The sequence below is a fragment of the Salisediminibacterium halotolerans genome (assembly GCF_003814815.1).
In the GTDB taxonomy this organism is placed as follows: Bacteria; Bacillota; Bacilli; order Bacillales; family Salisediminibacteriaceae; genus Salisediminibacterium; species Salisediminibacterium halotolerans.
This window is the reverse complement of sequence record NZ_RKQQ01000002.1, coordinates 230687-288357: the sequence shown is the minus strand read 5'-3', so window position 1 is coordinate 288357 and position 57671 is coordinate 230687. Positions and strand designations below refer to the sequence as shown.

General features: G+C 45.4%; 58 protein-coding genes (1 of these 58 cut by a window edge). 10 read left to right on the top strand and 48 right to left on the bottom strand.

The window, feature by feature from the left end:
* A protein-coding gene (locus tag EDD67_RS04320) for a Na/Pi cotransporter family protein (RefSeq protein WP_162843787.1) crosses the window boundary here: on the bottom strand, positions 1 to 612 show its beginning. 984 nt of this gene lie to the left of the window's left edge; the window shows 612 of its 1596 coding nt (coding positions 1-612); its start codon is at positions 610 to 612; the stop codon falls past the left edge of the window.
* A 233-nt stretch (positions 613 to 845) separates the two neighbouring features.
* Between EDD67_RS04320 and EDD67_RS04315 the strand changes: the two genes are divergently transcribed.
* On the top strand, positions 846 to 1637 hold the full coding sequence (locus EDD67_RS04315; RefSeq protein ID WP_121438957.1) for a DUF1189 domain-containing protein: 792 nt from the start codon (positions 846 to 848) through the stop codon (positions 1635 to 1637).
* Positions 1638 to 1664: 27 nt separating this feature from the next.
* Here EDD67_RS04315 and EDD67_RS04310 read toward each other — a convergent pair whose 3' ends face one another.
* Together EDD67_RS04310 and EDD67_RS04305 are read right to left on the bottom strand one after the other, a co-directional pair.
* Positions 1665 to 2297 carry an NfeD family protein gene (locus tag EDD67_RS04310; protein WP_121438958.1) on the bottom strand — a complete coding sequence of 211 codons (633 nt, stop codon included), beginning with the start codon at positions 2295 to 2297 and terminating at the stop codon, positions 1665 to 1667.
* A 144-nt stretch (positions 2298 to 2441) separates the two neighbouring features.
* Positions 2442 to 3371 carry a DUF1002 domain-containing protein gene (locus EDD67_RS04305; protein ID WP_121438959.1) on the bottom strand — a complete coding sequence of 310 codons (930 nt, stop codon included), beginning with the start codon at positions 3369 to 3371 and terminating at the stop codon, positions 2442 to 2444.
* A gap of 215 nt (positions 3372 to 3586) precedes the next feature.
* On the opposite strand from EDD67_RS04305, the gene ispG reads away from it, so the two are divergent.
* Both ispG and EDD67_RS04295 read left to right on the top strand, forming a co-directional pair.
* Positions 3587 to 4693 (top strand): flavodoxin-dependent (E)-4-hydroxy-3-methylbut-2-enyl-diphosphate synthase, encoded by a 1107-nt coding sequence (ispG, locus tag EDD67_RS04300; RefSeq protein ID WP_121438960.1) that lies wholly within the window; start codon positions 3587 to 3589, stop codon positions 4691 to 4693.
* Between the two features lie 95 nt (positions 4694 to 4788).
* Complete coding sequence (locus EDD67_RS04295) at positions 4789 to 5370, top strand: 5' nucleotidase, NT5C type (RefSeq protein ID WP_121438961.1); 582 nt, start codon at positions 4789 to 4791, stop codon at positions 5368 to 5370.
* 13 nt (positions 5371 to 5383) lie between these two features.
* On the opposite strand, the gene EDD67_RS04290 is transcribed toward EDD67_RS04295, so the two are convergent.
* From EDD67_RS04290 to EDD67_RS04275, 4 genes are read right to left on the bottom strand one after another with little or no spacing between them, the layout of a single operon-like run.
* A complete protein-coding gene (locus EDD67_RS04290; RefSeq protein WP_121438962.1) occupies positions 5384 to 5809 on the bottom strand; it encodes a Fur family transcriptional regulator in 426 nt (141 codons plus the stop codon).
* Entirely contained in the window at positions 5806 to 6681 is an 876-nt protein-coding gene (locus EDD67_RS04285) for a metal ABC transporter permease (protein WP_093072384.1), read from the bottom strand. Before EDD67_RS04285 ends, EDD67_RS04290 begins: the two co-directional genes overlap by 4 nt.
* Before the next feature lie 19 nt (positions 6682 to 6700).
* Positions 6701 to 7528 (bottom strand): metal ABC transporter permease, encoded by an 828-nt coding sequence (locus EDD67_RS04280; protein WP_121438963.1) that lies wholly within the window; start codon positions 7526 to 7528, stop codon positions 6701 to 6703.
* Positions 7521 to 8348 (bottom strand): metal ABC transporter ATP-binding protein, encoded by an 828-nt coding sequence (locus EDD67_RS04275; RefSeq protein WP_121438964.1) that lies wholly within the window; start codon positions 8346 to 8348, stop codon positions 7521 to 7523. The genes EDD67_RS04280 and EDD67_RS04275 overlap by 8 nt, the downstream gene beginning before the upstream one ends.
* A 175-nt stretch (positions 8349 to 8523) precedes the next feature.
* On the opposite strand from EDD67_RS04275, the gene EDD67_RS04270 reads away from it, so the two are divergent.
* Both EDD67_RS04270 and EDD67_RS04265 read left to right on the top strand, forming a co-directional pair.
* The gene (locus EDD67_RS04270; protein WP_242005924.1) at positions 8524 to 10104 is read left to right on the top strand and encodes a Ppx/GppA family phosphatase; all 1581 of its coding nucleotides are present in this window, start codon (positions 8524 to 8526) and stop codon (positions 10102 to 10104) included.
* The gene (locus EDD67_RS04265; protein WP_121438965.1) at positions 10076 to 12151 is read left to right on the top strand and encodes an RNA degradosome polyphosphate kinase; all 2076 of its coding nucleotides are present in this window, start codon (positions 10076 to 10078) and stop codon (positions 12149 to 12151) included. Before EDD67_RS04270 ends, EDD67_RS04265 begins: the two co-directional genes overlap by 29 nt.
* 206 nt (positions 12152 to 12357) lie before the next feature.
* Here EDD67_RS04265 and EDD67_RS04260 read toward each other — a convergent pair whose 3' ends face one another.
* The 6 genes from EDD67_RS04260 to EDD67_RS04235 form a co-directional block, all read right to left on the bottom strand.
* Positions 12358 to 12579 carry a hypothetical protein gene (locus tag EDD67_RS04260; protein ID WP_123875800.1) on the bottom strand — a complete coding sequence of 74 codons (222 nt, stop codon included), beginning with the start codon at positions 12577 to 12579 and terminating at the stop codon, positions 12358 to 12360.
* Positions 12580 to 12633: 54 nt separating this feature from the next.
* The gene (locus tag EDD67_RS04255; RefSeq protein WP_121438967.1) at positions 12634 to 13356 is read right to left on the bottom strand and encodes a lytic transglycosylase domain-containing protein; all 723 of its coding nucleotides are present in this window, start codon (positions 13354 to 13356) and stop codon (positions 12634 to 12636) included.
* 112 nt (positions 13357 to 13468) lie between these two features.
* Positions 13469 to 14344 carry a metal ABC transporter permease gene (locus tag EDD67_RS04250; RefSeq protein ID WP_121438968.1) on the bottom strand — a complete coding sequence of 292 codons (876 nt, stop codon included), beginning with the start codon at positions 14342 to 14344 and terminating at the stop codon, positions 13469 to 13471.
* Positions 14341 to 15096 (bottom strand): metal ABC transporter ATP-binding protein, encoded by a 756-nt coding sequence (locus tag EDD67_RS04245; protein ID WP_121438969.1) that lies wholly within the window; start codon positions 15094 to 15096, stop codon positions 14341 to 14343. The genes EDD67_RS04250 and EDD67_RS04245 overlap by 4 nt, the downstream gene beginning before the upstream one ends.
* A 353-nt stretch (positions 15097 to 15449) precedes the next feature.
* Entirely contained in the window at positions 15450 to 16352 is a 903-nt protein-coding gene (locus EDD67_RS04240) for a deoxyribonuclease IV (protein WP_121438970.1), read from the bottom strand.
* 25 nt (positions 16353 to 16377) lie between these two features.
* On the bottom strand, positions 16378 to 17676 hold the full coding sequence (locus EDD67_RS04235) for a DEAD/DEAH box helicase (protein WP_093072377.1): 1299 nt from the start codon (positions 17674 to 17676) through the stop codon (positions 16378 to 16380).
* 226 nt (positions 17677 to 17902) lie between these two features.
* Here EDD67_RS04235 and EDD67_RS04230 point away from each other — a divergent pair, with 226 nt between their 5' ends.
* Both EDD67_RS04230 and EDD67_RS04225 read left to right on the top strand, forming a co-directional pair.
* Positions 17903 to 18397: a CarD family transcriptional regulator gene (locus tag EDD67_RS04230; RefSeq protein WP_121438971.1), complete on the top strand. Its 495-nt coding sequence runs from the start codon at positions 17903 to 17905 to the stop codon at positions 18395 to 18397.
* A 119-nt stretch (positions 18398 to 18516) separates the two neighbouring features.
* Positions 18517 to 19488, top strand: coding sequence for a 4-hydroxy-3-methylbut-2-enyl diphosphate reductase (locus EDD67_RS04225; RefSeq protein ID WP_121438972.1), 972 nt, complete (start codon positions 18517 to 18519; stop codon positions 19486 to 19488).
* A gap of 48 nt (positions 19489 to 19536) precedes the next feature.
* Here EDD67_RS04225 and EDD67_RS04220 read toward each other — a convergent pair whose 3' ends face one another.
* The 33 genes from EDD67_RS04220 to lepA form a co-directional block, all read right to left on the bottom strand.
* A complete protein-coding gene (locus tag EDD67_RS04220; RefSeq protein WP_121438973.1) occupies positions 19537 to 20655 on the bottom strand; it encodes a Nif3-like dinuclear metal center hexameric protein in 1119 nt (372 codons plus the stop codon).
* Positions 20652 to 21368 carry a tRNA (adenine(22)-N(1))-methyltransferase gene (locus EDD67_RS04215; protein ID WP_121438974.1) on the bottom strand — a complete coding sequence of 239 codons (717 nt, stop codon included), beginning with the start codon at positions 21366 to 21368 and terminating at the stop codon, positions 20652 to 20654. Before EDD67_RS04215 ends, EDD67_RS04220 begins: the two co-directional genes overlap by 4 nt.
* A 60-nt stretch (positions 21369 to 21428) precedes the next feature.
* Positions 21429 to 21806, bottom strand: coding sequence for a c-type cytochrome (locus tag EDD67_RS04210; RefSeq protein ID WP_093072372.1), 378 nt, complete (start codon positions 21804 to 21806; stop codon positions 21429 to 21431).
* Positions 21807 to 21923: 117 nt separating this feature from the next.
* A complete protein-coding gene (locus tag EDD67_RS04205; protein ID WP_121438975.1) occupies positions 21924 to 22643 on the bottom strand; it encodes a glycerophosphodiester phosphodiesterase in 720 nt (239 codons plus the stop codon).
* A gap of 33 nt (positions 22644 to 22676) precedes the next feature.
* Positions 22677 to 23228 (bottom strand): hypothetical protein, encoded by a 552-nt coding sequence (locus tag EDD67_RS04200; RefSeq protein ID WP_121438976.1) that lies wholly within the window; start codon positions 23226 to 23228, stop codon positions 22677 to 22679.
* A gap of 104 nt (positions 23229 to 23332) precedes the next feature.
* Positions 23333 to 24448, bottom strand: coding sequence for an RNA polymerase sigma factor RpoD (gene rpoD, locus EDD67_RS04195; protein ID WP_093072369.1), 1116 nt, complete (start codon positions 24446 to 24448; stop codon positions 23333 to 23335).
* A gap of 37 nt (positions 24449 to 24485) precedes the next feature.
* The gene (gene dnaG, locus EDD67_RS04190; RefSeq protein WP_121438977.1) at positions 24486 to 26303 is read right to left on the bottom strand and encodes a DNA primase; all 1818 of its coding nucleotides are present in this window, start codon (positions 26301 to 26303) and stop codon (positions 24486 to 24488) included.
* A gap of 59 nt (positions 26304 to 26362) precedes the next feature.
* Entirely contained in the window at positions 26363 to 26833 is a 471-nt protein-coding gene (locus tag EDD67_RS04185) for a YaiI/YqxD family protein (protein ID WP_242005926.1), read from the bottom strand.
* A 157-nt stretch (positions 26834 to 26990) separates the two neighbouring features.
* Positions 26991 to 27812 carry a pyruvate, water dikinase regulatory protein gene (locus tag EDD67_RS04180; RefSeq protein WP_093072367.1) on the bottom strand — a complete coding sequence of 274 codons (822 nt, stop codon included), beginning with the start codon at positions 27810 to 27812 and terminating at the stop codon, positions 26991 to 26993.
* Positions 27813 to 27827: 15 nt separating this feature from the next.
* Positions 27828 to 28484 carry a transcriptional regulator CcpN gene (ccpN, locus tag EDD67_RS04175; protein WP_121438978.1) on the bottom strand — a complete coding sequence of 219 codons (657 nt, stop codon included), beginning with the start codon at positions 28482 to 28484 and terminating at the stop codon, positions 27828 to 27830.
* Between the two features lie 62 nt (positions 28485 to 28546).
* Positions 28547 to 30640, bottom strand: coding sequence for a glycine--tRNA ligase subunit beta (glyS, locus tag EDD67_RS04170; RefSeq protein WP_121438979.1), 2094 nt, complete (start codon positions 30638 to 30640; stop codon positions 28547 to 28549).
* Positions 30633 to 31523: a glycine--tRNA ligase subunit alpha gene (gene glyQ, locus EDD67_RS04165; protein ID WP_093072364.1), complete on the bottom strand. Its 891-nt coding sequence runs from the start codon at positions 31521 to 31523 to the stop codon at positions 30633 to 30635. Before glyQ ends, glyS begins: the two co-directional genes overlap by 8 nt.
* A gap of 319 nt (positions 31524 to 31842) precedes the next feature.
* On the bottom strand, positions 31843 to 32613 hold the full coding sequence (recO, locus tag EDD67_RS04160; RefSeq protein WP_121438980.1) for a DNA repair protein RecO: 771 nt from the start codon (positions 32611 to 32613) through the stop codon (positions 31843 to 31845).
* A 31-nt stretch (positions 32614 to 32644) separates the two neighbouring features.
* Positions 32645 to 33562: a GTPase Era gene (era, locus tag EDD67_RS04155; protein ID WP_093072362.1), complete on the bottom strand. Its 918-nt coding sequence runs from the start codon at positions 33560 to 33562 to the stop codon at positions 32645 to 32647.
* Positions 33555 to 33956 (bottom strand): cytidine deaminase, encoded by a 402-nt coding sequence (locus tag EDD67_RS04150; protein WP_121438981.1) that lies wholly within the window; start codon positions 33954 to 33956, stop codon positions 33555 to 33557. The genes era and EDD67_RS04150 overlap by 8 nt, the downstream gene beginning before the upstream one ends.
* A 14-nt stretch (positions 33957 to 33970) precedes the next feature.
* On the bottom strand, positions 33971 to 34363 hold the full coding sequence (locus tag EDD67_RS04145; protein WP_121438982.1) for a diacylglycerol kinase family protein: 393 nt from the start codon (positions 34361 to 34363) through the stop codon (positions 33971 to 33973).
* Complete coding sequence (gene ybeY, locus EDD67_RS04140) at positions 34347 to 34811, bottom strand: rRNA maturation RNase YbeY (protein WP_121438983.1); 465 nt, start codon at positions 34809 to 34811, stop codon at positions 34347 to 34349. Before ybeY ends, EDD67_RS04145 begins: the two co-directional genes overlap by 17 nt.
* Positions 34808 to 36967: an HD family phosphohydrolase gene (locus EDD67_RS04135; protein WP_121438984.1), complete on the bottom strand. Its 2160-nt coding sequence runs from the start codon at positions 36965 to 36967 to the stop codon at positions 34808 to 34810. The genes ybeY and EDD67_RS04135 overlap by 4 nt, the downstream gene beginning before the upstream one ends.
* A 36-nt stretch (positions 36968 to 37003) precedes the next feature.
* Positions 37004 to 37966 (bottom strand): PhoH family protein, encoded by a 963-nt coding sequence (locus EDD67_RS04130; RefSeq protein ID WP_121438985.1) that lies wholly within the window; start codon positions 37964 to 37966, stop codon positions 37004 to 37006.
* A 151-nt stretch (positions 37967 to 38117) separates the two neighbouring features.
* On the bottom strand, positions 38118 to 38660 hold the full coding sequence (locus EDD67_RS04125; protein ID WP_121438986.1) for a hypothetical protein: 543 nt from the start codon (positions 38658 to 38660) through the stop codon (positions 38118 to 38120).
* 54 nt (positions 38661 to 38714) lie between these two features.
* Positions 38715 to 39716, bottom strand: a complete 1002-nt coding sequence (gene floA, locus EDD67_RS04120; RefSeq protein ID WP_121438987.1) for a flotillin-like protein FloA — start codon at positions 39714 to 39716, stop codon at positions 38715 to 38717.
* A gap of 18 nt (positions 39717 to 39734) precedes the next feature.
* Positions 39735 to 41078, bottom strand: a complete 1344-nt coding sequence (locus tag EDD67_RS04115; protein ID WP_121438988.1) for an NfeD family protein — start codon at positions 41076 to 41078, stop codon at positions 39735 to 39737.
* A 201-nt stretch (positions 41079 to 41279) separates the two neighbouring features.
* Positions 41280 to 41723: a GatB/YqeY domain-containing protein gene (locus tag EDD67_RS04110; protein ID WP_121438989.1), complete on the bottom strand. Its 444-nt coding sequence runs from the start codon at positions 41721 to 41723 to the stop codon at positions 41280 to 41282.
* An 18-nt stretch (positions 41724 to 41741) separates the two neighbouring features.
* Positions 41742 to 41915, bottom strand: a complete 174-nt coding sequence (gene rpsU / locus EDD67_RS04105; RefSeq protein WP_093072352.1) for a 30S ribosomal protein S21 — start codon at positions 41913 to 41915, stop codon at positions 41742 to 41744.
* A gap of 96 nt (positions 41916 to 42011) precedes the next feature.
* Positions 42012 to 43334, bottom strand: a complete 1323-nt coding sequence (mtaB, locus tag EDD67_RS04100) for a tRNA (N(6)-L-threonylcarbamoyladenosine(37)-C(2))-methylthiotransferase MtaB (RefSeq protein ID WP_121438990.1) — start codon at positions 43332 to 43334, stop codon at positions 42012 to 42014.
* Between the two features lie 5 nt (positions 43335 to 43339).
* Positions 43340 to 44092, bottom strand: a complete 753-nt coding sequence (locus EDD67_RS04095; RefSeq protein ID WP_121438991.1) for a 16S rRNA (uracil(1498)-N(3))-methyltransferase — start codon at positions 44090 to 44092, stop codon at positions 43340 to 43342.
* A 14-nt stretch (positions 44093 to 44106) separates the two neighbouring features.
* Positions 44107 to 45051 (bottom strand): 50S ribosomal protein L11 methyltransferase, encoded by a 945-nt coding sequence (gene prmA, locus EDD67_RS04090; RefSeq protein ID WP_121438992.1) that lies wholly within the window; start codon positions 45049 to 45051, stop codon positions 44107 to 44109.
* Between the two features lie 39 nt (positions 45052 to 45090).
* Positions 45091 to 46206, bottom strand: coding sequence for a molecular chaperone DnaJ (dnaJ, locus tag EDD67_RS04085; RefSeq protein ID WP_093072348.1), 1116 nt, complete (start codon positions 46204 to 46206; stop codon positions 45091 to 45093).
* A 162-nt stretch (positions 46207 to 46368) separates the two neighbouring features.
* On the bottom strand, positions 46369 to 48195 hold the full coding sequence (gene dnaK / locus EDD67_RS04080; protein WP_121438993.1) for a molecular chaperone DnaK: 1827 nt from the start codon (positions 48193 to 48195) through the stop codon (positions 46369 to 46371).
* 39 nt (positions 48196 to 48234) lie between these two features.
* Positions 48235 to 48843 (bottom strand): nucleotide exchange factor GrpE, encoded by a 609-nt coding sequence (gene grpE, locus EDD67_RS04075; RefSeq protein WP_121438994.1) that lies wholly within the window; start codon positions 48841 to 48843, stop codon positions 48235 to 48237.
* Between the two features lie 29 nt (positions 48844 to 48872).
* The gene (gene hrcA, locus EDD67_RS04070) at positions 48873 to 49901 is read right to left on the bottom strand and encodes a heat-inducible transcriptional repressor HrcA (RefSeq protein WP_121438995.1); all 1029 of its coding nucleotides are present in this window, start codon (positions 49899 to 49901) and stop codon (positions 48873 to 48875) included.
* 129 nt (positions 49902 to 50030) lie between these two features.
* Positions 50031 to 51170: a radical SAM family heme chaperone HemW gene (hemW, locus tag EDD67_RS04065; RefSeq protein WP_121438996.1), complete on the bottom strand. Its 1140-nt coding sequence runs from the start codon at positions 51168 to 51170 to the stop codon at positions 50031 to 50033.
* A gap of 59 nt (positions 51171 to 51229) precedes the next feature.
* Complete coding sequence (gene lepA / locus EDD67_RS04060) at positions 51230 to 53056, bottom strand: translation elongation factor 4 (RefSeq protein ID WP_318271963.1); 1827 nt, start codon at positions 53054 to 53056, stop codon at positions 51230 to 51232.
* A 251-nt stretch (positions 53057 to 53307) separates the two neighbouring features.
* Between lepA and rpsT the strand changes: the two genes are divergently transcribed.
* Complete coding sequence (gene rpsT, locus EDD67_RS04055; RefSeq protein WP_121438997.1) at positions 53308 to 53574, top strand: 30S ribosomal protein S20; 267 nt, start codon at positions 53308 to 53310, stop codon at positions 53572 to 53574.
* A gap of 49 nt (positions 53575 to 53623) precedes the next feature.
* On the opposite strand, the gene holA is transcribed toward rpsT, so the two are convergent.
* A complete protein-coding gene (holA, locus tag EDD67_RS04050) occupies positions 53624 to 54646 on the bottom strand; it encodes a DNA polymerase III subunit delta (RefSeq protein WP_242005927.1) in 1023 nt (340 codons plus the stop codon).
* Between the two features lie 127 nt (positions 54647 to 54773).
* Between holA and EDD67_RS04045 the strand changes: the two genes are divergently transcribed.
* Together EDD67_RS04045 and EDD67_RS13810 are read left to right on the top strand one after the other, a co-directional pair.
* The gene (locus EDD67_RS04045; RefSeq protein ID WP_093072342.1) at positions 54774 to 54908 is read left to right on the top strand and encodes a YqzM family protein; all 135 of its coding nucleotides are present in this window, start codon (positions 54774 to 54776) and stop codon (positions 54906 to 54908) included.
* Between the two features lie 70 nt (positions 54909 to 54978).
* Positions 54979 to 55143, top strand: coding sequence for a hypothetical protein (locus tag EDD67_RS13810; RefSeq protein WP_154718741.1), 165 nt, complete (start codon positions 54979 to 54981; stop codon positions 55141 to 55143).
* 208 nt (positions 55144 to 55351) lie between these two features.
* Here EDD67_RS13810 and EDD67_RS04040 read toward each other — a convergent pair whose 3' ends face one another.
* Positions 55352 to 57571: a DNA internalization-related competence protein ComEC/Rec2 gene (locus tag EDD67_RS04040; protein WP_158638144.1), complete on the bottom strand. Its 2220-nt coding sequence runs from the start codon at positions 57569 to 57571 to the stop codon at positions 55352 to 55354.
* Between the last annotated feature and the right edge of the window lie 100 nt (positions 57572 to 57671).

The window sequence follows — 57671 nt, the reverse complement described above, 5'->3', positions numbered from 1 at the left end:
GGCCGCATGAATATCCATTGCTCCTTGAGCATAAAGCTGCTGGAGCAGTCCGATAGCCGCTGTTGAACTTTGAACACTCACAGTAAAGATTACACCGATAATCACACCGAGTATCGGCGTTTGACTCATGCTGACCGTCAAATCGGCGAACGCTTCAACTTCACGAATCGGTTCAAGCCCTTCCCCCATCAAGTTCAAGCCGTAAAATAAGGCGCCGAAACCGAAAAATACCTGGCCGAAATTGTTCGCCTTTTTGTTTTTCAAAAAGAAAATTAAAAAGGTCCCGACTGCTAAAATCGGCAAGGCATAATCAGAGATTTGCAAGCCGATAATAAAGGCAGTGGCCGTTGTCCCGATGTTGGCTCCCATTATAACGCCGATCGCCTGACGAAATGTCATAAAGCCGGCATTTACAAGCCCGATCGTCAACACGGTTGTCCCGGTACTCGTTTGAAGCAAAACCGTCACTACGACTCCTGAGATCACGCCCATAACCGGGTTGGATGTGTACTTGTCCAGAATATCGCGCAATTTATCTCCGGCTACTTTTTGCAACCCGTCACCTAAATACTTAATTCCAAAAAGGAAAATAGCCAATCCGCCGATAAACATAAAAATTATATCTTGAACGTTCGCTTCCAAAATTGCATCCCCCTAAAAGCAATGTATGTAAACTTTCAGCACCGCTTGCAATCTTACGATAAGTTTGTAAACTTTTAATTAACAAATTGTAAAGATTTTATTAAGATTGCTGCTTGATTGGTTGCAATGATTAATAGTTGTTCTTGTCCAGTTATTTCGCTACAATAATGTTGCAAGAATTGTAAAAGACTGGAGTGTAGCAGATGAATATTTTTCAGCAATTTATCAAGAGCCTTTATTCGCCGGAGACGATTGCAAAATTCCGCTTGCAAAAAATCGGCCGGGCCATTCTCTACGTGTTTTTATTAATGGTTATTGCAACGTTGCCTGCGGTCATCAGTTTAAGCATCGGGATTAATACGATTTATAACGAATTTACAAGCCAGCTCGAAGAATTCCCGGATTTTGAAATTGAAAACGGCGTTCTTCAGTCAGATGCCGGCAGTGAAATCAATGAAGCTGAAGACGGAACGGCGATCATCTTCGATCCTGACGGCGAGTATTCTTCGCAAGACGTGACGGAATACGATCAGGCCTTTGCCTTTTTAGAACGCGAAGCGGTGTTTTATACCGGCGCGACAACTGAACAAGTCAGTTACCAAGAGCTCGGGATTGAAATCTCAAAAGACGAGCTCAATGAACTGACAGATACGATCGGCGGGATGATGCCGCTGATTTTAACGGTTGTAGGCCTTATCATTTATGCTGTTAATACCGGGTTGAAATTTATCGGCGTCACTTTCCTCGCGCTGATCAGCTTAATATTAAAACGCAACCAAGTAAACGACTTGTCATTTAAACAAGGATGGATTCTATCCGCATTTACGGTAACGCTTCCGACGATGATATTTGCTGTTATCGATATGACCGGGATTGTTATTCCGTTTTCATTCGGACTTTATTGGCTTATTGCCGTGATTATGATGTATCTGGTGATAAAAAACATCCGGCTCGGGCGTGAATACGCACGGGAAAAAAGAAATCTTTCTACGTAAATAAAAAAGCTCCCGCGGGAGCTTTTTTTACGTTCTGTCTATATCGACAAGAATGCGCGTACCGTCAGCATCAATCACTTTTACCGCCTGGTCTTCTTCGACCCACTGATTATCTGTTGTTGCACTGTAAAGACGGCCGTCAATTTCGACTGTTCCCGTCGGGCGAAACGGTGTTTTTGTCACACCCTCTTTCCCGACAAGATCCCGGTAGTCTTCATTCATCGAATTGTAACCCATTTCTGACGTAAGTTTGTCTTTAAACATAATTTTCGACCACATATCGCGCTGCGGAAATACTTTCGTAAATAAATACGAAGTCGGAGCTGCCAAAACAAACGCCATGACAACAAGACCGCCGTAAACCCAATCCGGTGACGGGATCGCAAGAGCTGCGATCATAAAAAGTCCGCCGAAAATCGCGATCGATCCGTCAGCCGTAACTTGACCGTCAAAAATAATTAAGCTCAACCCGATTAAATAAAGGATAATAATCCACGTTCCGTCCGCGGCTGAAATATGATGGCTGAAATATAACGCCATAATAAGAATGCCAATTGCAGCAAATGCTCCTTTTGTCCGGACAAACAGCTCGCCAAAAATAAACAGCGTTGCTATAAAAATAACCGCGAAGCCGACGGTTGCAAAATCGAGAAATTCCATCCGTTTCCCCCTCCATTTCTAAATCAAAGTAAACTGATCCTACATTTATTGTAACAATAATACCCTTTAAAAACATGTACGAAAACTGAAGAAAAAAGTTTCAAAAAAAGAGCTGAAGGCAATTCCTTCAGCTCAACTCATGTGTTATTGACTGCTGTTGTTGTCCGGTTCAGCGCTGAAGTGCGCGTTGTCATCACCAGAAAACCATTCTTGCACTGTGTTAATCACTTCTTCGAAAAAATTCAAAAAAGATCTGATCAACCCTTGCGCCTCTTCACTGTCGACAATATCAGCAATATTATCACGAATAGAATCAATTTGATCCCGGACTGAATCCCAGTCAATATCTAAATCTTTCATGCGTTCAAACAGTGACACGAGTCCCTCGCGCTCTTCTTCTGTCAAGTCAATTCCAACTTCATCAGCTTTTTCATCGATCAGCTGACGCAAATCCTCGGCTGTATCAACGTCTTCATCAGCAACCGCTTCTTTAATTTGGATCATCAGTTCAGTGGCATCTTCTGTTCCGTATTCGTCACCGAGTTCTGCTGTTTTCACCATCTCTTCATTGGCGACGTCCTTTTGTTCTTCCGGAATCACTTCATCTGTCGAAGCTTCATAGGCTTTAAGCAAACCGGTCAATGCGCCCGTACCGGAAACATCAAACGGAGCCGTCACATAGACATCAGCGTCTTTGACTCCGGCAGTAATTAAGGCGTTGGCATACATGCCGTCAGTTACCCAATCAATCTTGTTCGATTCAACATCCAAGCCTTCCCCGTCTTCTAAAATGGTGATCTTCGATGATGAGAGTGCATTCGAACCGATCACGCCGGCACTGATATAATCACCGAGATATTCGTGTTCCTCTTCGTTTGATACGGTGACAATCAAAACTTCATCCTCATCCGCATCCATTTCGTTCAATAATGCTGACCGCTGTTCATCATTAAGATCTTCCCCCAACGTGACGATTTCATCACCCGGGGCCGCATCTGCGGATACTGCCGAACCAAATGCCAGACAAGCTGCCGCAACGAGAAGCAAACTTGTTAAAATCGGATTGTTTTTCATATCGCTTCATCACCTTTTCTATGTTGACTTACCTAATTAGAGACGCTAAGCAGAAAAAAACGTTACATTTTGAGACTATGTTTTCAGTATACCTTTTATTCCTGCATCAGCCAACATTAATTACTCACAGCTTGCTTATTTAAAACAAAGCTTGATACAATAAGAAAGAATGAAACAAATACATCCAGATACTCGAGAATAAAGGAGCGATTTGAGTGAACTCATTTACTCACCGTAAAGATACACGGCCGGTCAAAGTCGGCCCGATTACGATCGGCGGCAATGATGAAGTCATTATGCAAAGCATGACGATGTCAAAAACCCACGATGTGGAAGCGACCGTTGCTGAAATTCACCGGCTTGAAGAAGCGGGCTGTCAAATTGTCCGTGTCACTTGCCCGGAAATGAAAGACGCCGAAGCGATTCCTGAAATTAAAAAGCAAATCAATATCCCGCTCGTTGCCGATATTCACTTTGATTATAAAATGGCTTTAAAAGCGATTGAAGGCGGCGTTGATAAGATTCGGATCAACCCCGGAAACATCGGCCGCCGTGAAAAAGTGGAAGCGGTTGTTAATGCAGCCAAAGAAAAAGGTATACCGATCCGGATCGGGGTTAATGCCGGTTCACTGGAAAAGCATATTCTCGATAAATACGGATATCCGACAGCAGACGGGATGGTAGAAAGTGCGCTGCATCATATTAAAATTTTAGAAGAGCTGGATTTTCATGACATTATCGTTTCGATGAAAGCTTCGGACGTGCACCTTGCTGTTGAAGCTTATGAAAAAGCTGCTGAAGCGTTCAGCTATCCTTTACATCTGGGAATCACCGAATCGGGCACGTTGTTTGCCGGCACGGTTAAAAGTTCAGCAGGTCTTGGCATCCTTTTAAACAAAGGGATCGGCAATACAATCCGCATTTCATTAAGTGCTGATCCTGTAGAAGAAATTAAAGTCGCCAAGGAACTTTTAAAATCGTTCGGCCTCGCTGCTAATGCAGCTACACTCGTCTCCTGTCCGACATGCGGACGTATTGAAATCGATTTAATCAGCATTGCCAACGAAGTTGAAGAGTATTTACAAAACATCCACGCGCCGATTAAAGTGTCTGTGCTCGGCTGCGCCGTGAACGGCCCCGGAGAAGCGAAAGAAGCCGATATCGGCATTGCCGGAGCCAGAGGTGAAGGTCTCCTCTTTATGAAAGGGGAAACGGTGCGGAAAGTTCCCGAGGAATCGATGGTTGAAGAACTTAAAAAAGAAATCGATAAACTCGCCGCTGAACATGAAGAAAACAAACGTTTAGAAGAATCACAGACGTAATACGACCTGTCGGGAGGAAGGCTTCCTTTCCTCCCGGCATTTTTTGCACGTAAACCATGAAAGATGAACAAAGCTCACATACGAGGTGAATGCACATGAAAACGTACCGTTTCGGAATCGATATCGACGGGACAATTACTGATCCCTCTTCGTTTATTCCGTATATTAACCGCCATTTCAACAAATCATTAACATTGGAAGACATTCAGGAATACGACTTATCTGTCGCGCTCGGGATCAGCGGACAAGAATTCGACCGCTGGATGCAACACCATGAGCCCCGCGTTTACGAACAGTCCAAGCCTGCTGCCGGCGCACTGGAAACCTTAAAACAATGGCGGCAAAACCACGAGCTGTATTTCATAAGCGCGCGGCCTCCTGCCGTAAAAGACGTCACTTACCAATGGTTCAACAATCACGGCGTTCCTTTCGATCATATCGAGCTGCTAGGTCAGCATAATAAACTTCATGCTGCGAAATCTTTGGAAGTCGATATGTTTTTTGAAGATAAACATGACAATGCTGTCATGATTTCAGAGGACTGCAACATTCCCGTTATATTGATGGATACACCTTACAACCGGCTGGCTGTTCCGGAAAACGTCCACCGTGTTTCTTCCTGGAACGAAGCCCGAGCGGTTGTCGAGCGGATTTTGCAGGCTCCTTCGCTAAAATAAAACGCTCAACCCATTATTGTTGGGTTTGAGCGCTGCATTGCTGACAATAACCATAGACCTCAAATTTGTGCCCGGTGATCTGAAACTCATGTTCTTCAATGAGCGGCAGTTCCATCGGGCATTTTTCAATTTCTCTCGTTTTACCGCAATCCAAACAAATCAAGTGATGATGATGATGCCCTGTTGAACAGGAGAACCGAAACTTTTTCTCGCCATCAAGTTCAGTCTCTTCTAATATTTCTAATTCGCTGAAAAGCGATAAGTTGCGGTAAATCGTATCAAAGCTCAGGCCGCTGTATTTACCGCCTAATGATTCTAAGACATCTTTCGCCGCAAGATAACGGCTCTCGTCGGAAAAAAGCGCCAGCATATCATATCGTTTTCGAGTATATTTATACCCTTTTTCTTTCAATTTATCCATTGCTTCGTCAACGTTCATGATGAGGCCTCCTTCAAGCGGGCTAAATAACTTTTGCGTTTACAGCGGTGGATGACTTTTTTCATGCCGGCTGCTGCGAACAACAAAATAATTCCTGTGACAACAATCATTCCGCCAGTCGCGATATTTAAATAATACGAACCGATCACGCCGAGAATCACAGCGCCCTCTCCAAACAGTATGCCATATAATATCACTTGACGGAAACTGTTTGCCAACTGAAGGCTGCTCGCAACCGGCAACGTCACGAGTGCACCGACGAGCAGCACACCGACAACACTGATTGACATTGAAATGACCAGCGCGATCAGAACGGCAAATAAAAAATTCATCCATTTCACAGAAATCCCTGTCGTGTAAGCAAATTCAGCATCAAACGAAATCGACAGCCATTCTTTATAAAATAATCCGAGAATCATCAGCCCGGCTGCGCCTGCAATGAAAATAAACAGCAAATCGCCGGCTGAGACGGTTATAATGCTGCCAAACAGGAAATTAAACCATTCTGTGTTTGACACGCCTGAAGAACTGATTAAAATCGCACTCATGCCTAAGCCTGCCGAAAGAATAACGGGAATCGCCAATTCTTGAAAATGTTTGTACACCGTGCGCAAGCGTTCGACGACGAGCGAACCTATCAACGCAAAGAAAAAACCAGTGTATAAAGGATTTATTCCCTCTGTCCATACCATCGTCTGGTTCATTAACACGCCTGTTGCAATGCCGGTTAAAGTTACTTGGGAGAGCCCTTCAGAAATGATTGTCATTCTTCTTACGAGGAGAAAGGCGCCGACAACCGGGGCAATCAGACCGATCATCAGTCCAGCTGCAATCCCCCGCTCTAAAAATGATAATCCCTGTAATAACTCCATCAATTTTTCCCCTTTATTATCAGTCAGATTTTGTAAACATTATAATAATTGTTAATATGAGCAGGTTTGTCATCACGATCGTTCCTCCCGGCGCTAAATCAAGATGAAAAGCGCTGAACATCCCCGCCAAAACAGAAATTTCGCCAATTACGATCGAATACATCAACATTTGTTTAAACGAATCCGCCAGGCGCATAGCGGCGGCAACCGGCAGCGTCATTAGAGCACTGACGAGCAGAATGCCGACAATCTGCATCGAGACCCCGATCACGACAGCTGTAACGATCATAAACGAAAGGTGTAAAAACGAGCGCGGCAAGCCGGAAACAATCGCCTGCTCTTCATCGAAACTTAGAAAAAGCAACTCTTTATAAAATAAGATGATAAACAGTGAAACGGCAAACAATAGCGCAAGCACCAAATAAAAATCCGCTTGGCTGACAGCAATAACACTGCCGAATAAGTAGTTAAATAAATCATTATTAAACCCGTCTGCTAATGAAATAAACACCACGCCGATTCCGATTCCGGAAGAAAGGATAATGGGAATCGCAAGTTCTTTATAATACCGGTACACATGGCCGAGACGATCCACGGCCAGCGAACCGACAACAGAGAACAGCATCCCCATATAAACCGGATTCAATGCGGCGAAAAACGGCACCGTCCGGCCGAGGAGCAAGCTGAAGGCGATTCCCGTTAAGGTAATATGCGACAGCGCATCAGCCATTAAAGAAAGTCTTCGCACAACGAGAAATACACCGATCGCCGGTGCTAAGATGCCGATCATTAAACCGGTGAAAAGCGAATAGCGTAAAAATTCAAATTGAAAAAATACTTCAATCATCGGCCGACCGTCCTGCATGATCATGGTCATGACTGTGATCGTGATCATGATGGTCATGGTTGTGTTCCAGCAAGTGCACATCGTGACCGTACATTTTCGACATCATTGAATCTTTATTTTCCGCAAAATCATCGCTGCCTCCATGAAAATGAAGGCATTTATTCAGACAGGCAACATCTGTGACGTAATCGGTCATCGCCCCGACATCATGGGTAACGAGAATTAACGTGATTCCGCTCTCCCGGTTTAGCTTCTCCAGCATATAATAAAAATTAGCAACCGATTGCTGATCAACGCCGACTGTCGGTTCGTCCAATATTAATAAATCCGGCGAGCTGACTAACGCACGGGCAATAAAAACACGCTGCTGCTGCCCGCCGGATAAATTTCCGATATTAGTTTTTTCATACTCGCTCATCCCTACTTGGGCAATCGTCTCTTTTACCTTTTGTTTATCTTTTTTTGATAAAAACCGGAACAAGCCGACTTTCCCGTAAAGCCCCATGGAAACAACTTCAAAAACGGTTGCCGGAAACCCGCTGTTAAAGCTGTTCGCTTTTTGCGAGACAAACCCGATTTTATTCCATTGCTCAAAGTGCTTAATGTCGGTGCCGAACAGTTTAATTTCTCCGCTGTCGGGTTTTAATAAACCGAGCATCAATTTAATTAACGTTGATTTCCCCGACCCGTTCGGACCGACTAAACCTAAAAAAGATCCTTTGGAAATATTCATTTGAATGTCTTCTAAAACGTTTTGCTGATCATAAGCAAATGAAACGTTTGTCACTTCCACCGCGAACGATCGTTTTTCGTTTGCCATATTGAACCCCTTCTTTTCACGAATAAGAATCATTACGATTTAACACATCATACCGAAGTATACAGGAACGGTGCTAAATTGTAAATCAGTCAGCCCGAATATTAAATCGTATTGGGGTATGTGCGGTATTTTCTAGTATAATAAGGCCAAAGTACTTTTCAGGAGGGAATCCATTTTGCAGACACAGCATATAGGTATCATCGATATGGGATCAAACTCTATCCGCTTCGTCATTTACCAGGTTGATTCTTCCGCCTGCTACCGGGAAATTCAAAATTTAAAAGTCGCGGCCCGTTTAAGCACGTTTATTGATGAAGAGCAAAACATGTCAAACGAAGGTATCAAGGTAATTTTAAATACACTCAAAAGGTTTGAACTTGTCGCCAAAGACTATGAATTCACAGCTTTGCGCGGAGTTGCGACGGCCGCCGTCCGAAATGCTTCAAACCGCGATGAGATCCTGGCTGAAATCAAAAAACATAGTCGTTTCCCGATCGAAATTCTCGACGAATCCGCTGAAGCTTATTACGGTTATTTAGCTGTCACCAATGCCACCTCTTTTAATGAAGGCGTCACGATTGATATCGGCGGGGGCAGCACTGAAATTACCTATTTTGAAAACCGCGAACTTCTGTATTCACACAGTTTTCCGTTCGGTGCTGTTACATTAAAACAAACGTTCGTCGCCGGTGATACCCCAACGAAGGAAGAAATGAAAAAAATCCGCGAGTATATTCGCGATGTGCTCTACAGCCTTCCTTGGCTTAAAAATAAAGAAGTTCCGTTAATCGGCATCGGCGGGACAGCACGAAACACGGCTTTAGTGCATCAAGCGCGCATAAACTATCCCTTGTCAGGTCTGCATCAATACCAAATGAATTTAACTGCGATTACAAAGGTACGTGACTATTTAAGCACTCTGTCGATTAAAAAACGTGAAAAAGTCGACGGACTCTCCAAAGATCGCGCCGATATTATCATCCCTGCGATGTCAGTGTTTGAAGAATGTTTAACTTATATGAACAGTCACAACTTTCATATCAGCTACAGAGGATTGCGCGACGGGCTGTTTTATGAACATTTGCTGGGAAACATCGACGTAACGCACTTCCCGAACGTCGTTGAAGAAAGTTTTTATCAATTTACGCATAACTACCAACTAAACCGTGAACATCAGCATCGCATAGGTGTACTCTCCGCATTTTTGTTAAACGAATTGTTTCAGCATCATTCAAATAGCAAAAGCACTGTGAGCGAAAACGATATGAACCTTTTAAAACGCGGTGCTTCGGTGTTTTATATCGGCCGCAAAGTCGACCCTGAATCTGCTTCACAGCACAGCTTTTACTTGCTCGCCAATCAGTCGATTGACGGATTCACGCATAAAGAACGGCTCGCGACCGCATTTTTAGCCTCCTTTAAATCAAAATCGCAACTGAAAATCTTTGCGAATAATTTAAGCGACTTTCTCAGCAAAGATGAGCTGAAAAAATACGAACTGTTGGGAAGCATTTTAAGGTTTGCTTACGGTTTAAATATTTCCGGACGTAACATTGTCTCGCGCCTTGAAGTCTCGCACCTTACAAAAACTGCGCTTTATTTGACTGCTTACCACGATGGCGACGCCTATTTCGAAGCGTTCGAAGCAGGTAAATACAAAAAACATTTGGAGAAGGCGTTGAAAAAAACGATCCATTTAGATTTCATAGATGAAAGCAGGGAATCAGATGAATTTAGACCAGCCAAATCATTTTAATAACCGGGAGCTCAGCTGGCTTTCTTTTAATGAACGCGTATTGCAGGAAGCAGACGACGAGTTAAATCCGCTGTTAGAACAACTGAAATTTACGGCGATTTTCTCTTCGAATTTAGATGAATTTTTCATGATTCGCGTTGCCGGACTAAAAGACCAAGTGAAAGCCGGTTACAATAAACCGGATAATAAATCTTGGCTTACGCCGAAAGAACAGCTTGAAAAGATCGCAGACAAAACCCGCACACTTGTTACAAAACAAGACCGGCTTTTCAATGAGATCTTATTGCCGAGAATGGAGCGAGAAAACATTTCACTCCGGTTCGTCAATCAGTTGAGTCCGAAACAGAAAACAGCGTTGAAGCACTATTTTCATGACAATGTAGTCCCTGTCCTTACACCGTTAGCGATTGATTCATCCCGTCCTTTCCCGCTGTTGCGTAATAAATCCTTAAACCTTGCTGTGACATTAAAATCAGAGAATTACTCCGCGTCGATGCGGCTAATCCTTGTGCAAGTCCCTTCATTGCTGCAAAGGTTCATACCGATTCAAGATGAAACAGCCGAACATTTTGTTTTGCTTGAAGATTTGATAAGTGTTTTTATCGGCGATCTGTTTCCTGAAAGCGCTATTTATTCAGTTACTCCGTTTCGTATTACAAGAAATGCCGATTTAACGATTCACGAAGAGGGGGCTCGCGACCTGCTTCTTGCTATTGAAAAAGAATTGCAGCAAAGAAAGCGCGGGGCTGCCGTTCGCATTGAATTTCAAACAGGGCGTACAGATGAAAATGTCCGGCGTTTTTTAATCGATGTTTTAGAGCTTCACCCCGAAGATGAGTATTGGCTAAAAGGCCCGCTCGATTATACGTTTCTTTTTTCCTTGTACGATCAATTAAAAGACCGCTGTCCGCATTTGACGTTCGATTCTTTAATTCCTCAGCCTCCGCTTGATTTAAAAGAAGATACGGATATTTTTCAGCTGCTAAAAAAGAAAGACGTGTTTTTACACCACCCGTATGAATCGTTTGAGCCGGTTGTCGATCTCCTTAATAAAGCAGCTCATGACCCGCAAGTAATGGCGATAAAACAAACATTATACCGGGTGAGCGGCCAGTCACCGATTATCGCCTCGTTAATTCAAGCAGCAAAAAATGGAAAACAAGTCACCGTGCTCTTGGAATTGAAAGCCCGTTTTGACGAAGAACAAAACATTCATTGGGCAAAAGAACTTGAGCAGGCGGGCGTGCATGTCATTTACGGTTTCAACGGGTTAAAAACGCACAGCAAAATTACCTTGATCATCCGCTATGAAAACGACAAAACACAGCAGTACGTTCATCTTGGCACCGGCAACTACAATGATTCGACAGCAAAGCTATACACGGATATCAGTTTGTTAACAGCTTCCCCTTCATTTGGAAGCGACGCTGTTCAATTTTTTAATTTCTTAAGCGGTTACGGGGAAAAACCAGCCTGGCAAAACATTGCTGTCGCCCCTTCTGAGCTCAGGGACACGTTTTGCGAACAGATCGACTCAGAAATTGATTTCCACCGTCAATTCGGCAATGGACGGATCATTGCCAAAATGAATTCCTTAACCGATAAACCGCTGATTTTAAAAATTTACGAAGCGAGTTGTGAAGGGGTGAAAATCGATCTGATCGTCCGCGGGATATGCTGTTTGCGCCCCGGCATTCCGGGAGTCAGTGACAACATTTCCGTACGAAGCATCGTTGACCGTTTTTTGGAACACAGCCGAATTTTCTACTTTCACAACAACGGCAATCCGTCGGTCTTCTTGTCTTCAGCTGACTGGATGACCCGAAACATGGATAAACGGATCGAAATTCTATTTCCAGTACACTCGTCACACGTAAAAAAACGGGTTGTTCAAGTATTGTATGCCGGATTAAAAGATAATGTAAAAGCGAGAATTCAGCAAGCTGACGGCTCCTACCATTATCCCCGCCAAACCGGATCACAGCATAAGTTTCAAAGTCAGCTGAAATTATTTGAAGATGTGCTGCAAGAACCTGAAGATAACTAAAGAGACGCCTTTTAAAGGCGTCTCTTAAACTGTAGACAAACTATATTTATGTCAGCCATGAATCCACTACCCTCCGCTTGCCCCGGGCAAGGACTCAGCTAGTATTCGGCGGTCTGAGGCCGCCGAATCCGGATCTTCGTCGCTTGCTTTCCCGGAGGCGTCGGAGGAGTGGATGCATGGCTTCTTTATTTATCAATACACTCGCTTCAAAAAAGAGGATGACTCAGCATCCCGGCTTTCTCCTGCGGGATAGCGAGATAGACGAGACCCTGCAGGGCATCAGCCCGAAGCGGCTCGGCGCTCGCCCGCGGACTAGTAAGACACGGCGAAGTCTTTTTGAGCCGATGTCGCAGTGATACCTTCAGGTGAAAGAAGCCGGACGATGCGTCGTCATCCGTTCCTTTTAACATGACATCGATCGATGTCATGACTTTGTCAACAAACCTGAGAGACGCCTGTAAAAAGGCGTCTCTGTTTAATCATTATTCAAAGGTGACTAAGTCGCCCGCTGTTTCCCGTGCGTCTTCTTGAATATCAACAGCATACCAGCTCTTAGCATCTCCGTGTTCATCTTTATACTGTTCCATTCCGTCCATCCCGCGATGATAAGCTGTCAGCGCTTTGTCCCAGTTACCGTCGTACTCATCATATAAATAATCAAGATACGTCACTGATAAATGCATTGCATAATACGGATCAAATAATTTTTCGTGCTCATAATCTAATCCGGCTTTATCCGCTATCCACGGCCCTGTATTCTTCATAAATTGAGCGAGGCCGTAAGCGTGGCCATCTGATGTTTCTGGCCCTACCATGTCCGGATCAAATTGATCGCCTGTCTCAACTTTTAACAATTCATAAACGATGAATGGATTAATTTCATTTTTTTCAGCTTTGATGCTGAGAAACATCCCCCAGTCTTTCTTAAATTCTCCGTCGGAGTCCTCATACATTTTTGCAGCTTTTTCCTCAGCTTCATTCCATTGATGATATGTGAACTCTAACCCGTCATCCGGCAGCTGTTCTGTAAATTCATTCATTTTTTGTATTTCTGAGGCTGAAATGTGTTCGCGTTCCATCTCCACTTTGGCAGCTTCCAGTTTTTCAACTTCTGCTTCTGTCTCTGCATACATATCAGCCAATTGCAGCGAGCCGATACTGAGCAGGACAATAACGGAAACGGCAAAAAATATTTTCAGACGCATTCACGTCCCTCCTTTTATTGCAGCCTTCAGAAAAGAAAGGCTGTCGCACAACACTATAACGCAAGAAGGAGGAAATTGCAAAAAGATCGCCTTATTTTTACCATTTATTTACTCAAGCCGTTGAACTCTGCCTTCTCAAACCTGTTATCCAGCGGATCACGAGCCCGCGTTTTGGTCCGAATAAAAATACGATGACAAAAAATGCTGAAGCAACCAGAACGATCGATGCTCCCGAGGCGACATCATACAACACTGAAAAATAAATGCCGATAACTGCAGACATAACACCGAAAGCGGCAGCAAGTACGAGCATGACGGAAAACCGGTCCGTTAACAAATACGCTGTCGCTCCCGGTGTTATCAGCATAGCAACGACTAGGATGATCCCGACGGTCTGCAGCGATGCTACCGTGACTAATGACAACAGGAGCATCAATACGTAATGGATCAACTTTACCGGCAATCCAGAGGCTTTTGCCATCGTCGGATCAAACGTTGTTAATAACAGCGGACGGTAAAATACAAGGATCATCAAAATCACTATGATGCCGATCCCCATTGTAATCGATACATCTGTGCTGCCGACCGCAAGCACATTTCCAAACAAAATATGCCACAAATCTACCCCGGTTCCCGACAGAGAAGTAATCATCACGACACCGAGGGCAAACATTGCAGTAAACATAATTCCGATCGCAGAATCTTCTTTTATACGGCTGTTTTGTGAAATATAACCGATTAATAAAGCCGTTATAACCCCGGTAATGACTGCACCGATGAAAAAACTGACACCGATCATGTAGGCAGCAACAACTCCGGGGAGCACTGCATGTGAAATCGCATCCCCCATCAAAGCCATCCCGCGCATAATAATAAAACAGCCGATCAATCCGCAGATGATTCCGACAAGTACAGCTGCCAGCATAGCATTTTGCAGGTAAGGATAATTCATAAGCTGATAAATAAATGAATCTAGCTGTTCGATCATGATTGCACCACCACAACACTGTCATCATTTAAAACAGCCGCACTTCCGCCGTATGCTGCTTTTAAATTCTCCGGTTTATAGACCTCGCTCACGGTGCCGTAAGCGATCAACCGCTGATTGAGCAAAAGCAGACGGTCAAAATATGATTCAACTTTACTTAAATCATGGTGAATAACAAAAATCGTTTTGTTTTGACGCCGAAGATCATGCAGGAGGCTCACAATAATTTGTTCTGATTTCATGTCGATACCGACAAACGGTTCATCAAGAAAAAAATAATCGGCATCTTGCGCAAGTGCCCGGGCAATAAACACCCGCTGCTGCTGGCCGCCGGACAATTCACCGATTTGGCGGTTTCTAAATTCTTCCATCCCGGTCTTTTCCAATGCTTCATAAGCCGTTTGACGGTCTTGTTTGCTCATTTTTTTATACCAAGGAACGTGCATATAACGTCCCATCAGTACAACATCCTCCACTCTGACCGGAAAATCCCAATCTATTTCCGAGCGCTGGGGAACATAAGCAATCTGCTTGCGCACTTCTGAAACAGGCCGACCGTTAAATGTCGTTGTTCCCTGACTTTTTTCCAGGTTCAACATCGCTTTCATTAACGTTGATTTACCGGCGCCGTTCGGACCGATAACGCCGATAATCGTCCCTTCAGCAGTTGAAAAAGAGATATTTTGCAACGCGGAAAATTTATGATAGTACACCGATAAATTTGCAACGTCGACAGTTCCGATATCTTTCATAAGCTACTCTCCTTTGCTGGCAAAAACTCATTATTGCATAAAGTTCATAAAGTTGGTCTAGGTAAACTTTTTATCTGCTTATATTATATAAGATTATCTGCAAAAATTCAAATATCCAATTGCAAAGAGCCCGCTTTCACAGCAGGATTATTTTTCTGCTAACCCGGACGGGACCAAATATTTCTTTTTATGTAAAAAATGGCTCTCACATCCGTGAGGGCCATTCTTAGTTGCCGTGGGTTTCCAACCTTGTTTAAAGAGCAGATGACAACGCATCGTCCTTCTTTGAATCGTATCTGTTCATCGCTGAGATCAAAATAATCGTTTGTCAACTGCCCAGGCAGCAATAGATCTTATTGTCCAATGTCACGAAGCAATTGATTTTTTAATTCCCCGTTGAACGTTCTGCTGTGAAGCATGTCAATCTCAAGTTTATACGGCGGCCGTTTGTTCTTTTTGTCTGTACCGACGTAAGGCGTTTCAAGTATTTTCGGAATGTCTGTAAACGCTTGATGATAAAGAATCCGGTCAATCGCTTCAAAACCGATGTAACCAAATCCGATATTTTCATGCCGGTCTTTTTGTGCTCCGCATGGATTTTTGCTGTCATTAACATGCAAAACTTTCAACCTGTCTAAGCCAATGATCTGATCAAACGAGCTGATCACGCCATCAATATCATTGATAATATCATAGCCGGCATCGTGCACGTGACATGTATCAAAGCAAACGGACAATTTTTCGTTATGCGTGACGCCGTCAATAATCCGGGCGATTTCATCAAACGACCGGCCGCATTCAGAACCTTTGCCTGCCATCGTTTCCAAGGCGATTTGCACATCGATATCAGGGTCGAGAACTTCATTTAAACCTTCAATAATTTTGGCAATTCCTTTATCAGCACCCTCTCCGACATGAGACCCCGGATGAAGAACAATTTGTTTCGAACCTAATGCTTCCGTTCTGTCTACTTCGCTTTTTAAAAAATCGACGCCTAGCTGAAAGGTTTCGGGTTTTGTCGTATTGGCAATATTGATGATATAAGGAGCGTGCACAACAATATCCTGAATCCCGTGCTCTGCCATATGCGCTGTTCCGTTTTCGATATTGAGATCCTCGACAGCTTTGCGGCGGGTATTTTGCGGAGCACCTGTATAAATCATAAACGTGTTGGCCCCGTATGAGGCGGCTTCTTCACTTGCCGCTTGAAGCATTTTCTTTCCGCTCATGGAAACATGTGAACCTAGTAGCATAATGACCTCCCTGATTAATCCTGTCTAATTATTTGCGCTTTTTTATCCGTTTATTCCGCTGAATCTGTTTATCTGCTTCCTGCTTCTTTTTCTTTTTATAACCGGGTTTGACTTTCTCTTTACGGTTCAATATCGCCTTTGCCTTGGCATTCATATATTCAGACTTCGGTTCAATCGGGCGCTGACGCTTTTCAATCGTGCGCCACTCCCCTTGTTTAATCTCTTTATACGTGAATGCAATTTGCTGTTCCTCAAGTTTTTTTATCGCCTGTTCATCATCACGGCCGTAAACAGTTATGACGAGCCCTTCCCAGCCGGCTCGAGCCGTCCGCCCGGCGCGGTGAATGTAATATTCAAGTTCTTTCGGTATTTCATAATTGATAATGTGGCTGATCCCTTTAATATCTATTCCTCTGGCGACAAGATCAGTAGCGACCACGTACTGCACTTCTGCATTTTCCAGCTTTTTCAGCACTTTTTTACGGTTGCGCGGCGGGATATCTCCGTGTATGCAATCGACATTTAAGCCTTCGTCAAGCATCGCTTTATAAACGTGATCGGCATTCTCTTTCGTATTTACAAATACGATCGCTAAAAACGGGTTCAGTGTCTGCGTAACTTTTAGTAACGCTTCGGTCCGGTCGCGGTCGCGATCCGAAATAAGCCAGTGCGTCATATTTTGCGGCGAGGTTACTTTCGGCTGGACATCGACGTGCTTTGGCTGATTTAAATATTTTTTCAAAAACGGCTGGAGCTTTTCCGGCAGAGTCGCGGAGAAAACAAGCATTTGCAAATCCTCGTCCATAAGCGAAGCAATCGTGTCAACATCCTCTAAAAAGCCCATATCCAGCATTTGATCAGCTTCATCAACGACAAACGACTGGACTGTTGCCGGCTGAATTGCATATTCTCGCATCATATCCAAAATTCGTCCAGGCGTGCCGACGATGACATGCGGCTGTTGTTTTACTTTGTCAATCATGCGCAGCCGGTCTGTTCCGCCAACGATCAGCTGGGTCGTAATCGGAGCAGGGCTTTGTGCACTGTATGTCGTCAAGACATCATACAGCTGCCCGGCCAGTTCACGCGTCGGCGCTGTGATAATTACTTGTGTTTCCGTTTTTTCCGGATCCAGCTTTGATAAAAGCGGGAGCATAAATGCGAGTGTTTTCCCTGTCCCTGTTTTTGAGCGGCCAATAACATCCTCGCCTTTTAAAACCGACGGAATGATCCTTTCCTGAATTTCGGTCGGCAATGTAATGCCATCTTGTTCTAAGCCGTTTATTAAAAAAGGCTGTAATTTAAATCGTTCAAAATTATGCGGCATGTTGATACCTTCTTTCTTTACAAAAACAAATTTAGTCGTTCACGAACCTAATTGTTAATTTTATCATGAACAGCCGTCTGATGCCATTGCCAACTCAACAGTAAACGTGCGGTAAATGTATGCATACGACGTTAATCTGTTGACTCACTGCTTCGTTCATTGTAAAATTTTATGTTTGTTTTAACTTATGGTACAATATAAAGATAATGACGTTGGAGGTATGTGTATGTTTTGTGTTGGCGATCATGTTGTTTACCCTTATCACGGTGCCGGTAAAGTTCAAGATATTGAGGAAAAAGAGATTTTGGGAAAAAAATTAAACTACTTTATCGTTTTTTTTCCGTTAAATAATGTAACGTTAATGCTTCCTGAAAATAAAATCGGCGATTCCGGTCTGCGCAGTGTCATACAAGAATCTGAATTGGCCGCTCTTCGTGAAGCGCTGACGGCCAATGAAACAATGCCTCCTGAGAACAAATCGAGATCCTATTCAAGAGAAAACGAGCTGTTGCTGAAAACTGGGAGCATTTTTGACGCTGCCCATGTGATTGCGCAACTGACGGCAAAAGAAGCTTCGCGGACAAACGGACTTCATATTGAAGACAGAAAAAACCTCGATCGTGCGCAGCAATTTGTCTTGAGCGAATTAAAAGCTGTACCGTTTTTAACAGATTCAGAAGCTGTTCATTTTCTTGAAAGACACCGTCAACATACACCTTGATTTATTGCGTTCCGACAGTTCGTTTCGGAACGCATTTCTTTATTTGCAGAACCTTCCTGCACCTTTTATAATATAGGGAGAGTAAAAAGTGATTTTTTACCGATCAAAAGGAGGACAACATGAACGTATTAAAAGTAGCTCCCCGCGGCTATTGCTACGGTGTGGTTGATGCGATGGTCATCGCAAAAAAAACAGCTGAAAACCCTGAATATCCGCGTCCGATTTATATTTTAGGAATGATTGTCCATAATAAGCATGTAACTGAAGCTTTCGAAGAAGACGGCATCATTACGCTCGACGGACCGAACCGAAAAGAAATCCTTGATCAAGTAAACGAAGGAACCGTTATCTTTACAGCACACGGAGTATCGCCTGAGGTTCGCCGCCTCGCCCGCGATAAAGGCCTTACCACGGTAGATGCGACTTGTCCCGATGTAACGCGAACGCACGATTTGATCCGCGAGCGAAAAGCTGACGGCTATGAGGTCATATATATCGGTAAACGCGGTCACCCTGAACCAGAGGGGGCTGTCGGCGTCGCGCCGGAAATTGTCCATCTGGTTGAAAACGTTGATGACGCGAAAAACTTAGCGATCAACAGCGAAAAAATTGTCATCACAAATCAGACGACAATGAGTCAATGGGATGTATCGGATGTCATGAAAGCTTGTAAAGAAAAATACCCGCATGCTGAGATTCATAATGAAATATGTCTGGCCACGCAAACAAGGCAGGAAGCGGTTGCCGAACAGGCCGGCGCTGCTGATTTGTTAATCGTCGTCGGTGATCCGAAAAGCAATAATTCAAACCGGCTCGCCCAAGTGTCTTACGATGTTGCAGGTACGCCTGCCCACAGAATCAGTCACGTCAACGACCTTAATACTGAATGGCTGCGCGGACTTGAAACGATTGCTGTTACAGCTGGAGCCAGTACACCGACACCGATCACGAAAGAAGTTATCCGTTTCATCGAACAGTTTGATCCGGACGATCCGCATACTTGGGATACAACAAGCACCGTTAAACTGTCGAAAATATTGCCGAAAATACGCACATCCGATATTCCTGAACGTGCTAAACAGGAATTTTAAACGTCAGTCCCCCTCTGTGACAGTTCATCAGAGGGGGACTGGATTTTTTTATACAAATTGAAAAGGATCTTCATCTGCTTCAGACACAAAAACGTTCGTCCCGGCTTGTTTCTCTTTGATCATCGTGTTTAAACGGTCGGCAACCGCTTTTTTCATGATTTTCTCTGTATGGTGGCCGGGGTCGACCATTTTTAATCCTTCATTCATCGCATCATGCGCGACATGGTAATAAATATCCCCGGTAACGTATACATCTGCACCTTTATGCAAAGCTTTCATCGCATATTTATTGCCGTCGCCGCCAAGCACGGCAACTTTTTTTACACCGGCCGTTAAATCGCCTACAGCACGGACAGACGAAATATCAAACGCGTTTTTCACCCGTTCACAAAACCGCTCCAGCGATTCTTCCGCAGGCAAGTAACCGATCCGCCCCAAACCGTAAACTTCACCATCCATCGCCAGATCATACACGTCGTATGCGACTTCTTCGTACGGATGAGCTTTTTTCATGGCATTCAATACTGTTTTTTCGATCGAATGAGGATAGACTGTCTCCACTTTAACTTCATTCACAAACTCCATTTCGCCTTGTTTGCCAATATGCGGATTAGAACTGTCGCCCGGTTTAAACGCTCCTGTTCCTTTCGCATTGAAACTGCAATGGCTGTAATCGCCGATATGACCGGCACCTGCTTCTCCTAATGCTTCTCGTACCTCGTCGGCAGTTTCTTCCGGAACGAATACGATTAATTTTTTCAACGGATCTTCGCCGGCGGGAACGAAAATGTCTGTTTGCTGTAATCCAAGCGCCTCGGCCATTAAATCGTTCACACCGCCTTTGGCATTATCAAGATTCGTATGGGCTGTGTACAAGGCGATATCATGTTTTAAAAGTTTTTGCACCGCCCGCCCGTAAGAGCTGTCCGTTCGAACGTGTTCAAGCGGCTTAAAAATTAACGGGTGGTGTGAAATAATCAATTCCGCACCTTTTTCCACCGCTTCATCAACGATTTGTTCATTCACATCGAGTGTAATCATCACCTTTGCAACAGGTTTACTGAGCGTGCCGATTTGCAAGCCGATTTTATCTCCGTCAAATGCCAGTGATTTCGGCGAAAAACGTTCAAAAGCTTGGATGATCGCTTCACCGTTTACCTTCTTCATTCGTTTAATACCTCCTTTAACCAAGTCATTTTCCTCGTTACTTCTTCGCTCTTTTCAGCTGCTTTTTCCCGGTTTGCCGCCCGGTTCAGCTGCGATTGAATTTGTTCCAATTGCTCTAATTCCCGTTCCCATTTCAATCTAAAAGCAAAATTTTTCGTTTGCATTAATACCGGTCCGAGCCAATGCTGTTTCATCACAGGGATCTCGACGCTGTAAACTTCATACGGATCGCCCGGCTCTGCAGCAATAACCTCATAGATATGACCGTCTTCCGCAAAAATCGTTTCATCAATAATTTTCCACCCGTTCGCCATCAGCCACACACGGATATGATCGGCAGCAATATTCGGCTGTAAAATCAATCTCGTAACATTTTTTAATTGCGATTTGCCGCTTTCAAGAATCGATGAAATTAAAGGACCGCCCATCCCGGCAATAATTACTGTGTCCGCCTTTCGCTCTGTTAATACATCTAAACCATTCCCTAAAAGAACTTCAGCCTGCTCAGCTAATTGATAGGCCTGAATGTTTTCCGCAGCAGCTTTGAGGGGTCCTTCGTTGACATCTCCTAACACCGCTTTGGGACTGATTCCGGCAGTCAAGAGATAAACTGCTAAATATCCATGATCCGTACCGATGTCCGCCACTATATCCCCTTGCCGGACATAATCCGCAACTGTTTTCAATCTAAGCGATAAAGTATCTCTTTCCATAGATCGTCACCTTTCATAAATAAAGAAAAGAAGGATACAGGACCCTTCTTTTCTCTCCTGCTATTCTTGTTCTAAGATGAATTCTGCAACAGCTTCAGATTCTTCATCGCTGTCGGTCAGCCCTGCCGGCATATCTCCCGGCCCTTCTTCAATCGCTGTGATAATTTCTTCTTCACTGTACGCGCCGCCGTCGAGCGCCGGTCCGGTGCCACCTTCAAGATCTCCGCCATGGCACGAAGCACAAGCACCTTCATAAACATCTTCACCGAGTTCAATCGGATCATCAAATTCTTGTTCCTGCTCCTCATTGCCATTATTGTTTTCCCCGTTGTCGGCATATTCCGGACCGATGTTGATTCCGATAAACGATAAAATGACAATCAGCAGAATTCCTAACGCTGCTGTCGCTGCAAAAGGAAATAACGGTTTCCCTCTCATGTATATGTACCTCCCTTGAAAAATCTGTAAAACCTCACAGAGAAGCTTGATTGCTTTTCTCCTATCATTGTATAGGAAAATAACAATAGAGAAAAGCAAAATCTTCCGTCTCGTTCATCATTTCTTCAGTTCCTGAGCAATCAGCCGCGGATCATTGGTGATGATCCCCGAGACATTCAGTTTTCGGCAAACTTTCGCTGCTTTTACCGTTTGAATATTATACACTCTGACAGGTGTGCCTTGCTTGTTCCATCTTCGGTAATAACGCGCTGCCTGAAAGCTGTGACGAATGTGAATGCCGTCCGCTTGAATTTTTTCAGCGTAAGCCGTCCCTCTAAACACCGGCGTTTTTGTTAACAATGCTGTTTCGATTTCCGGTGCTTGCTTTTTCACAAGGGCCAGATAGGGATGATAAAACGTTGATATGACGACACGGTCTGTCATACCGATATGCTTAATTTCATTGATGCATGATTGGACGAAGTCTTCATGCTGACTGAATTGTTCTTTTAGTTCGACATGAAGGGTCAGTGCAGTTTCTTTTGCCCACGTCAGCACTTCAGAAAAGCGGGGAATCTTTTCTCCGCGAAATGATTCATCAAACTTTCGGCCGGCATCGAATTGTTTCAGTTCTTGCAACGTGAACGCCCGTACCTTCCCGCTCCCGTCTGTCGTGCGGTCAATCGTCGGATCATGATGAACGACAGGCACATCATCTTTCGTCCATTGCAGATCAAACTCGATCCCGTCAACGTTGTATTTCTCGGCTGAATAAAACGCAGCCATCGTGTTTTCCGGTGTATACTTTTTATTACCCCGGTGAGCAATCACATGCATAACATCGTTCTCCTTGTCCTGACAATCTTTACTTTACAGCTGCTCTGCCAGCATAAAACCAATCAGGAGCACAATTCCTGTTCCGCCTGCAATATACAGGTAAGGGAGCTTAAAAAATTTGCCGCTTACCGCCCAAATTAAACAGAGAAAAACGATTCCCAGCCCTAAAAAGAAACGGTCATCGCCAAAAAAAAGATCGGCAGTAACGACTAGCAGGATAAATGATATAAACGTCGCCAGCAATATATAAATGTGCATATAAAGCGGCTCGCGCTTACGGTAATAAAAGCCGGCTCCGCTGCTGATTAAGAAGATGCTTGCGAGTACAGCGAGCTGCAACGGCGGCGGGAATTGCGTGAAATAAATAAAAAAAATCAAGACCGTAATAAAACCGATTAACAGGGCGAGCGTTCGTCCCGCTTTTTTCAGCACAGCCGATGGACGGATCGCTGCTGATTCGTCTTCCGGCAAATTGCCTTCCGAGTACAAACCGAGCAGAAAATCGCAGTAAGTTCTCGGCAGAAGCTGACTTTCCCGCCATTTTTTTATTTCATGAATTATGATTTCTTTTCTCTTTTCTTCCATATCATCACCGGCATTATGACATATCGGCCTTGCTCTTATCCAGTGTCTTCCTGCTGATCATAAACGAAAAGACAGAAACTGGAATACAGCTCTGCCTTAATCCGTCAGTCTAAAAAGTCTTTCAGCCGCTTGCTTCTGCTTGGATGACGAAGTTTCCGCAGCGCTTTCGCCTCGATTTGGCGGATCCGTTCACGGGTCACGCCAAAGACCTTGCCGACTTCTTCCAGCGTGCGCGTGCGGCCGTCGTCGAGCCCGAAACGCAGCCGCAGTACATTTTCTTCACGATCAGTCAGTGTGTCAAGTACATCTTCAAGCTGCTCTTTCAACAGTTCATAAGCCGCCGCATCGGAAGGAGCGAGAGCTTCTTGGTCTTCAATAAAGTCGCCGAGATGAGAATCATCTTCTTCGCCGATCGGTGTTTCCAATGAGACAGGCTCTTGAGCAATTTTCAAGATTTCCCGCACTTTATCCGGTGTCAAGTCCATTTCCTTCGATACTTCTTCCGGCGTCGGTTCCCGGCCGAGATCCTGCAATAGCTGACGCTGAACACGGATTAACTTATTAATTGTTTCCACCATATGAACCGGGATGCGTATCGTCCGCGCCTGATCGGCAATCGCCCGGGTGATCGCCTGACGAATCCACCACGTTGCATATGTGCTGAACTTATAGCCTTTGTTGTAGTCGAATTTTTCTACCGCTTTGATCAGACCCATGTTTCCTTCTTGAATTAAGTCCAAAAAGAGCATGCCGCGTCCGACATAGCGTTTTGCGATACTGACCACAAGCCGCAAGTTAGCTTCGGAAAGCCTTCGTTTAGCTTCTTCATCGCCGTCTTCGATCCGCTTTGCTAAATCGATTTCTTCAGTAGCTGACAGAAGCGGAACCCGTCCGATTTCTTTTAAATACATTCGAACCGGATCATTTATCTTAATGCCTGCCGGCACACTTAAGTCGCTTAAATCAAATTCCTCTTCTTTTTCAACTTGTTTCAAACTAGGGACAGACTCATTTTCATTTATGATTTCAACGCCTTGTTCGCCCAAGTATTCAAAAAATTCATCCATTTGTTCGGAATCTTGGTCAAAAGCACCTAATTTCTCGGTAATTTCTGCGTAAGTCAGTGAACCCCTTTTTTTACCTGACTCTAATAATTGCTCTTTTACTTGATCGAGGGTCTGTTCGCCTTCTGATTCATGACGAATCGGTTCTTCACCCATACGATCCCTCCTTCCTAAGCTTCACCATAATGAACGATTATGGCTCATGACGGTACTTCATCTCTTGCTTTAACTGGTTAATCTGCTGTCCGATCCGGGCGGCTTCAGCATTATTTTTCTCAGCAATCGCCGCTTTTTGCTGAGCGGTCAGCTGATGAAATCTTTCACGCATGGAACTCTTTTGAACTTCATTTATATAATCGGTCAACTCGTGCTCCGAAAGGTCAGGATTAACCTCCTTCATTGCAAGTGCCGAGGCGGTTTTTTTCAGCTCTTCATCTTCCAGTGTCTCTAGGAAAGCGGCAGGATCCGGGTCGTTGCCGTCTCCGTAAAATTGATAAATATGCGCAGCAATCGCTTGGTAAGCGTCATATTGAAACAACCCGCCGAGACGTGATCGGACTTCTTCGGCAATTTGTTTCGATTGGATCATATGAGCGATCAACTCCCGCTCCGCCCATTCATCAGCTTTGATCATCTGCTTAAGTTCTTGCGCTTTTTGCTTATGCTGTTGGCCGATTTGGCGGTTCTGTCTCTTTTGCCCAGCTTTTTGCATTTGCCTTACTTCTTGTTTCAAAGATTCCAGCGACAGCGAAAATTCGTCTGCCAGCTTGCGCAAATAGAAGTCTTGTTCGACGGCCCCTTTTCGTTTGGCGATTTCTTTTAACATATTGTCGATGTAGTCAAGCCGGTCGCTTTCTGCGGACAGCTGCCGCCCTTTGCCGTAATAAAAAAATAAAAAGTTCATCCATGTCAGACGGCCGTCAATGACATCTTGTACAAACCGTTCGCGGCCGTGGGTCTGAATATAATCATCCGGGTCATACCCTTCCGGAAGATTGGCAATGAACACTTCAAGACCGGCGTTTTGCAGTGTTTCTGCATTTTTGTAAGCCGCATTCATACCGGCATCATCGGCATCGTAACAAAGCACGACACGGTCAGCATTGCGGCGGATCATCTTTGCGTGTCCCGGTGTCAAGGCCGTGCCGAGAGCGGCTGTTCCGTTGTCTATACCCGCTCGCCAAGCTGATATAACATCAACATACCCTTCAAAAAGGACTGCTTCATTCCGCTTTCGGATCGCCGGACGGGCTTGATGAAAAAAATAAAGCACGTCGCTCTTATTAAAAACATCCGACTCCGGACTGTTCATGTACTTCGGCTGACCGTCACTGAGAATCCGGCCGCCAAAAGCGATTATGTTTCCGCGTCTGTCCCAAATCGGAAACATAATCCGATCGCGAAATCGATCGAATGGCTGTCCGTCAGATTCACGTTTGCCGATCAGACCCGATTGTTCCAGCTCGTCCATGTCAAAACCCCTTTTTTGAAGAAAAGGGGCGAGAAACTCCCACGAATCCGGTGCATAACCAACCTGAAAAGTATCGATCATTTCTTTCGTAAACCCGCGTTTACGTAAATAAGCCCGGGCTTCTTTACTTTCATCTGCTGTCATCAGCATATGATGATAATACTTTGCTGCCAGCTCATGAGCCTGATGCCAAGTATTCAAACGTGATTGCGACTGCTGCTCCTGTTCAGTAGCCGGCGTCTGTTCCGGCAATGAAATATTGCTGCGGTGCGCCAATTTTTCTGCAGCCTCAGTAAACATCAGTCCGTCAGCTTCCATCACAAAGGAAAAAACATTTCCGCCTGCTCCGCAGCCGAAACAGTGATACAGCTGTTTATCAGGAGATACAGAAAAAGAAGGGGTTCGTTCACCGTGAAACGGACATAGGCCGCTAAAATTCTTCCCTTGTTTTTTCAACGATATATAATCGCTGATCACATCAACAATATCGGAAGCGCGGCGTATTTCTTCGATTTTTTCCTCCGGAATACGCTGGCTCACATATTTCACCTACTCTCTGTCCCTTGTTCACAATTCGTGATATAAGCTTGAATTCCTGCTCAGCTCGACAATTTTTTTTCAAAATTTCTGCGGAACTCGGCTCGGTCCTCAGCGAGATAAGCTTTCGGTCCCTTCGTTTTTTTTCCTGCGCGCCGCTCTTTCGCTTGATGAGCTCGTTTATCAAGCTGAAACTGAATATTCCAATCCGTCATTTCCTCGCCTCTGCCGGTGAGCACTGACGCTCCTTTCGCAAGGACAAGACTCGCTAATCCCATGTCATCTGTGACAACAACATCGCCTTGCTGCGTCTCTGTGAAAATACGTGTATCAGCGGCTTCATTGTCAGGGTCGACAATCCGTTCAGTCACAAAATCAGGCCACGGCTGATTTCGTTTATGCGCATAAGATGAGACGATAACGACTGAAATGCCGTAATGAGAAGCAATCGCTAAAATATCCGGAACTACCGGACAAGCATCTCCATCAATCAGCACTTTCATCTTTTGCTTCAGCTCTTCGTTGCTCAGCAAAAACATCCGTCCTTTTTAATTTTTCTCATACAGAAAACATCCGCCGTCTTAAAGCTAACGACAGATGCAGTCACAATACGACATTATATCTTACTGAAATGAATTTGACCAGTGTTTCAGCTTGAATTTCTATTAAATGCCGCGCTGAAAATCCGGATTACATTTGTTTCGACTGAACAAGCTGATAGATCAAATTAGCCGTTTCTTCAACGGCCCGCTCAGATACGTCAATAACATCACAGCCGAGTTTTTCCATCAGGTCAGCTGAGTAATCCAATTCTTCTTGAATTCGCTGAAATGTTGCATAATTTGCCTCGGCTTTTAACCCGAGCGCTTTTAAACGTTCGGTGCGAATGCTGTTCAATTTTTCCGGCGTGATTTTCAAACCGATCACTTTTTCTTTCGGAATCTCAAACAGTTCTTTCGGCGGATCCACTTCAGGCACAAGCGGTACGTTGGCAACTTTCAACCGTTTATGCGCCAAATATTGCGAAAGGGGGGTTTTCGATGTCCGTGAAACACCGGTCAACACAACATCAGCTTTTAATATCCCCCGCGGGTCGCGGCCGTCATCATACTTAACGGCAAATTCAATCGCTTCGACTTTACGAAAATATTCTTCATCGAGCATGTGCATCAATCCTGACTCGTTTCTAGGTTTGGCCTCTAGCTTATCTTCCAGCATCGTCACTAGCGGGGATAAAATATCATAGACAGGAATCGCCTGATCAGCCGCTTGTTCCATCAAGTATTGTTTAACTTCCGGGAGCACAATCGTAAAAAGAATCATCCCGTCTGTTTCTTTTGCTTGTTTGACAACTTCATCAACTGTTTGCAGATCATCGACATAAGGAACGCGGCGTGTGATTGCGCACCCCTCGTCAAATTGGCTTAATGCCGCTTTTGCCAGGAGTTCCGCCGTTTCCCCGACTGAATCGGACAATACGTAGATAAGCTGCTTTTCTTTTGGAGCGTGCATGATAACTCCTCCTCGTTAAAGATGCGATCCCGTTTCATCATCGCCGTTGACTAATGATACAAACGCTTCTGTTATCGTCGTCTTGCTGATTCTTCCGATGACTCCGTAAAATGTCTCGTCGTTTTCAACCCGCTTCTCGACGACAGGAAGGCCGTCTATTTGTTTATGAATCAGCTGATTTGCTGCTTCGAGCAAGGTATCTTCTTCAAAACAGACAGCCACATTCGGCATTCTCGTCATAATGATACTTACAGGGATGTTTTCCAGTTCCTGCTTGCCCATACTGGCACGAAGCAAATCTTTACGGGATAAAATCCCGGACAATTCATCTTTATCGTTGACCACAAAAATGGTTCCAACGTCTTCAAGAAACATTGTCACAATCGCATCGTACACAGTTGATACTTCTTTGACAACAACCGGAAGCGATTGATAGTCCTTTACCCTCATTTTTTTCAAACGATCCGCTTCAGCCTTCCCTGATCGGTCGCCTGTATAAAAATAACCGACCCGAGGCTTAGCATCGAGAAAACCGGACATTGTCAAAATAGCCAAATCCGGACGCAAAGTTGCGCGGGTCAGGGAAAGATGATCGGCGATTTTTTCTCCCGTAATCGGTCCTTCGCTTTTGACAATCTCAATGATTTTTTCTTGCCTTTCATTCAGCTCCATCTCATCACCGCCCTCAATCTTCAGCTGCCGTCTGCTTGAATAACAACGATTTTCCTTGCCGTTCAGCTGTCAGTGTGAAAAACAATCGCTTGAAAATCGGCAAATGACTGAAGCGCGTCAGCCGTAAACTTCATTTGCGCTAAGCGGTTGGCTTTGACGTCAGGTTCTTCTGTCATGACCATGATGCGGTCGAAGTAAACATGAATGATCGGAACGAGTGATGCGAGCGCATTGTATGCTTCTTCTACTTCCCCGTTTGACAGCGCCTGTCCAGCTTTTTCTTTTGCTTTCGCCGTTTCATCAAAAAGCTGCTGTTCCTCATCCGCTTTAAAAGCATCCGGGTTGACAGAAACATCTTCTTGCGCTGATTTTTTGGCAATATTTGTTACACGGCTGAATGCTTCAACATCTTTTTTAAAAGTTTCATTTGCGATCTGTTGCATCAAATACGACGCTTTCTTAAATACGAGCGGAACGGTTCCCGTTTCACCGGCAAGAACAGCATCGACGATATCATAACGAACGCCTTTTTCCATTAACAGTGTTTTGTAACGCAAAGCAGTAAACGTCTTTAAATCGGCCAATACATCTTCTTTGCCACGCTTTACGCGGGTTTCTTCTGCAGCTGAATCGTAAGCGGCCGAAAATATTTGATATAAATCGGCTGTCCATCCCCGCTGATGAAAAAGCTGTAAAATGGCTGACGCCTGCCGTCTGAGACCGTGCGGATCTTGGGACCCGGTTGGGACATTGCCGATTGCAAAGCTCGTAACGAGGGTGTCAATTTTATCAGCCGCACTGACATACGCCCCGGCTGCTGTTTCCGGCACCGGATCTCCCGACTGTTTCGGCAAATAATGTTCGCGAACAGCTTGCGCTACCGTTTCATCTTCACCGCTTTTCAACGCATAAATTTCGCCCATTTCTCCTTGGAGCTCGGTAAATTCGTTCACCATTTCTGTTACGAGATCAGCTTTACTCAGCTCCGCAGCGCGTTCAGCTTGAGAAACCTCTTCAGACGATGCTCCGGTTTCTTTGCCAATGAGCGCAGTAATGTGCATGTTGCGCTTAACCTTATCGGCAATCGTCCCGAGTTCCTCATGATATACAATTGCGCTCAGCTTTGGCAAAAGATCGGCCAAAGGCTGTTTTAAATCTTCCTGATAAAAGAATTCCGAATCCTGAAGTCGGGATCGAAGCACTTTTTCATTGCCTTTGCGAACATTTTGCAAATGGCGGTGATCCCCGTTGCGGACCGTTACAAAATAAGGCAGAAGTTCACCTGCTTGGTTCTTCACCGGGAAATAACGCTGGTGTTCACGCATCGTTGTAATCAGCACTTGAGAAGGCACAGCGAGAAAACGTTCGTCAAATTCGCCGTAAAGAGCTGTCGGATATTCGACAAGCTGATTCACTTCATCAAGCAGATCATGATCAACCGGGATTTCCCACCCGTTTGTTTCGGCAATTTCTGCAATTTGATTGGAAATCGCGCGCTTTCTTTCCTCCGGACGGACAATGACGTACTCGCTTAACAGCGCTTCCGGATAATCCGCAGCTGATTCAAGCGTTGCAGCTTTGCCAAGAAAACGGTGCCCCATCGATACGTTGGACGTCGAAACACCGACCATTTCAAACGGGATTACCTCGTTGCCGTACATCGCTGTCAGCCAGCGGATCGGCCGGGCATAGCGAAGGTCATAACTTCCCCATCTCATGTTTTTCGGAAACGGAATGGATTGGATAACTTCTTTGATTTCAGGCAAGAAATCTTCTGTCTCCGCACCTTTCACGAACGTTTTTGCATAGACGTACTCTTCACCTTTAAGGACGTCAATCGTCAAATCATTGACCGTAATTCCTTGCGAGCGGGCGAATCCTTCCGCCGCTTTTGTCCAGTTTCCGTTCTCATCGACGGCGATTTTTTTCGCCGGTCCTTTCGCCGTCTTTTCTTGATCCTGCTGTTTGTCTTCAACATCATAAATCAGTACGGCTAATCGGCGCGGTGTTGCAAACGATTCGATCTCACCGTAGCCGACATTTTTTTCGTCTAAAAATTTAGCTGTGCGTGCTGCCAGTTCATTCATTGCATTTTCGACAAAATGAGCCGGCATTTCCTCCAAACCGATTTCTACTAACAGCGGCTTTTTAGTCATTGGAAACGTCCTCCTTTTCTTTCAGCATCGGAAAACCAAGTTCTTTTCGAACGTCATAATATTTTTTCGCACATTCGCGGGCAAGGTTGCGCACACGGGCGATATAACCCGTACGTTCCGTTACCGAGATCGCCCCGCGCGCATCGAGCAAGTTGAAAATATGCGAACATTTCAATACGTAATCGTAAGACGGAATAACCAATTCTTCTGCCATTGCCCGCTCAGCCTCTTGTTCAAATGTTGAAAAGAGTTCGATCAGCATGCTTGTATCGGCAACTTCATAGGAATATTTTGATTGTTCGTATTCATTTTGCATAAACACATCGCCGTACGTGAAGCCGTTAACCCATTCCAGGTCAAAAACATTTTCTTTATCTTGAATGTAGCTGGCAAGCCGCTCAATACCGTACGTGATTTCGACGGAAACCGGAGCAGCATCAAGACCGCCGACCTGCTGAAAATAAGTAAATTGCGTGATTTCCATCCCGTCAAGCCAAACTTCCCAGCCGAGCCCCCATGCAGCAAGCGTCGGCGCTTCCCAGTTGTCTTCAACAAAACGGATGTCATGTTCTTCGGGATTAATGCCTAATTCCCGCAGACTGTCGAGATACAGTTCTTGAATATTATCAGGCGAAGGTTTCATGATAACTTGAAACTGATGATGCTGATAGAGACGGTTAGGGTTTTCACCGTAGCGGCCATCAGCCGGACGGCGTGACGGTTCCACATAGGCGACATTCCAAGGTTCCGGTCCGATACTTTTCAGAAACGTCATTGGGTTCATCGTCCCTGCGCCTTTTTCAACATCATACGGCTGCAATAATAAGCAGTTTTGCTTTCCCCAAAAATCTTGAAGTTTTAAAATCATTTCTTGTACGTGCATTTGTTTCCCTCCTGTAAAAAAGATCGTCTTTAATCATAACGAACATAAAAAACTCCCGTCTCTAAGCCCGTTATATGAGCTTAGGGACGAGAGTAACCCGCGGTTCCACCCTAATTGTGCGTTGTTCGCACCTCTTTTCATAAACACTCCAGAGCGCCTTCCACATCATCCGCGGCTTGCTCAGCTTCCACTGTCCCGAGCTCGCTTCCGTTTTGCTTCTTAAAGAACAAAACAGTCTGCCGTGAAATCGTATGTACTACTCTCCATCTCCGTGTCTTGCCGTTGGCTTTGTCCATCTAAAATCATACAAAAATCCTGCTCAGCTGTCAATGTCACGCTCGTCTTCAAATGATAAACGGTCGATTTGCGCCAAAAAGCGCTTCGCTTTTAAATAGACACCGACATACTCTTCATAATACTGATCAATGATTTGTTTCAATTCTTTTTTTGTCGATGCCTTAACATTGATATGGCCGATTCGCGCTGCCGGTATTTTTTGAAAAAGATAAAGAAGCTTCACAACGTTCGCTTGAACCTTCTGATGGTGCGGATCAGCTGATGCGCAATGATAACAGACCGCTCCGGCAAAGCGGTGGGAAAAACTGAACGGCCCTTCCGTTGTTTGACACTGAGTACAGCGGTCGAGAGTCGGGGCGACTCCCGCCCATGCAAGCATTTTAATTTCCAAAATGTTTAACAAAACGTCCGGGTCGCTGCCTTCATCTAGCTGGTGCAAGAGGTGATAAAGCAAGTCAAACAGCGCCGGCGACAGCTGCTCTTCAGGAACGAGCCGATCAATCAGTTCCACCATGCACGCCCCGTAAGATGTCAAAATAATATCGCTGCGTATTTGACGGAACGAATCGAGAATATCGCTCTGATTCAGCGTACCCATCCCTTTAAACCGCTGATACACAAACGATCCGTAAATAAACAGCTGCGCGGAAGAGGCGAAGCGGCTTTTCGGCTTTTTAGCTCCGTTAGCCATAACAGAAATCTTCCCGTTCTCCCGCGTTAAAAGGGTTAATATTTTATTCGTTTCACCGTAATCTGTCGTTCGGATAACAATGCCTTCTGTTTTTTGCAGCATAACTGTTCACCGCCAGTGTGATGCGTATAAGTCAGTACTCTTCTTCATCATACCCGAATTCACGTAATGATTTTGGTTTGTTGCGCCAGTCTTTGTCTATTTTTACCCACAGCTCAAGAAAAATACGGGAACCGAGGAGACTTTCCATGTCTTCCCGTGCGCGCTTACCGATTTCCTTAAGCATTTTTCCTTGCTTGCCGATAATAATCCCTTTTTGGGATTTGCGCTCAACAACAACAACAGCGCCGACATCAACGACATCGCTGCCTTCACGCGGTTTAATACTTTCAATTTCAACAGCGATCGAGTGAGGAATTTCTTCTTCCGTTAAATGGAGGATTTTTTCCCGAATCATTTCACCGATTAAAAACCGCTCTGGATGGTCAGTAATTTGATCTTCCGGGTAAAACTGCGGTCCTTCTTCTAACCTGTTGTAAAGCTGCTCAAGCAAAACGCTGACATTTTGGCCGGTAAGCGCCGATATCGGAATGACTTCGCTGAAATCAAACAGCTTCCGATACGATTCGATAAACGGGAGAAGTTCGTCAGGGTGGACTTCATCGATTTTATTGATCACTAAAAAAACCGGCGTATCAATATTTTTCAAGCGTTCGATAATAAATTCGTCCCCGGGACCTTTCCCCTCTTTCGCATCGACTAAAAACAAAACAACATCTACTTCGCCGAGCGCTGACTGAGCTAAGTTTGTCATAAAATCGCCCAGCTTATGCTTCGGTTTATGAATACCGGGGGTATCAATAAAGATGATTTGCCCGCGTTCTTCCGAGTAAACCCCTTGGATCCGATTGCGCGTCGTTTGCGGCTTATCGCTCATAATCGCAATTTTTTCACCTAATACGTGATTCAATAACGTCGACTTCCCGACATTCGGTCTGCCGATTAAAGCTGCAAAGCCGGATTTGTATTCGTTTTCTGCCCCGTTATTCATGAAGATCCTCCGGCGAAAAAGCTCCCGGAAGCAACTCATCAATCGTCGTCTCGGCTGATTCGGTACCGTGAGTATTCGTTAAGTATATTTTCGTCTCCGGCTGTAAGAGTTCTGACATCACTTGACGGCAAGCGCCGCACGGCGAAACCGGACCTTCTGTGTCGGCAGTAACGGCCAGCGCCTTAAATGCTCTGACGCCATCTGAAACAGCTTTAAAAATCGCTGTTCGTTCAGCACAGTTGCACATACTGTATGCGGCATTCTCAATGTTGCAGCCGTGGTACACGGTGCCGTCTTCAGCCAACAGGGCTGCACCGACAGCGAATTTTGAATAGGGCACATACGCCCGCTCTCTTGCGACTCCAGCTTGCTTCATCAAATCTTCTTTATTCAATTCCATCACCTCAATTAAAATATTTGGGCCAAAATTCTTGGTAAAAAGATCATCGTTCCAACTGCAACAGCCAGTAAGGAAAACACGAATACCGATCCAGCCGCTGCGTCTTTAATCACTTTTGCGCGGTCATCATACGATTGGACCGTCAAGTCAACAACGTGTTCGATCGCCGTATTGATCAACTCCAACCCGAGAACTAATCCGATCACGATGAATAACAGCACCTGCTCAATGAGCGGCACGTTAAGCCATTGAGCGGCAAGAACGACAACGAGGGAAAAAACGGTGTGGATTCTGAAATTTTGTTCGGACCTCCACGTCTGACGTATGCCTGAGGCTGCATATTGAAAACTGCTTTTCAGCCGGTTCCACGATACAAATGATTGTTTATTTTTTGAGGCCATAAGACTGTAATACATCCTCTTGTTTTGTCAACATTTCTTCTTCCTCTTCTGTCGAAGCGTGGTCATAACCGATTAAATGAAAGAAACCGTGCACAGCTAAAAAGCAGTATTCGCGGTCTTCTGTATGACCGTATTCTTCTGCCTGCCTTTTGGCAGTATCAACCGAAATGACAATATCTCCAAGCAGATCGGGCACACCGTCAGCCAAAGGATCCGCTTCTCCTTCGTTCAAAGCAAACGACAAGACATCTGTCGGCCGGTCTTTATCCCGGTACATTTGATTTAATTCGTGGATCGCCTCATCTCGTACAAACGTCACAGAAACTTCTGTCCCGTATGTGACCGCTTCTGATGCCATTGCATAATCGAGCACATTTTTTATTAATTGCAGCTGCCCGGCTGATAACGTTTCCGTTTCATCGTTTAAATCAATAACATAGTCGCTCATCTGTTCAAACCTCCTTCGCCGGTTCGTAAATGTTCTTCGTCCGGATATTCGATCCGGGTATGATAAATACCTCGCAGTGTTTCTTCCATCGATTGAGCAGCTTTTTGAAGTTCTTTCATTGTCAAATCACATTCATCAAATTGACCGTCCGTCAGTTTATCCTCGGTCATTTTTTGAATCAGTGTTTGAATTTTTTCTGCTGTCGGATGAGGCATAGAGCGTACAGCCGCTTCGATCCCGTCAGCGAGACAGACAATCGCGGCTTCTCTCGTTTGCGGTTTCGGACCGGGGTAACGATAGTCTTCTTCCGCTGTGTTTTCATCTTCTTCCAAAGCTTTATGATAAAAATATTTGAGCAGAGTTGTCCCGTGATGCTGTTCAGCAATGTCGATAATTTCTTGCGGGAACTTCTGCGCTCTGAGCATTTCCGCTCCGTCGTAAGGGTGAGCAATGATAATTTTTTTGCTCAGTGTCGGAGTGATTTGATCGTGCGGATTGTCAATTCTCATCTGATTTTCAATAAAGAAATGCGGACGGCGCGTCTTGCCGATATCGTGGTAATACGATCCGACACGGGCTAACAACCCTTTAGCCCCGATCGTCTCGCAAGCCGCTTCTGAAAGATTGGCAACCATGACGCTGTGATGATACGTGCCGGGAGCCTCCAGTAAAATTTTTCGCAACAACGGCTGATTCGGGTTGGTTAATTCGATCATTTTCGTTACGGACAGAATCCCGAACGCCGCTTCAAAAAACGGTAAAAAGCCAATCGCCAAAATGGCAGCGATAAAACCGGACAAGCCGGCAAAACCGAGATTTGAACCGATCTCAAACCAGCTGTATTGCGCATTTTGCAGCATAAGGACAGCAGCGGCGACGACAGCATTGATAAATGCAATAAATACACCAGCTTGAAGCAGCCGTGAAACTGTCTGCGATTTGATCAAGAAAAAGACGCCGGCCGCTCCGGAGAAGAAGACGTATAAACCGTGTGCATAATTTAAGACACTGGCTGATTCGGCTGTGAACATGATGCTTGCGATGACAGCAAATACCATGCTTGTAAACAGCCCGACACGAGAATGAATCAGTATCGTTATCAGCATCGTGCCGAGAGCCGCCGGAACAATATAAGACAAACCGCTCAGTTCAACAGGGTGCATCAGGCTGACAACTTTCATGAGAAGCAGTGTAAGCGTGTAAATAAAGACATAAAGAAGCAAATACGTATTATTTTGCTTTATGCTTGTTCTCGCGTCATTCAAATAATAAGCGAGCATCGAAATCAACAGCGTGACTAAGAGTGCCAGTCCGACAAACGGATAGACAATGCTCACGTCTTCTGTCATTCCTACAACTGAAAGTTCTTGATGGATTTCTGCTGTAATGACTTCGCCTTCTTCGACGAGCAACTCGCCTTCGCGAATCATGACGGGATCGACAGTGTCTTCAGCAGCTTCTCTAGCTTCAACGGTCGCTTCTTCATCGATCATAAAGTTGGATGTTACGCCAAAACGGACGATATCTGTCATTGCCTGCACCAAAGAATCAGAGGCTGAGGAAGAAAGCCGGACTTGAGTCTCTGCTTCATTTGTTGCATCTGCAATATCATCCATCCGAATTTCCGAACTCATCACGTCATGCACTGCACTCGTCGTATGTTCGAGAGCTGTCTCGACTTCACTTTCACTTGCTGTTAACAAGGTTGCAATTGTTTCATCGTCAATCTCATCGTTCATCTGGTCGGGCAGTTCCGTGCGTAAGTCAGCCAGCTGATCTTCTGCGAAATTATCGTTATTTTCATTTTCTGTGTCAGCGTCAGCGCGAACTTCTTCTACGACGTAAAAAAGTTCGCGGATTTGTTCAATCTGATTTTCTGCATAGCGGGGGTTTTTCGAATAAACCGGATCGACCTCATTTACCGCTTCGTCAACTTGCTGTTCTGTCGCCTCTTGATTTTCAATTGTTAAAGGAGAGCGGATGTCCTGCTGGGCAACCGTTCCGGGTTCAAGTTCCGTATGTTCTGGCATGACATTCGAAGCCAGCAACCCATATGTAATCAACCCGAGAAAAGCAAACATAACGATTCTTGTATAGCGGTGATTTTTCCGTTTTTGCCACCAGCGCTGCTGATCAATCGATATACGTTCCGCCACTGAAGGCACCCCTTTTCTTAACTCACAATCGCTAGCTTATACATCCGCTTCATCATAAGCATCAATTATTCTTTGCACAAGCGTGTGCCGGACAACATCGCCGGAGTCGAGATAAATAAATGACAAGTCGTGAATATCAGCTAATATTCTTTCAGCTGCTTTTAGGCCTGATTCTTTTCCGCGGGGCAGATCAATTTGTGTCATATCCCCGGTTACTACCATTTTTGACCCGAATCCAAGCCGGGTTAAGAACATTTTAATCTGCTCTGCGGTTGTATTTTGCGCTTCGTCTAAAATTACAAAAGAATCATCAAGTGTACGCCCGCGCATATAAGCAAGCGGAGCAATCTCTATTGTTCCTCGTTCGAGCAAACGGGCCGTATGCTCAGTGCCGAGAACATCGTGCAGCGCATCATACAACGGACGCAAGTACGGGTCGACTTTCTCTTTTAAATCGCCCGGCAGAAAACCGAGGCTTTCGCCTGCTTCCACGGCTGGACGCGTCAACACAATCCGTTTCACTTGACCTTCTTTCAGTGCATGAACAGCTGAGACAACAGCTAAGTACGTTTTACCCGTTCCGGCCGGTCCGATGCCAAAAACAAGATCTTTTTTGCGCATCGCTGACACGTAGTGTCTTTGACCGAGTGTTTTAGCCAAAATCGGCTTGCCCCGCACATTAACGGTGATTTTATCTTCATAAAGATCAGCCATTTCATCCAGCTGCCCTTTTTGTGCCAGCTGAGCAGCATAATACACATCACGTTCTTTAACGGAAACACCGTTTCGTATCAGTTTCAACAGCATCGTAAAGATCTCTTCCAGCTGTTCGGCTTTGTTCTCATCAGCCATTACGGATACTTGCTGTCCGCGCGAATGAATCTCAGCACCGTAAATATCTTCTAACCTTTCTAAGTGCCGGTCTCCCGGTCCAAAAAGTGTTTGTATTTCATTCGCATCTTCAGACGCCAGCTCAATCGTGTATACTTCATATGTCAATTTACTCAATCTCCTTACACACAACGGTCCCTTATTATAGTAATCACAAACAGACTACTTTCACTTTACCATCGACACCACCAAGGTGCAAAGAATTTTCCGCCGCATAAAAAAGCTGTGCACTTATAAAGTGCACAGCAATTATTTGGCGTTATCTTTTACTGCGTTTTGATTTCGGCTTTCCTAATATTTCAGACCAAATAACACCTTTAATCGCTTCATCGCCGCTTATTTGACTGAAATCCAAGTTCACCTTCGGCTCTTTAGCAGCTGTGATATCGCCTCTTGTAATCGGAGAATTGCCGATTTTTTTCTCCGATTGTTTTGCTTGCTGCTTTTTCCGCTCCAATTCGCGATAGCGCTTTTGAAGATCTTCGTTCATTTTCGTCAGCTGTGTTTCTGCTTCGGGCTTAGGAGCTTGACGCTGACGTTCTTCCCCGATTTCATACTGCTTCGGTTCAGGTGCCGGCTTTTGCCCCGGACGGCCGGGTTTTTCTTGTCCGGTATTTTGTTCCTGCCGGAAAATATCACGCCAATCTATTTCATCTTCACCAGACGAATCGCGTTGTTCACGCCGGCGTTTTTGTTCTTCTTCTTTTTTCTCGCTTCCGCGCGACTGGAAAAAGCTTAATATCAACGCGATCACAAAGAAAAGAATCAGCGGTGAATCCAACAGCCCAAGGAAAAATTCCATGCATCGACGCTCCTTTCACCGAGCGCTCCCGACCAGATAGGTCTGCGATCGTTTTTAGTATTTCATTTCGTCCTCATCTTCTTCTCCGCTTTTCGTCGCTTTACCAATTGAATCACGCATATCTGTATCAGCTTTGATATTATTATAATTCATATAATCCATCACACCGAAGTTGCCGGAACGAAGCGCTTCAGACATTGCCATTGGCACTTCTGCTTCTGCTTCAACAACTTTCGCACGCATTTCTTCGACGCGGGCTTTCATTTCTTGTTCTTGCGCGACAGCCATTGCGCGGCGCTCTTCCGCTTTCGCCTGGGCAATTTTCTTGTCGGCTTCGGCTTGATCGGTTTGCAGCCCCGCACCGATGTTTTTACCGATGTCAATGTCGGCAATATCAATCGAAAGGATTTCAAATGCTGTACCTGCATCTAAACCTTTTTTCAGAACGGTCTGTGAAATCATATCAGGATTTTCCAATACTTCTTTATGGTCGTTAGCCGAACCGATTGTAGATACAATTCCTTCACCGACACGGGCAATAATTGTTTCTTCACCCGCACCCCCGACGAGGCGGTCAATATTCGCACGGACGGTGATCCGGGCTTTTGCTTTTACTTCAATTCCATCCATCGCGACACCGGCGATGAAAGGTGTTTCAATCACTTTCGGATTAACACTCATTTGAACAGCTTCGAGCACATCACGGCCGGCGAGATCAATCGCCGCACAGCGTTCGAATGTCAAATCAATGTTTGCGCGCTGCGCAGCAATTAAAGCATTCACGACCCGGTCAACGTTACCGCCGGCAAGGTAATGTCCTTCCAGCTTATTCGTGCTGATATCCAACCCGGCTTTTACCGCTTTAATCAGCGGGTTAACAACGCGGTGGGGAATAACCCGGCGTAAACGCATTCCGACAAGTTGGAATATCCCGACTTTAACGCCCGCAGCCCATGCAGAAATCCATAGCGCTACTGGTACGAATGTAAATAATACAGCTAAGGCCACAATAACAAGGCCGATGACAAGAAGCAGTGCAATTTCTTCAGTAATCATGTATCTTCCTCCTCTTTTTTAATCTGCCGCTTCTGTTTGCTTAACTTCCCGTACGACCATTTTTGATCCCGAAACAGAAACAACTTTTACTTTTCTTCCCTGTTCAATATATCCTCCCTCGGAAACCACGTCAAGCCGTTCATTATTAAACTCTGCGGTTCCTGACGGCCGAAGAATTGTTAACGCCCGTCCCGTCTCGCCTAATAAATGTTCCCGGGAAGTATTCGAAACGTAACCTTGTTCATTTCCTGCTTGGTCCTCAAAGACAATTTTTTTCAGTGTGCCGCTGTAACCGATATACTTTAAGAATAAAAACGAAGCGACAGCAGTGATCACAAGAGCAATTGCCAATGCAAACAAAATATTTGTCGTCGAATAACCGCTCAAAACCAAACTCGATAAAACGGCAGCTATGCCGAGTACACCTAAGACACCAAAGCTCGGAGAGAAAATTTCAATCAATAGAAGGACGGCGCCGGCGCCAAATAAAATTACCGTTTCTAAACCGGCAAAACCGGCGACTAAGTGACCGAAGAAAAAGAGCGCTAACGATGAAGCTCCTAAAATACCAAAAATCCCGAAACCTGGTGAGAACAACTCAAGCACAAGTCCTAAAGTTCCGAGTGATAATAAAATCGGCACAACAATCGGCCCGGTAATAAACCGCGCTAATGTTTCCGCAAACGTCGTTTCCATCTCTTCTACCGACGCTGCCGACATCCCGATATGATCAAGCACATCCTCACGCGATTCATAGGTTCCTTCTGAATAGCCGACTTCTTCCGCTTGGCCCGGGGTCAGTGTTAACAACTCACCCTCTCCAGCTCCCAGTTCCGGCAAATCTATTGAAGAATCTGCCATCGCTAAGGCATATTGCTCATCACGATCATTCAGCGAAGCGGCTTCTCTCATGCTCGCAAGCCAAGCTGACTGCGCTTTTTCATCAGCAGCGCTGCCCGAACCGTCAATGACAGCTGCTGATCCCATCCGGGTTCCCGGAGCCATAACGATTTCATCCGCATTCAATGACAGGTAAGCGCCGGCAGACAGCGCATCGCCTGTAACATAAGCCGTTGTCGGAACATCTGTGTTGCGCATTAACGCTGCAATATTCCCGGCCGCATCGACAAATCCTCCGGGAGTATGAACCTCAAAAATAATATGGTCTGCACCCTGTTCTTCAGCTGTTTCGATCGAACGGTTTAAAAAAGCTTCCAAACCGCGCTCAACTTCTTTTTCGACAGGTATTACATATACCAGTTCATTGCTGTCGTTATTATCTGCTTCAGCCGTCGTAAAAAATGCGCCGAGGCCTCCCGCAATCAGCAAAACAGCAAAGAACAACAATCGCCAGCGAATCACATCTGCCTCCCCCTTTCCTGATAGCCTATTCGTCGTTCATACTTGTACTACGTTTGAAACGTCTGATCGTTTCAAATTGATAGTATCTTTATTTTAACTTTTCTGCCGTTAAATTAAAAATATTTCGACTACAGAAGCGAAGCATGTAAAAAAGCGCCTTGCTAAGATGCAAGACGCTTTTTTTTTCATGAACTTATTCATTTACGCTAGCGCTTGTTCTACGCGCTTTTTTACTTCCGAGCCGTCCGCACGGCCTTTCACTTTCGGCATAATTGCACTCATGACTTTACCCATGTCTGCTTTCGAAGCTGCTCCTGTCTCAGCAATCGTTTCTTGAACGATCACATCCAGTTCTTCTTCGGAAAGTTGTGACGGCAAATAAACTTCAATGATGTCAATTTCCTGCCGTGTTTTGTCGGCTAAATCGGTTCGCCCGGCCTGTATAAATTCATGGAGGGATTCTTTACGCTGCTTCATCTCTCGATTCAGCACTGTCAGTTCTTCTTCTTCCGACAGCTCACGCCCCTGGTGGATCGCTTCATTCTGCAAGGCTGATTTTAAAGAACGAATGACTGTCAGACGTTCTTTCTCCTTGTTGCGCATTGCATTTTTCATGTCCTCTTGGAGACGCTCAAGCATGTTCAAATAATGAACACCCTCTCATTAAAATTTGCGTTTACGAGCTTCTTCGGACTTTTTCTTCCGCTTAATGCTCGGCTTCTCATAATGCTTCCGTTTTTTTACTTCTTGCATGGTTCCATCTTTAGACATCGACTTTTTAAAACGGCGAAGAGCAGCATCAATCGACTCGTTCTTCTTTACACGAGTTTCTGCCATTCTATATCCCTCCCTCCGATCAACCAATCAAACATGCATATTGCATGTACTCATTTATTATAAAGGATCTGCCGAACTCAGTCAACGTGCGTTTTTTCAAATTTTCACTTTTTTATCCGCGCTCAAGAATGTACCGCGGCTGTATGGATAACCCGGTTCATCGATGCGAACAGAGACAATTTCGCCGATATACGATCGATCCAATTCTACTTTCACTTTCATGTAGTTATCTGTATAGCCGATCAAGTACGAGCCGTTTTCTTCCGCTTCTTCAGGGATCATTTCGAGTGTTTCCCCTTCATGCATTGAAGCGTATTCTTTCGCCTGTTGATTGGACAGTTCGATCAGCTGATGAACGCGCTCGTTTTTCACTGTCTCATCGACTTGATCATCCATCCGGGCAGCCGGTGTTCCTGTCCGTTTTGAATAAGGAAAGACATGCAGTTCGGAAAAACCGATGTCGCGAATCAGCTGAAATGTTTCTTTAAATTCGTCTGCGGTTTCTCCGGGGAAACCGACAATGACATCCGATGTCACCGCCAAACCGGGTAATGCCCGTTTAAGCTGCAGGACGCGATCTTTATAAAATTTAGTAGTGTATTTACGGCGCATGCGCTTTAGCACTGAATCTGAACCGGATTGCAGCGGAATATGGAGGTGACGGACAATTTTATCGGATTGATTGATAACACTTATAACACGGTCTGTGATCTGACTGGCTTCAATCGAAGAAATCCGGATTCGCTTTAAACCGTCAACTTCCTCAAGACGCTCTAATAAATCAGCAAACGAATAATCTTTCATATCTTCTCCGTACCCGCCTGTGTGTATCCCGGTCAAAACGATTTCTTTATACCCGGCATCGACAAGCTGATTTGCTTGTGAGATGACATCATCCGGCTGCCGGGATCGAAGTAAACCGCGGGCCCATGGAATGATGCAAAATGTACAAAAATTGTTGCACCCTTCCTGAATTTTTAATGAAGCGCGCGTTCGATCGGTGAATGCCGGAACATCCAGCTCTTCATATACCCGTGCCGTCATAATATTTCCGACAGCATTAATCGGTTCACGCGCTTGTTGAAACTCAGAAATCAGGTCAATCAGTTTATGGCGATCCTGTGTGCCGACTACGATATCGACCCCCGGTATCGCCATCACCTCAGCCGGAGAAGTTTGTGCATAACATCCGGTAACACAGACAACAGAATCCGGATTTCGGCGAATCGCCCTGCGAATGACTTGCCGGCTTTTTTTATCACCGGTGTTTGTTACAGTGCATGTGTTAATCACGTATACATCGGCAATTTGCTCAAACGACGTCTTTTCATATCCCGCTTCTTGAAACAGTTGCCATATCGCTTCTGTTTCATAATGGTTCACTTTACATCCCAATGTATGAAAAGCCACTGACGGCATGATTTTCACCTCGATAATTCAAAATAATAAGACAGGGCTGCCAATCCGTAAAGCGGTGCTGTTTCCGTCCGTAAAATACGCGGACCGAACGAAGCGAGAACACCTCCGGCTTCAGAAAACATTTGCGCTTCCTGCGGAGATAGACCGCCTTCAGGACCTATAACAAGCAGTATCCGTTCACCTGCTTTCGATTTGGAAATAACTTCCGCAAAGCGGTTCATTTCTCCTGCTTTGCTCGATTCTTCATAGGCGACAATAACTTGGTCATACTGATGAAATTGTTCAGACAATTTTGCCGCAGTCACAAGATCATGAATATAAGGCAGACAATTGCGGTGTGATTGTTCGGCAGCTTCTTTGACGATTTTTTTCCACCGTTCCTGTTTTTTGGCAGCTTTTTTCTCATCCAGCCGCGCAATGGACCGATCAGCTTCAAACGGCAAAAATGCTGCCGCACCGAGTTCAGTTCCATGTTTAACTACTTGCTCAAATTTATCACCTTTCGGCAGCCCGTGAGCGACGGTGACGTTAACAGGCATTTCCGGGTGACCCGCTGCCTTTTCAACAACTGCCGCTTTACATTCATCTTGGTTGACCGATTGCAGGGAACAAACATATGCAATCCCGCTGCCGTCAGCAACAATGATTTTATCGCCCTCAACCATGCGCATCACACGGGAAATGTGATGTGCATCGTCATTGGCAAGCGTCGCTTCACCATGTTGCAAAGACTGTTGCGATACAAAATAACGCTGCAATTCAGTGCCTCCTTTTAAGGCCGTTCAGCAACTATCGCGATCCAGCCTTCCATCTCTGTTGTTTCTGCCAGTCTCCACCCTGCCTCTTGCAAAGCTTCTTTAACCATTGAACGTTTGCGTTCAATAATTCCGGATACAATTAATTTGCCGCCGTTTTTCAGCTGCGACTCGGCGTCCGGCAGCAAATCCAAAATCACTTCGGCGAGAATGTTGGCGACGATGATGTCTTTTTTTTCGTCAAAAGACCGATCTTGGAGCAAATCACCTTGACGGACGTTTACACGGTCTTGGACGCGGTTGAGCTTCGTGTTGATCTCGGCTGATTTCACCGCCACTTCATCTAAATCCAACGCTTCAACTTTTGCCGCGCCCAGTTTGGCGGATGCAATGCTGAGAACACCCGTTCCGCAACCGACATCGGTTACCGTATCGCCGTCATTCAGGTGTTTTTCCAACGCCTGAATGCACAGCACCGTCGTCGGATGCGTCCCCGTCCCGAACGCCATACCGGGGTCAAGCTCAATCACTTCTTCGTTTTCACGCACAGGGGTGTATTCTTCCCACGTCGGCGTGATCGTTATTCGTTCGGAAACTTTCACCGGTTTATAATATTTTTTCCATTGTGTCGCCCATTCTTCTTCATTGATTTCGCTGACAGTTACGTGATTTAGGCCGAGATCGATATCAAATACATGGAGCCGGTTCACCGCTTCTTTGATCGAATCAACGGTTTCTTTCAGGAAACTGTTCACAGGCAAATAAGCCTTAACTAAAACGCCTTCCTCAGGGTAATCTTCCGGCGACAGATCATAAATTTCGCCGAACACCGTTTCCCGCTCGCGAAACAAATCCTCCCGGTCTTCAATCACGACCCCGCTGGCGCCGGATTCATGCAAAATATGACTGACCGGGTCAACAGCTTCCTGCGACGTATGAATACAGATTTCCGACCATTTCATCAGTTCCAGCTCCTTGTACGGTTAAAATTGTTTTATCTTTCAGCCAAAGCTTTTGAACGCCCGTTTCACTTTATCAAAGAAACTCTGACTTTGTTCATCCGGCATTTCATCGCCTTCTTCTTCAGAAAATTCACGCAGCAGCCGTTTTTGATTTTCACTGATATCTTTCGGCACGATCACTTTCATCAGCACGTGCTGATCACCTTGACCCATGCCGCGCACGTTCGGAACGCCCTTGCCGCGCAGACGGAAATGCGTTCCGTTTTGCGTTCCGGCAGGAACTTTCAGTTTCACTTTGCCGTTTAATGTCGGCACTTCGATCTCATCGCCAAGCGTTGCCTGCGTAAACGTTATCGGCATTTCACAATAAATGTCGTCGCCGTCACGTTCAAAGAACTCATCCGGCTGAACATTGAAAACTACGAAAAGATCGCCCGGAGGCCCGCCGTTTACCCCCGCTTCTCCTTGGCCGGCAACACGAATTTGCTGTCCGGTATCGACACCGGCCGGGATTTTAATATGAATAGTCTTGCGTTTTTTAACTTTTCCTTTACCGCCGCATGTACGGCATTTGTCTTTAACAAATTGACCGGTTCCGTCGCAGTGGTGACAAACGCGGCGGTTCACAACACGGCCGAACGGAGTATTTTGCTCGACGTTCAGCTGACCGCTGCCTTGACAATGTGTACACGTTTCCGGTTGCGTGCCCGGTTTCGCGCCGTTGCCGCCGCACGTTTCACAATTTTCCTCCCGCGGAATTTCGATATCGGTTTCTTTGCCGAAGACAGCTTCTTTAAAATCGAGATTCATTGTATACTGCATATCTGCACCTTGTTGCGGGGCGTTCGGATCGCGCCGGCCTCCGCCAAAGAACATATCAAAAATATCGCTGAAGCCGCCAAAATCTCCGCCGCCGGCTCCGCCGAATCCTTGGTTCGGATCAGCATGGCCGAATTGGTCGTAATGAGCGCGTTTTTGTGAATCGCTCAACGTATCGTAAGCATCTTTGACTTCTTTAAATTTTTCTTCGGCGTCCGGAGCATCGTTGACATCCGGATGATACTCGCGCGCCAGTTTGCGGTACGCTTTTTTTATTTCTTGGTCCGAAGCGTTTTGATCGACACCAAGAACTTCATAGTAATCTCGTTTACTCATCACACATTCACTCCCGAGTTTAATCCATAACGGATAGTCTATCATTGTCCTTGCCAACAGGCAAGGGACTGCACTGACAATATGAGGCTGAAAAGCGGAAAAAAGCCAAAGCCAAGAAGCTCCTGACTTTGACTTTTCTTCTATCCGCACGAACTGAGGAAATTATTTTTTCTCTTCATCGTCGTTTACTTCTTCGTAATCAGCATCGACAACATCGTCATCGTTGCCGGCGCCTTGATCTTGTTCAGCTTGCTGCTGTTGCGCAGCTTGCTCATAAAGCTTCGTGGACAACTCGGTAACAACTTCTTGCAACTCGTCTTTTGCAGTACGAATCGCTTCAAGATCATCGCCTTCAAGAGCTGATTTCACTTTCTCTTTCGCCGTTTCTGCTTTTTCTTTTTCCGCCTCTTCTACACTTTCACCAAGATCGCTGATCGTTTTTTCCGTTTGGAAAACGAGCTGATCGGCTTCGTTGCGAAGGTCGGCTTCTTCACGGCGTTTTTTATCTTCTTCTGCGTTTTCTTCTGCATCTTTAACCATTTGTTCAATATCTTCTTCAGAAAGACCGGAAGAAGACGTGATCGTAATCGACTGCTCTTTATTCGTGCCAAGGTCTTTTGCACGCACATTAACAATTCCGTTCGCATCAATATCAAAGGTAACTTCGATTTGCGGCACACCGCGCGGAGCCGGCGGAATATCTCCCAATTGGAAGCGGCCGAGCGTTTTGTTATCCGCTGCCATCTCCCGCTCACCTTGGAGAACGTGGATATCAACGGACGGCTGATTATCTGCCGCGGTTGAGAATACTTGCGATTTGCTTGTCGGAATCGTTGTATTGCGCTCAATCAACTTCGTCGTAACGCCGCCCATCGTTTCAATACCGAGCGACAGCGGTGTGACGTCGAGCAGCACTACGTCTTTCACGTCACCGGCAAGAACACCTGCTTGCACAGCAGCGCCAAGTGCGACGACTTCGTCCGGGTTAACACCTTTATGCGGATCTTTGCCGGTAATTTTCTTGATGCCTTCTTGAACAGCCGGGATACGTGTTGAACCGCCGACTAAGACAACTTTATCAACTTCGCCCTGGCTTAAGCCCGCATCTTTCATCGCTTGACGGAGCGGTCCCATTGTTTTTTCAACAAGATTGGATGTCAGTTCATCAAACTTCGCACGGCTCAAGTTCATTTCTAAGTGTTTCGGGCCGGATTGATCAGCTGTAACAAACGGCAGGCTGATTTCTGTTGTCGAAACGCCGGAAAGGTCTTTCTTCGCTTTTTCAGCTGCATCTTTTAAGCGCTGCAGCGCCATTTTATCTTGGGAAAGATCAATCCCTTGCTCTTTCTTAAATTCAGCAACCATATGATCGATAATCGCCTGGTCGAAATCATCGCCGCCGAGTTTATTATCGCCGGACGTCGCTTTTACTTCAAAGAAGCCGTCGCCAAGTTCAAGGATCGATACGTCGAACGTACCTCCGCCGAGGTCGTACACGAGAATCGTCTGATCGTCTTCTTTATCGAGGCCGTAAGCAAGCGCGGCTGCTGTCGGTTCGTTAACGATGCGTTCAACTTCCATTCCGGCGATTTTCCCTGCATCTTTTGTCGCTTGACGTTGAGAATCATTGAAGTAAGCCGGAACGGTGATAACAGCATTCGTAACTGTATCGCCAAGATATGCTTCCGCATCTGCTTTTAGTTTCTGCAAAATAATCGCAGAGATTTCTTGCGGTGTATATTCTTTTCCTTCGATATCTACTTTATAATCTGTCCCCATATGACGCTTGATCGATGCAATCGTATTCGGGTTTGTAATCATTTGCCGCTTCGCTACTTCACCGACTTGACGCTCGCCGTCTTTAAACGAAACAACAGACGGTGTCGTGCGCGCGCCTTCCGCATTAGGAATGACCGTTGCTTCTCCGCCTTCCATTACTGCGACACAAGAGTTTGTTGTTCCTAAGTCGATTCCGATTGTTTTGCTCATGACTGATTCCTCCTAAATTGTTGTTTCATTGTTTCGATGTTATGCGCTGACTTTAACCATCGCCGGGCGCAGGACCCGGTCGTTTAAACGATAACCTTTTTGCATTTCCTCGATAACAATATTTGAATCGTATTCTGCAGATTCTTCCTGCATTACTGCTTGATGATAATGCGGGTCAAACGGCTCGCCTACGGAAGCAATCGGGGTAACGCCTTCTTTTTCCAACGCTTCAAGCAGCTGATTGTAAACCATTTGCACACCTTTTAGAAGGCTCTGCGTTTCTTCTGCTTTCGGCGTTATCATCATCGCCCGCTCAAAATTATCAATTACAGGGAGAAGACTCTCTGCAAGATTTTGCGATCTATACTTCGCCGCCGCTTCTTTTTCTTGTTTCGTCCGGCGCCGGAAGTTATCATAATCCGCCTGAACCCGAAGGAGTTTTTCTTCCATTTCTTTGAGCTTCACGCCCAGATCCTCCAATTCGGACTTTGGAACCCACTCATCATCGGTGTTTTCCGCCGTTTTTTCACTTGCCTCATCTGAAACGGGATCACTCTCTTCAATTGCTTCATCGGTTGCATGGACTGTTTCGTTATTTTCTTCTTCATGCACTTTTTCTTCTGCTGCGTGTTTTTTATCGTTGTTCACCCATCTCACCTCCTTATACAAACTTCATACTACTTGCTGTAGCGATTTGACAAGAGCCTGGATAAATCGCGTGTTAAATAATCCATCAAGCTGATGACACGCGGATATTCCATACGTGTCGGCCCCAAAATTCCGACCGTCCCGAGCTGTTTGCCGTCTGCCGAATACGTGGCCGTTATGACTGTGCAATCATCAAACGGCGCAAAACGGTTCTCTTCACCGATGCGGATTTTTAAGCCCTTTTCTTCCGACCGGAACAATTTCGATACCAATTCATCTTCCTCAAAAATGTTCAAGATATCCCGCACACGATCGACATCATTAAATTCGGGCTGGCTGAGAATGTTCGTTTTTCCGCTGTAATAAACTTTATCATTATGGTGATGGCGAAAGATCTCTTTAAAAACTTCCAATATCTGATCGTAACGATCGACATACTTCTTCATCACATTTGCCACTTCAGTGCGCAGCGCCTGCTGCAGTTTATAAAGCGGAACGCCGTATAGCCGGTCATTTAATATTTTTACTACTTTCTCCAGCTCTTCCGACGATAATTTATGCGGGAAATACACAGTTTGATTTTCAACGTGACCGGTATCAGTGACGATAATGGCAACCGCCTGATTATCCGAAATCGGTATGAGCTGAATTTGCTTCAGCGTCGATTCAAAAACTTCCGGCCCGAGAACGATTGATGTATAACTCGTCAAGTCAGACAGCACTTTAGCTGATTGTTTGACAACTTCCTCAAGCTCAGCGAACCGGTCTTCCAATACTTCTTGAATGTTCTCAGCTTCTTTTTTGGTGACCAATGAAGGGGACAGCAAATGGTCAACATAGTGCCGATAACCTTTTTGTGACGGTATCCGTCCTGAAGAACTGTGCGTTTTCTCCAAAAAACCCAGCTCTTCTAGATCCGACATTTCATTGCGGATCGTTGCCGGGCTGTAGCTGACATTGCTCCGTTTCGATATACTGCGGGAACCAACGGGCTCCGCATTTGTTACATAGTCATCGACAATGGCCTTCAAAATCAGCATTTGACGTTCTGTCAACATATGCAACCCCTCCTGTTAGCACTCGGTTTCTTTGAGTGCTAAATCTAGTTTATAAATTATCAAAGAAGGATTCTTTTTGTCAACTTTAAACGTGAATTATTTTCAAAGCATAAACAGCCTTTTACGGGTTTACCCGAGCAGAAATTTTTCAAACACTTCATTTCCGAGCAAAAGTCCGTCTTCCGTTAAAAACAACCGCCCTTCTTCTTCATTGAGCAAACCGCGCTCAAACAGCCCCGGTACAATTTCAGGAAAGGCATCGTCTACATCGATGTTATAACGCTCAAAAAACTCACTCCGCGATACACCGCTTCGCATGCGCAGCCCCATAAACATGAATTCTTCCATCTGTTCTTCCTTTGTTACACGGTGAGTTTCCAAGTACGGAAACTCCCCCTCGGCAATCGCACGCATGTATTTAGGAAGCGGGCCGTGGTTCACTGTGCGGACACCGGCTGTATAGCCGTGCGCACCTGCTCCAAGGCCGTAATACTCCTTATTTTGCCAATACACTCGGTTATGAGAACTTTCGTATCCGGGGACAGCGAAATTGCTGATCTCATACTGATTCAGACCGGCCTCGCTTAAAACCGAACGCATTCGTTCGTACATTAGCGCTTCGAATTCCTCTTCGGGCAAACTGAGCTGACCTTTACGCCACATTTGATAAAAAACAGTCTTCGCTTCGATTTTAAGCGCATAAGCACTGACATGAGTGACAGGAAGCTGCAACAGTTCGTTTAATGAATCATCCCAGTGTTCCATCGTCTGGCCGGGCAAAGCGTACATCATATCAACAGAGATATTTGTAATCCCGGATTGACGGGCCAACAGGATTTGTTCGAGCACATCTCCAGGCTGATGGTCCCGATTGATTGTTTGCAGCAGCTGACTGTCAAAAGTTTGTGCGCCGATACTAAGACGGTTAACACCGGCTGCGGACATCATTTGCAGTTTCTCCTGATCAGCGCTGCCCGGATTAACTTCTACTGTCCATTCTGCTTCCGGAGAAATCGGGAAGTAATTGCGCAAACCGAGCAGAAGGCGCTTCAGCTGCGCCGAACTTAATGAGGTCGGCGTACCTCCGCCGACATAAATGCTTTCGATCGGTCCTTCAGGCGGCACAGCCTCAACGGTACGTGCCATCTCTGTTAATACGTCATCAATGTATTCATCGATCGGCTGATTTTTTAAAAAGAACTTATTAAAATCACAATAATGACAAATCTGCTCGCAAAACGGCACGTGTAAATAAATCGCCCGCGGCATCTATATCCCCCTTTGATCTGAACGTTTAACAGGCCGCAGATGGGCTGCGGCCTGACACATCACTTATTTTCATCCATGCTTAATACAGACATAAATGCTTCTTGCGGCACTTCTACGTTACCGACATTTTTCATCCGCCGTTTACCTTCTTTTTGCTTCTCCAAAAGCTTTCGCTTTCGAGAAACGTCGCCGCCGTAGCATTTGGCAAGCACGTTTTTCCGCATCGCTTTAATTGTTGAACGCGCGATAATTTTCTGCCCGATACTTGCTTGAACAGGTACTTCGAATTGCTGGCGCGGAATGAGATCGCGCAGTTTATCGACAATTATTTTTCCGCGTTCGTAGGCGAAATCGCGGTGGACAATGACGGATAATGCATCGATCTTTTCTCCGTTTAACAAAATATCCATCTTAACGAGGTTGCTTTCTTTATAACCGATAATTTCATAATCAAAGGATGCGTAACCCCGTGTGTTCGACTTCAATGTATCAAAGAAGTCATACACAATTTCCGAAAGCGGGATATTGTAAACGATATTCACCCGGTTTTCATCCAAATATTTCATATCAATATATTGCCCGCGCTTCTTTTGACAAAGCTCCATAACCGGACCGACAAATTCATTCGGGGTCATAACTTCTGCTTTTACAAACGGCTCGCTGACCCGCTCGATTTTTTGTGTGTCGGGCATATGCGACGGATTATCAATTTCAAGCACTTCATCATCCGTCGTGACGACTTCGTATATAACACTTGGAGCCGTTGTGATCAGGTCAATCCCGTATTCGCGTTCAATCCGTTCTTGAATAATCTCCATGTGCAACAGACCGAGAAACCCGCAGCGAAAACCAAAGCCTAATGCTTGTGACGTTTCTGCTTCATATTGTAAAGAAGCATCATTTAATTCCAGGCGTTCCAGCGCTTCCCGAAGTGCTGTATAACCGTTTGCATCAACCGGATAAAGACCGCAAAAGACCATCGGATTTAATTTACGGTAGCCCGGGAGCATTTCAGGCGCCGGATTTTTTGCGTGCGTCACCGTATCGCCGACGCGGCTGTCCGAAACGTTTTTGATCGAGGCAATCATATAACCGACGTCCCCGACGCTCAATTCTTTTTTACTTTCAGGTTTCGGTGTGAATACTCCGATATCTTGCACTTCAAATTCTTTTTCGGTTGCCATCATCCGAATTTTTTCACCCGGCTTGACTGTGCCTTCAACAATTCGAAAGTAGACAATAACACCTCTGTACGGGTCGTATACAGAATCGAAAATCATCGCCCGAAGCGGCGCTTCCGGATCACCGGCAGGAGCCGGAATATCTTTCACGACAGATTCTAAAATTTCGTCGATCCCGACGCCGTCCTTAGCAGAGGCAAGGATGCAATCATCCATCGGCAAGCCGACAACCTCTTCAACTTCTTGTTTCACTCTTTCCGGTTCGGCGCTTGGCAAATCAATCTTATTAATAATCGGAATGATTTCTAAATCGTTGTCGATCGCTAAGTACACGTTCGCTAATGTCTGCGCTTCAATTCCTTGCGCGGCATCGACGATCAGCAGGGCGCCTTCGCATGCCGCTAAACTTCGGGAAACTTCATATGAAAAATCGACGTGTCCCGGTGTATCGATCAAGTGGAATATATATTCCTCGCCGTCGTTTGCTTTATACTCCAGCTGGACAGCATTCAGCTTGATTGTGATTCCGCGTTCACGCTCAAGGTCCATCGCATCGAGCATCTGTTCTTTCATTTCCCGCTGCGTCAATGCTTTTGTTTTCTCTAAAATACGATCCGCCAATGTTGATTTTCCGTGATCAATATGGGCGATGATCGAAAAGTTACGTATCCGATCCCGACGTTCAATGCGCTGTTCGGGGTTCATCAATGCATCACTCCTGTTTGTTACGATTCAAACGTCTTTATAGACACTAACTTGTATTATAGCAATAAACATTCAGATGGTACAATTCATTTTCCCGATTCTGTTCAAATTCTTTTCCTAAGAAATCGCTCTATGCCCGAAAATATGATTGCATTTTCCATACCCATTTGATAAAATCCATATTGTTGCAAGCCAAGGAGATCACAAAATGATCGGCGATACAACGGAACTACTTGAGGAGGTGAAGAAAAATGGCTAACATTAAACAGGCCCGCAAGCGTGTCGGCACGATCGAAAAGAAGCGTGCGCAAAACGCTGCGTTTAAATCTGAACTTCGCACAACAGTGAAGGTATTTGAGAAAAAAGCAGATCAAAACGACGTTGCAGGAGCAAAAGAAGCATTTTCCAATGCTGTGAAAAAGATTGATAAAGCTGTCAACCGCGGTATTTTTCACAAAAACACAGCATCGCGTCAAAAATCCCGTATGCATAAGCGTCTTAACGAGTTGAGCGCTTAAATCGGAAAATCGCATTGCAAAAAGCGACCTCAAAAAGAGGCCGCTTTTTTTAATGATTTTTCGACTCGTATAAAAACAATTCCACACCGAGCTCATCGCTTACGCGGCCGGTTTTTATCCGAAAATCAAGTTCGGCCAATTCATCGATTTTTTTCATGAGCTGACTGTCACTGAATCGGCCCGTCTGCCGCTGCGCGAGCTTAACTACATAAGGATGCAGTTTCAACCGGCCGGCAATCATTTTCTCCCCGTATCCTTGTTCAGCCATTTGCTTTACTTGATAAAGAATGCGAAACTGCCTGACCATTAACGCTAATATTTTAAGCGGCGCTTCTTTTTGTTTAATTAAATCATAATAAATGCTGACTGCTTGTTCTGTTTGCCCTTTAACAACACCGTCAACGAGCGCAAAAATATCTTGATCCAATGACCGTGCTGTCAAAGCTTCAACAGCGTCTTGTTGTATGATGCCTTCCTCGCCGGCGTATAACGATAATTTATACACTTCTGAGGCCAAAACCATTAAATCCCCGCCCGTAAGCTGAAGCAACAGATCATCAGCCCCCTGGGCGAAAGTGACTCCGTTTTCTTCCCCCTTGCTTTTCAGCCAGCTGCGCAATTCATTTTCATTAAGAGGTTTTCCGTCCATAACAACAGCCTGCTGTTTGATTTGTTTAACGAGCTTTTTCCGTTCGTCCAACTTCTCGTAAGGTGCCTGAATAATCACGGTTGATTCTGTTACCGGGTTTTCGGCATAAGTGCGTAATTTTTCTGTATCGTGCTCTACAGCGGCTGAATTTTTCTGCGCGGTTAAAAAATGGGCATTCTTTAAGATCACAACCCGCTTTCCGCCCATAAACGGAAACGTGTAAGCTTCTTCTACTGCTGCATCCACCGGTGTTTCGTTCATATCGAACGTGGATAAATTAAATTCCTGTTCGTCTTTTGTAAGAGCTTTATTGACGATCCTTCCGACTGCATCTTCGATTAAGTAAGACTCCGTTCCGAAAAGAAGATAGATCGGTGCAGTTTCCTGATTTTGAATATGCTTTAAAACATCGATATACGACACAGTTGTCACTTCCTTATTCATACTGGATCTAAGTTTATCACATGAATTCATATCGGGAAATTATCCTTACGGATAGATTTTTTTTCAAGTTTCCATTATACTGGACTTGTAATAGGAGGGATCTGACATGAATGAATTTGAACACGATGTCCAGTATAAGCAAAATGATTTAATCGACAGTGCGATCGGTTTTATTGTCCCTTTTGGATTCTTCTTTACCATCTTTATCGTAGCACAGATTATTGAAATCTTTGTCGGGTAAGTTCCCGCATTAATCTGCTGCGGCTCTGACTGCGCCTTTTTACAGGCGCAGTCAGAGTGTTGACAAAGTCATGACATCGTTAGATGTCATGTTAAAAAGAACGGATGACGACGCATCGTCCGGCTTCTTTCCGCGGGCGAGCGCCGAGCCGCTTCGGGCTTATGCCCTGCAGGGTCTCGTCTGTCTCGCTATCCCGCAGGAGAAAGCCGGGATGCTGGGTCATCCTCTTTTTTGAAGCGAGTGTATTGATAAAAAAGAAGCCATGCATCCACTCCTCCGACGCCTCCGGGAAAGCAAGAGACGAAGATCCGGATTCGGCGGCCTGAGGCCGCCGAATACTAGCTGAGTCCTTGCCCGGGGCAAGCGGAGGGTAGTGGATTCATGACTTACGTCAAAATAATAGTTTGTCTACACCTTGACTGCGCCTGCTTACAGGCGCAGTTTTATTTTGTTTCGAGGTATGTTTCCGCCTGAAAACGCCCGTCTTTAACCGTAACAGTCACAGCTCCGTCAGTATCCGTTCTGTAAATATCAACGTCAGCATCCGTCAATCTGTTTAAAACTTCTTCACTCGGGTGACCGTAACGATTTCCTTCCCCGACCGGAATAAGTGCTGCCGAAGGATCAACTGCTGTGAGAAACGGCTCGGTAGTAGACGACAGACTGCCGTGATGGCCGACCTTTAAAACATCGGCTTTAAGCGGTTCGTCATCTTCAACCAGCCTCTGTTCGATTTCTTCCTCAATATCCCCTGTGAACAAAAATCTCACGTCTTCAATCGCTGCAGCCATAACGATTGATCGGTCGTTTTCTTCCAGCTCGTCTCCTTGAGGGTTTAACAGCCGAAAAGACGAACTGCCTGTTTGCCACTTTTGCCCGTATTTTCCCGGCTCGATCGGAACACCTTGTTCCTGCAGGCACGCTAACGCTTCCTTCCCCGTTTCTGAAACCGGCAAAACGGCCGGGTAGAGAACCCGTTCGATTCGAACCGTTTTGCTGACATCGCAAGCATCTCCGACATGATCTTGATGCCCGTGGGTTAAAAGAAGTGTATCAATCCGGCGGATTCCCTCGCCGCGAAGAAAGGGTTCAATCGCTCTGATGCCGGGACCTTTAACGCCGGATTTCTCCGGATCGTCTGCGTCAAACACCGGCGCACCGCCTGTATCAATTAAAATGATTTCTTCACGCCGGGGAAGCTCGATCAAAATGGCGTCTCCTTGACCGACATCCAACATCGTAATCCGCGCATCCGAATTAAAAAACGGCGAAAAAAAATGAACAAAAAATACCGTTGTCAAAATCAATATTGCTGTAACGTACTTTTTCCTTTCAATCAATACAAGGGAAAGACTCGCAGCGAAAAGCCAAAGGATCAGCTGCCATTCGTCAGGCGCTCCAAGCACTGCCGCATGCCAAGGAACAGATGCCAGCATTTCAAGAAACGAGTCCATCATCTTCGCCGCTGCAGAAGCTAACGCCCATAACCATTCCGGCGATTGTCCAAACAATGCATTTATTCCGGCAATAATGAATGCAAGCGGTAAGAGAATAAGTGTCACAAGCGGAACCATCACGGCATTAGCACAGACAGCGAGGATACTTAACTCATAGGTTTGTGCGATTAACACAGGCGCACTGACGATTTGTGCTGTAACGGTTACTTTCAAGAGCTGTTGTATGCGGTTTCCGTCCGTAAGCCAATTCTTTGAAATTAACAGCGCCGCGGTTGTAAGAAAGGAGAGCTGAAAACCCATATGCAATAAAAGCTGCGGATCGCTTAAAAGAAGAAGCGCAGCGATTAAACTGACAGCTTCAATACCTTTAATACGGAAACCGAGTTTTTTAAAAACAATAAAAATCATCAACGTCAATACAGCCCTTGTGACAGAGGGAGCCCCTCCGGCAATAACAATGTATAACGGCATCGTTGCCAACAACGCTGTTTCAGCCTGTTCCCGTGTCAATGTTAAACGAAGGAGCAAATAATAAAGCGCCCCCGATAAAAAGGCGACGTGCAAACCGGAAACAGCCAGTAAATGAATGACGCCGAGAGCCTGGTATTGATTGAGGCGCGCTTCATCTATAAGCTGACGCTCACCGAAGACAAGCGCCGCTAACAGAGGCGCTGCCTCCTCCGACCGGGCTGATTTACCCGAGGTCATTTTTTCAATCCCCGTTTCACGCATCCTCTTCAGTCTGTCCATCATGTTTGGATTCTTATCGATACAGCTGAGGGTGTCCGGGTTGACCGTTGCCGTCCAATAAATATTTTCCCTCAGCAAATACCCTGCGTAATCAAAACCATACGGATTGGAAGGCGGATCAGGCTTTGTTAATTCCGCTTCAAACCGGCAAGTTTCACCGGGGCGCACCGGGGCTTTCGACGATTGGTCGTCTGCCTTTATAAAAACAGCGATCTTTTCGTTATCTTCTGTGGCAAATACACCTGACCAGCGCCGGCCGGAAGACGTAAGACTCATCGATTCGTCCAAGCGCGCCTCAACGAACGTTTCTTGTCCTGTCAGTGCGCTGCCCTGCCTTGTCATATCCCATTCCGTATAGAAAAATCCGCAAATAAAAATGATAAACGGCACGATCATTAAGGAAAGACGCTTATGCTCCCGGAGATACGGAACGAAAGCTAGACCAGACACAATCATAAAAAACACCGGAGCGGCAGAATAGCCAAAAAAGGCGACTAATGACCCGGATATCCAGGTCATTATCATAAGGGGGAGCAAGGGGATCATAGCAGGGGGT

Coding starts and splice junctions, on each gene's coding strand:
- EDD67_RS04315 (WP_121438957.1), top strand. CDS start 846: ATGAATATTTTTCAGCAATTTATCAAGAGCCTTTATTCGCCGGAGACG.
- EDD67_RS04310 (WP_121438958.1), bottom strand. CDS start 2,297: ATGGAATTTCTCGATTTTGCAACCGTCGGCTTCGCGGTTATTTTTATA.
- EDD67_RS04305 (WP_121438959.1), bottom strand. CDS start 3,371: ATGAAAAACAATCCGATTTTAACAAGTTTGCTTCTCGTTGCGGCAGCT.
- EDD67_RS04295 (WP_121438961.1), top strand. CDS start 4,789: ATGAAAACGTACCGTTTCGGAATCGATATCGACGGGACAATTACTGAT.
- EDD67_RS04290 (WP_121438962.1), bottom strand. CDS start 5,809: ATGAACGTTGACGAAGCAATGGATAAATTGAAAGAAAAAGGGTATAAA.
- EDD67_RS04285 (WP_093072384.1), bottom strand. CDS start 6,681: ATGGAGTTATTACAGGGATTATCATTTTTAGAGCGGGGGATTGCAGCT.
- EDD67_RS04280 (WP_121438963.1), bottom strand. CDS start 7,528: ATGATTGAAGTATTTTTTCAATTTGAATTTTTACGCTATTCGCTTTTC.
- EDD67_RS04275 (WP_121438964.1), bottom strand. CDS start 8,348: ATGGCAAACGAAAAACGATCGTTCGCGGTGGAAGTGACAAACGTTTCA.
- EDD67_RS04265 (WP_121438965.1), top strand. CDS start 10,076: ATGAATTTAGACCAGCCAAATCATTTTAATAACCGGGAGCTCAGCTGG.
- EDD67_RS04260 (WP_123875800.1), bottom strand. CDS start 12,579: ATGACATCGATCGATGTCATGTTAAAAGGAACGGATGACGACGCATCG.
- EDD67_RS04255 (WP_121438967.1), bottom strand. CDS start 13,356: ATGCGTCTGAAAATATTTTTTGCCGTTTCCGTTATTGTCCTGCTCAGT.
- EDD67_RS04250 (WP_121438968.1), bottom strand. CDS start 14,344: ATGATCGAACAGCTAGATTCATTTATTTATCAGCTTATGAATTATCCT.
- EDD67_RS04245 (WP_121438969.1), bottom strand. CDS start 15,096: ATGAAAGATATCGGAACTGTCGACGTTGCAAATTTATCGGTGTACTAT.
- EDD67_RS04235 (WP_093072377.1), bottom strand. CDS start 17,676: ATGCCGCATAATTTTGAACGATTTAAATTACAGCCTTTTTTAATAAAC.
- EDD67_RS04230 (WP_121438971.1), top strand. CDS start 17,903: ATGTTTTGTGTTGGCGATCATGTTGTTTACCCTTATCACGGTGCCGGT.
- EDD67_RS04225 (WP_121438972.1), top strand. CDS start 18,517: ATGAACGTATTAAAAGTAGCTCCCCGCGGCTATTGCTACGGTGTGGTT.
- EDD67_RS04220 (WP_121438973.1), bottom strand. CDS start 20,655: ATGAAGAAGGTAAACGGTGAAGCGATCATCCAAGCTTTTGAACGTTTT.
- EDD67_RS04215 (WP_121438974.1), bottom strand. CDS start 21,368: ATGGAAAGAGATACTTTATCGCTTAGATTGAAAACAGTTGCGGATTAT.
- EDD67_RS04210 (WP_093072372.1), bottom strand. CDS start 21,806: ATGAGAGGGAAACCGTTATTTCCTTTTGCAGCGACAGCAGCGTTAGGA.
- EDD67_RS04205 (WP_121438975.1), bottom strand. CDS start 22,643: ATGCATGTGATTGCTCACCGGGGTAATAAAAAGTATACACCGGAAAAC.
- EDD67_RS04200 (WP_121438976.1), bottom strand. CDS start 23,228: ATGGAAGAAAAGAGAAAAGAAATCATAATTCATGAAATAAAAAAATGG.
- rpoD (WP_093072369.1), bottom strand. CDS start 24,448: ATGGGTGAAGAACCGATTCGTCATGAATCAGAAGGCGAACAGACCCTC.
- EDD67_RS04180 (WP_093072367.1), bottom strand. CDS start 27,812: ATGCACGCTCCAAAAGAAAAGCAGCTTATCTACGTATTGTCCGATTCA.
- ccpN (WP_121438978.1), bottom strand. CDS start 28,484: ATGGAGCTGAATGAAAGGCAAGAAAAAATCATTGAGATTGTCAAAAGC.
- glyS (WP_121438979.1), bottom strand. CDS start 30,640: ATGACTAAAAAGCCGCTGTTAGTAGAAATCGGTTTGGAGGAAATGCCG.
- glyQ (WP_093072364.1), bottom strand. CDS start 31,523: ATGCACGTACAAGAAATGATTTTAAAACTTCAAGATTTTTGGGGAAAG.
- recO (WP_121438980.1), bottom strand. CDS start 32,613: ATGCTGCAAAAAACAGAAGGCATTGTTATCCGAACGACAGATTACGGT.
- era (WP_093072362.1), bottom strand. CDS start 33,562: ATGAATAACGGGGCAGAAAACGAATACAAATCCGGCTTTGCAGCTTTA.
- EDD67_RS04145 (WP_121438982.1), bottom strand. CDS start 34,363: ATGGCCTCAAAAAATAAACAATCATTTGTATCGTGGAACCGGCTGAAA.
- ybeY (WP_121438983.1), bottom strand. CDS start 34,811: ATGAGCGACTATGTTATTGATTTAAACGATGAAACGGAAACGTTATCA.
- EDD67_RS04125 (WP_121438986.1), bottom strand. CDS start 38,660: ATGGAATTTTTCCTTGGGCTGTTGGATTCACCGCTGATTCTTTTCTTT.
- floA (WP_121438987.1), bottom strand. CDS start 39,716: ATGATTACTGAAGAAATTGCACTGCTTCTTGTCATCGGCCTTGTTATT.
- rpsU (WP_093072352.1), bottom strand. CDS start 41,915: ATGGCAGAAACTCGTGTAAAGAAGAACGAGTCGATTGATGCTGCTCTT.
- mtaB (WP_121438990.1), bottom strand. CDS start 43,334: ATGCCGTCAGTGGCTTTTCATACATTGGGATGTAAAGTGAACCATTAT.
- prmA (WP_121438992.1), bottom strand. CDS start 45,051: ATGAAATGGTCGGAAATCTGTATTCATACGTCGCAGGAAGCTGTTGAC.
- dnaJ (WP_093072348.1), bottom strand. CDS start 46,206: ATGAGTAAACGAGATTACTATGAAGTTCTTGGTGTCGATCAAAACGCT.
- dnaK (WP_121438993.1), bottom strand. CDS start 48,195: ATGAGCAAAACAATCGGAATCGACTTAGGAACAACAAACTCTTGTGTC.
- hrcA (WP_121438995.1), bottom strand. CDS start 49,901: ATGTTGACAGAACGTCAAATGCTGATTTTGAAGGCCATTGTCGATGAC.
- hemW (WP_121438996.1), bottom strand. CDS start 51,170: ATGCCGCGGGCGATTTATTTACACGTGCCGTTTTGCGAGCAGATTTGT.
- lepA (WP_318271963.1), bottom strand. CDS start 53,056: ATGAACCCCGAACAGCGCATTGAACGTCGGGATCGGATACGTAACTTT.
- rpsT (WP_121438997.1), top strand. CDS start 53,308: ATGGCTAACATTAAACAGGCCCGCAAGCGTGTCGGCACGATCGAAAAG.
- EDD67_RS04045 (WP_093072342.1), top strand. CDS start 54,774: ATGAATGAATTTGAACACGATGTCCAGTATAAGCAAAATGATTTAATC.
- EDD67_RS13810 (WP_154718741.1), top strand. CDS start 54,979: ATGACATCGTTAGATGTCATGTTAAAAAGAACGGATGACGACGCATCG.
- EDD67_RS04040 (WP_158638144.1), bottom strand. CDS start 57,571: ATGATTGTGTCTGGTCTAGCTTTCGTTCCGTATCTCCGGGAGCATAAG.